This is a genomic window from Hymenobacter sp. (assembly GCF_031398885.1).
Taxonomy (GTDB): Bacteria; Bacteroidota; Bacteroidia; order Cytophagales; family Hymenobacteraceae; genus Hymenobacter.
The window spans coordinates 57,672-115,342 of sequence record NZ_JANNOD010000091.1; the positions used below are offsets into that span (position 1 = coordinate 57,672).

The window sequence follows — 57,671 nt, forward strand, 5'->3', positions numbered from 1 at the left end:
GCCGTGGACGCCTCGTTCTACAGCGGGCACTGGACCTTCCAGGCCGTGCCCGGGGGCCGCAGCACGCTGGCCACCAACGGCGCGGCCACGAAAGCTCCGCTCGTGGTGTACCCCAACCCCATCAGCCGGGGCGAGCTCACGCTGCTGCTGCCCACCGGGGCGCCCACCGCTCGGCTGCGGCTGCTGGATGGGCAGGGCCGCCTGGTGCTCGACCGCGCCGCCCCCGTGGCTGGCGGCCAGGCCCGCCTCGACGTGACCGGCCTGGCCACGGGCCTCTACCTGCTGCAAGCCACGGCCGGCGGCACCACCCACACCGCCAAAGTAGCCATTGAGTAAGCCCGCGGGCCGGGCGGCCTGGTGGTCGCCCGGCCCGCTTTGCTAGTATTTTTTCACCGCCCGCACGGGCATTTTTTCACTCACCCATTCCTCCCTTTTTTATGAAAAAAATTCTTACCCTGGCCGTGGCTACCACGCTAGTCACCGGCCTGAGCGCCCAGGCGCAAATCACCCTGGACGGGACCATCAACGCCAACGAAATCGGCACCGGCGCCGGCAAGTACGTGTCGCTGGGCGCGTTCACCACGCCGCACGTCGGCAACGCGGGATTCGGCTTCTTCGGCCTACTGCGGATGTACGGGGCCAACACGGGCACGAAGCTGTACGTGGGCCTGGCGGGCTCCATCGAGCCCGGCGGCAACAATTTCCAGCTCTACCTGGACCTGCCCGGCCGCACCGGCGTGCCCGTCGGCACTGAGCTGCCCGCCATTCCGACCACCGCCACCGTGTTCGGCACTGACCCGGTCGACCCCAACAAGCGCATTGGCGGCACCAAGATGGAAATGGAAGTGGACGCCGCCATTGCCCTCACGGGCAGCGGCGACGTGCAAGCGGCGGTGTACACCTCGGCCACGGCCGGCGTGGCCAAATCCGTCGGGGGCGGGGCCGCCGTGCCGGCCGACGGCAGCGCCAACCCCATTCCGGCCACCGAAACCACCGGCGCCTACGCCCCGTTTGCGGGCACCCGGGTGGCCTACCTCGGGCCGACCGGCAACATCACCACCAACCCGGGCAACGCCAATGCCGGCGGAGCCGGCTCACTGGCCGTGGAATTCGAATTTGACCGGGCGGCGCTGGGCCTGCCCACGGGCGCGTCCATCGTGCGCCTGCTGGCGGCTTACGTCAGCGGCGACTACTTCTGGTCGTCGGACGTGATTCCCGAGGTGCCCGGCAACGGCAACACCAACCTGGGTTTTAAGCCCGACTTCACGGCCCTGGCTGGCACGCAGGCGGCTTCCTTCAGCGTGGTGCTGGCTACCCGGGCGGCCGACGAGGCCGTGGTGGCCATGAGCGTGTTTCCGAACCCAACGCAGGGACAATCCACCGTTTCCTACCGCGTGCTCGGCCCCAATCAGCCCGTGGCCGTGACGGTGACGGATTTGGTGGGCCGCAACGCGCGCACGCTGCTCAACCAGCCCCAGGCCGCGGGCATTCACGAGCTGACCGTGAACACCGGCGACCTGGCCGCTGGCACGTATCTGGTGAAGGTGCGGGTGGGCGACCGGGTTGCCATCCGCAAGCTGGTACTCAACTAATCTTTTTTGCATCGAACGGCCCCTGGGTGCTCCTCGCGGAGACGGCCCGGGGGCCATTCTTTTTCGGCCCCCGGGCCAGAATTTATCCCCCCTTGCTGCTATGAATAAATTGGTAGTTGCGCTGCTGCTGGCGGCGCTCTTCGCCGGCCCGGCCCGCGGGCAGGCGGCCCGTCCGGCGCTGGCCCCGGTGAAAGTAACCCACCCGGCCTGGGTGCTGCGCGGCAACGTGTACGAGGTGAACGTGCGCCAGTACACGCCCGAGGGCACGCTCAACGCCTTCGCCCGGCACCTCGACCGGCTCAAGGCCATGGGCGTTGAAACGCTGTGGTTCATGCCCCTGAGCCCCATCAGCCAGGTGGGGCGCAAGGGCAGCCTGGGCAGCTACTACGCCGTGGCGGACTACGCGAAAATCAACCCGGAATTTGGCACCCTGGCCGATTGGAACCGGCTGGTAGCGGCCATTCACGCCCGCGGCATGCGCGTGCTCATCGACTGGGTGCCCAACCACACCGGGGCCGACCACCCCTGGCTGGCCCGGCACCCCGACTTTTTCGTCAAGGACCCGGCCGGCCAACCCGCCGTGGCTTTCGACTGGGCCGACGTGCGCCAGCTCGACTACCGCAACCCGGTGATGCAGGACAGCATGATTGCCGCCATGCGCTACTGGGTGACGCAAACGAACATCGACGGCTTCCGTGTCGACGTGGCCTGGAACGTGCCCGAGACGTTCTGGCGCAAGTGCATTCCGCAGCTCAGGCAGGGCAAAGACCTATTTATGCTGGCCGAGGGCGACAGCGCCTACCTGCCCCGCAGCGGCTTCGACGCGGTGTACCCTTGGCACATGTTTCATGAAATGGAGAAAGTGGCCCGCGGCCAGCGCCCGGCCACGGTGCTCGACAGCATTTACCAGGAGCAGCGCCGCCGCTACCTGCCCGCCACGCTGCAACTTTATTTCACCAGCAACCACGACGAAAACAGCTGGAACAAAGCCGACTTTGGCACCTTTCCGGGCGCGGTGCACGCCCCGTTCGCCGTGTTCAGCCAGACCATGGCCGGCAGCTTGCCCCTCATCTACAGCGGGCAAGAGGAGCCGACGCTGCGGGCGCTGCAGTTTTTCGACAAGGACCCCATCGGCTTCGGCCAGTACCAGCGGGCAGCCTTTTACCAAACCCTGCTGGACTTGCGCCAGCGCAGCCCGGCCCTGGCGGCCGACGCCGGCTTTCGCAAAGTGCGCGTGGGCGACGAGCGCGCCGTGTACGCCTACGTGCGCGAGAAAGCCGGCCACAAAGTGCTGGTATTATTGAACTTGTCGGCCCAGGCGCAAACGGTGGCCGTGCCGGACAAAACGCTGCTGGGTAGCCCGCGCAACGTATTCACCGGCCAGGCCGAAAAAATAACGAGCCAGCCCCGGCTGCTGGCGCCCTGGGCCTACGCGGTGTACGAGTACGCCAAGTAGCGCGTGACACCCTCGCGCCTTGTTTTAAATAGGCCTGCCGGGCCGCCGACCCTGGCCATCCGGCTATTCACCAGCTATTCAGTAAGTGCGCCCAGCGCGCCGCCCAGCGCGGCCGTATCAGTATCAGCGGCGCTGAAAGCGGCGGGCACGGGTGGTTTGGGCAGAGACGTAGGTGGGCGAGGGGCGGCTATCCGCCCCACTGCGCCGGAAGGACGTGCGTAACGGCAGGCCCGCCGGGGGCGCGGGGTGCCATAGTCTCCCACTAAGCTTTTTGCGCTGTTTGTGGATAGATTGCGGCTTGCAGCTGCGCTGCAAAGCTCAGCGCTTCAGGAAGCACCGGCGCTGCCTGGCGCCTTTGTGGGATTAGCAGCCACCGGCGCCAATACCGCCCAATGGTACGTACTTGCGCGGTAGTACTCTTCTCACCTTCCCACTCATGCGGAAACTTCTTTTCACGGCGCTACTGGCCTTGTTGGCCAAGAGCGCTACCGGGCAGGCGCTGCCGCCCTCGCCCCGGCAACTGTACCCCGGCCTGTTCGAAGCCGTGCAGCTGGGCCGGGTGTACCCCGACGGCAAGACCTTCGTGGACGCCTTGCCCAAGGCCCCGGCGGGCACCATCCGGGCGGCCTATCAGGCGCAGCACACCCAGGCTGATTTCGACCTGCAGACGTTTGCGCGCACTTACTTCGACGCGCCCGTGGCGGGCACCGACACCTACCGCAGCAACGTGGCCGCCGGCCTGCGCGCCCACCTCGACACGCTGTGGACGGTGCTGCAGCGCCGGCCCGACGCCGAGGCCGCGCCCGAAACCTCGCTGCTGCCGCTGCCCCGCCCGTACCTGGTGCCGGGCGGTCGCTTCCGCGAGGTGTACTACTGGGACTCGTACTTCACCATGCTGGGCCTGGTGGAAGCGCGCCGCGTGGGCCTGGTGCGCGACATGGTCGACAACTTCGCCTACCTCGTCAACCGCTACGGCTTCATCCCGAACGGCAACCGCACCTACTACCTCACCCGCTCGCAGCCGCCCTTCTTCGCCCGCATGGTGGAGCTGCTGGCCAAGGCCCAAGGCGACAGCGTGCGCGCCCGCTACCAGGCCCCGCTACTGCGCGAATACCGCTACTGGATGGCCGGCGCCGACGCCCTAAAGCCCGGCACGGCCGCCGGCCCGGTGGTGCGCCTGCCCGCCGGCGAGGTCCTGAACCGCTACTGGGACGCCAGCGACCAGCCCCGCGAAGAATCCTACGCCGAAGACGTGGCCGCCGCCAAGCTCAGCAAGCAGCCACCCGCGCAATTCTACCGCCACGTGCGTGCCGCCGCCGCCTCGGGCTGGGACTTCAGCAGCCGCTGGTTTGGGCCGGCCGGCACGCTGGGCACCATCCACACCACCGACCTCGTGGCCGTGGACCTCAATTGTTTGCTCTACGGTCTGGAGCAAACCCTGGCCCGCGGCTACGAGCGCCAGGGCAAAGCCGAACTGGCCAAGGCGTTTTGGCAAAAAGCGGCCAGCCGCCGCCAGGCCATCCTGCGCTACTGCTGGGACGCCCCCACCGGCTGGTTCGCGGACTATAACTGGCGGCAGCAGCGCCGCTCCGCACAGCGCACCCTGGCGGCGGTGTACCCGCTGACCACGGGCGTGGCCACGGCCGCCCAGGCCCGGCAGGTGGCCGCCGGCCTGCGGCGCGACTTCCTGCGCCCCGGCGGGCTGGTCACCGCCCTGCCCCGCAGCGGCCAGCAGTGGGACGCCCCCAACGCCTGGGCCCCGCTGCAGTGGATGGCCATCGCGGGCCTTACGCGCTACAACCAGCTTACCCTGGCCGACACCGTGGCCCGGCGCTGGACGGCGCTGAACGGCCGCGTGTTCACCCAAACCGGCAAGCTGCTGGAGAAATACGACGTGGTGAACCCCAACGCTGCGGCCGGCGGCGGCGAGTACCCGCTGCAGGACGGCTTCGGCTGGACCAACGGCGTGCTGCTCTGGCTGCTGAACCGCTACCCGGAAGCGAAGCAGTAGCTCCGGCCGGTCAATTGGTTGAAGCGGTTGCCGAGTCCGTGCACCCGTCGTAGAGAAGCATATTTTCGTCTAGTCGTTGAACGTCACCAGTGAATTGTGCAAGCGCGAGTTGTTCAACGACGAGACGCAAATATGCGTCTCTACCCCGCCCTCCCACGGTTTCACCGCGCCGTGGAATACGTTTTCTGCTGGGTGCCCACGCCGGTAATTTTCACCGACTTCCAGCCGGTGGGCAGGGTGCTTTTGGTTTGCGTGATGCCGGTGGGCGTGATGTTGAGCCCGCCGAAGCCCATGAGCACGGCTTGCAGCACGCCGCCCGCGCCGGTGGCGAAGTAGGGGTTGGTGCCGCCCTTGGTTTCGGCGATGACGCGGAAGGGCGGGAGCAGGTTGGGCTCGTAGGCATCCTTGAACCAGAGCTTGGCCTTGTCGGCGTCGCCGAGGCGGGCGTAGAGCAGCGCGAAAATGGCCTGGGTCATGGCCGGCGTGCCTTCGGTGGGCACCCGGGTTTCGTAGTAGGCCAGGTCCTTCTTGATTTGGGCGGGCGCCGTGATGACGTTCAGTGGGTAGGCCAGCAGGTTCACGTCGCCCTGCTTGATGCCCTCGCCCTTGTAGGTGGCGTGCTCCCGGGTCACGCCGTCGGCCATTTTCAGGATGGGAATGTTCTGGGCCACGTGCAGCCAGTCGGGGTTGGCGCGCAGGCCGAGGAGCTTGGCGGCGGCCGTGGCGTTCTGCAGGTTCACCTGGGCGGCGGCGTTGGTGAAGGCGTCGTTGTCGATGTTCTCGGCCCACTCGTCGGCGGCCACCACGTTCCTGATGTCGTAGCGGCCGGGGCCGTTGCGCTCCACCCGGCTGGCCCAGAAGTCGGCGGTGGCGGCCAGCATGGGGTAGCCTTTCTCGCGCAGCCAGGTCCGGTCCTGGCTCACGCAGTAGTACTGCCAGGCGGCCAGCGCCACGCAGGCCGAAATGTGATGCTCAAACGGGCCGCTCAGCGCCCAGACGGGGGTTTCCTCCACGCCGGTGTCGGCGCTTTCCCAGGGGTACATGGCGCCCTGGTAGCCGTGGGCGAAGGCGTTGCGCCGGGCCGGCTCCAGGCGCTGATAGCGGTACTCCACCAGCGACTTGGCAATGTCCGGGTGCAGCACCAGCAGGGCCGGGAACATCCACACGTCGGTGTCCCAGAACACGTGGCCGTTGTAGCCCAGGCCCGACAAGCCCATGGGCGAAGGCGAGAAGTCGGTGCCCGCCCGCGAGAAGCTGTAGAGGTGGTACAACATGCTGTGCACGTCCTGCTGGGCCTGCTGAGCCGAGGCGTCGCCCGCAATCTGGATGTCGCTTTTCCACAAATCAGCCCAGGCCTTGTGGTGAAACGCCAGCAGCCGCTCCTTGCCTTCGAGCCGGGCGAAGATGGTCATGCGCTCGGCTTCGTTCAGCGGGTCGGCGTGGTGGGCCGAGGTGATGGACGAGCCCGCCACCGCGTAGCTGTAGGTCTGCCCGGCCTTGAGGGCCTTGCTGAATTTCATCAGGTGCATGTTGTTGTCCCACATCTCGTGGATGACCTTGGGCTCCTGCCCGTGCCCTTCGCCAAACAAAAACGTAGTGGACGCGCACAGCTGCATCTTGCCTGTGGGGCTCCGGGCCGACGACGTGAGCAGACTCAGCGTGACGTGCGGCCGGTCGATTTCGTTGTAGTAGTTCTGCGCGTCGCGCAGCGCATCGGGGGCTTCCATCACGCTGGCGGCGCCCAGGGCCACGTCCTTCTTGGCGGTGATGGCCACGTCGAGCAGCACCGTGAAGGGCAGGTGGCGCAGGGCGTAGTACGTGTAGCTAATGGTGGCCTTGTCGGCGTAGTCAAACGTGGTGGTGAGGGCGGCCCGCTGCATGTCTAGCTCCTGGCGGAAGTTGGTGGCGTCCCGGGCCGAGAGGCGGCGGCCGTCCACTTCCAGGTACATATTCAGCAGGTTGAAGCTGTTCAAGAAATTGCTCACCCGGCCCCGGCCGTACTGGTCGTAGGCCCCGGCCAGCACCACGCTCTTCACCTTGAACGGCTCGGGCGACGACACAATGCCCAGCATCCCGTTGGCCACCGTCACGCCGTAGTAGTTGTTGGGGTCAATCCGGTCGGCGCTGATGCGCCAGGGGTCGGGCGCCTGGGCGGCGGCGGGGCATGAGGAGGCCAAGAGGAATAAGGCGCCAAGGAAGGGAAGAAGCGAGGATTTCAAGGAAGGCATTGTGGGAAGGGAATAGGTCGTTCGGCCGGGTGGCCTCACCCCCCGGCCCCCTCTCCGCTGGAGAGGGGGAGCCACGGAGGCGCGGGTGCAATCAGGTGTTTGAGTCTGCCATGTGGCAAAAGAAAGTCGTTCGGCTCCCCCTCTCCGCTCGGAGAGGGAGCCGGGGGGTGAGGCCACTCGGCTGAACATTGCTCAGCGCAGCGGCAGCACCAGCGCCTGCCAGGGCCGCAGGGCCAGCGTCGCGGCCGGGCTGAAGGTCGGATAGTTGTTGAGCCAGGGCGCGCCGCCCAGCGCCAGGCCGGCGGGCAGCGCCCAGGCGTGCTTTTCAGAAGTAAAGTTGAGCACGACCAGCGCCTTCTCCGCGCCCAGCGTGCGGGTGTAGGCGTAGATGTGCGGATTGGCCGCGTCGAGCAGTTGGTACTGGCCGTGCACCAGCACCGGGCGCTGGCGGCGCAGGGCCGTGGCCCGGCGGAAGTGGTTCAGCACCGAAGCGGAGTCCCAGTCCTGGGCGGCCGCGTTGATGACGGGATAGTTCGGGTTCAGCTTGAGCCAGGGCGTGCCGGTGGTGAAGCCGGCCTGGGCCGCGGCCGTCCACGGGAAGGGCGTGCGGCCGTTGTCGCGGGCCGTGCGCTTGGCCTGGGCCAGAAAGGCGGTGAGGTCGCCGCCCCGGTTCTTCACCCGCTGGTAGCCGTTGCGGGTTTCCACGTCGCGGTAGTCCGTGATGTGGTCGAAGCGGATGTTGCTCATGCCCAGCTCGTCGCCGTAGTAGCAGTAGGGCGTGCCGCGCATGGTCAGCACGAAGGTGTTGAGCAGCTTGGCCGCGGGCGCCCGAAACGCCGGCCGGTCGTCGCCAAACTTGCTCAGCATCCGGGGCTGGTCGTGGTTGGCCAGGTAAATCGACAGCCAGCCCTTCCGGGCAAAGGCGCTGTCCCAGCGGGTGTAGATGCGCTTAAAATCGGTGAGCCGGTAGCCGTCCGGGCCCCGGCCGATGGCCATGCCCTCGAAGTGGTAGGCCATGTTCAGCTCCCGGCGGGCGGGGTCCACGAACAGCATGGCGTCGGCGGGGCCGGTGCCGGCGCCCTCGGCCACGGTCATCACGTTGTAGTGGCGCAGCACCTCGCGGTTCATCTCCTGGAGGTAGTCGTGCAGGTGCGGGCCGTTGCCGTAGTATTTGATGATGTTCTTCTCGTAGCCGGCGGGCAGCGGCGGAAACGTGCGGTCCTTGGAGGCAAACTGAAACGCATCCAGCCGAAAGCCGTCGATGCCTTTGTCGAGCCAGAAGCGCATCATGGCGTAAATCTCCTGGCGCAGCTTGGGGTTCTCCCAGTTCAGGTCGGGCTGCTTGCGCGAGAAGTAGTGCAGGTAGTAGCTGTTGGTAGCGGCGTCGTAGCGCCAGGCGTCGCTGTTCACGTCGAAGAAGCTCCAGCGGGGCGGGGGCTTGCCTTTTTCGGCGGGCCACCAGTGGTAGTAGTCGCGGTAGGGGCTGGTGCGCGAGCTGCGCGCCGACTTAAACCAGGCGTGCTCGTCGCTGCTGTGGTTCACCACCAGGTCCATCACCAGCTTGATGCCGCGCTGGTGCAGCCCTTTCAGCAGCGCATCGAAGTCGGCCATGGTGCCGAAAGCGGGCTGAATGCGGCGGTAGTCGGAAATGTCGTAGCCGCTGTCGTCGTTGGGCGAGGCGTAGATGGGGTTGAGCCACACCGTGCCCACGCCCAAACTTTTGAGGTAGTCGAGCCGGGCGATGATGCCGCGCAGGTCGCCCTCGCCGTCCCCGTCGCTGTCCTGGAAGCTGCGCGGGTAGAGCTGGTACACCACGGTTTCCTTCCACCAGCCCGGCTGCTTGGCCAGGGCGGCGGTGTCGGGGGCGGCCACCGCGCTGGCAGTCGTCGCCGTTTCGGTGGTGGCGGTCTGGTTACACGCCGCGGCCAGGCCGGCCAGCAGCAGCAGGGCAAGTCGAAAAGTATTCGCCGTTCTCATCAGTGTCTGGGGAACCGGGCCGCACGCAAACAGGCCGCTGGCCGCTGCCGACGGGCAGCAACCAACGGCCTGCTCATGCGCTACCGGGGGTTCGGTCAAGCCTAGTATCCGGGGTTCTGGGTGATGTTGGAATTTATGGCCACCTGCTGCTGCGGAACCGGGTACACGAGATACTTCGGGTCGCTCTGGGGCTTGTCTTTGCGGGCCGCCAGGAACTTGCCGAACCGTATCAAATCATTTCGCCGCCATGACTCGCTGTATAGCTCCCGGCCCCGTTCGTCAATTAGAATGTCAAGCGTGAGGGCGGGCAGTGCGCTGGCCCCCCGCGAGGGGTGGGTGCGCAGCGCGTTCACGATGGCCAGCGGCGTAGCCCCATATGTGCCGGCGCTGGTGGCCGTGCCACCCCGCAGGATGGCTTCGGCCTTCATCAGCAGCACGTCGGCCAGTCGGAAAGTCACGTGGTCGTTTTCGCTGCTGTTGCCGCCTTTGGCTTCGCTCGCGTAGTCTACGGGGTACTTGATGGGACGGATTCCTTTGGCTTCAAGGTCGGCACCGGTTTCAATGAGATTCACGTCTTTGGTGAACACCAGCGGAGCCCCGCTTCGTGTGGTGAGCGGAGCGTCGGTGACCAAGTTGTATTGCTGGCCGATGAGGAAGCCCACGTTGATGCGCCGGCCGGGGTTAGCAGGGCCGCCAGCAACGTCGTAGGCCACGCCCCGGCGCTTGTCGGTGGGCTCAAACAGGTCGTAGAAAGTGCCGGGCACGGCCGGTCCGTTGTAGCCGTCCACGGGCCGCATGTTGTAGTGCGACACAAATTTCCACAAATCGCGCAGGGGACCGCCGTTGCCGAAGGCATTTTCCTGGGTGAAGATGTTCTCCCGGCCAATGGCGCCGTTGTCGGGCGCGAAGTTGTCGAAGTAATTGGGCGTGAGCGAGTACTTGCCGCTGTTGATTATCTCGTCGGCCAGCGTGATTACCTGGTTCATGTCGGCTGCGGCGAAGGTAGGGGCCGCGCGGTTGGCGTACACGCCCTTATTTAGGTAGCACTTCATGAGCAGCACCCGGGCGGCGTCCTTGGTGGCCTTGCTGACGGAGGCATCGGACAAGTCCTTCTGGATGGCGTTGAGCTCGCTAACAATGAAAGTCAGCGCCTCGGTGCCTTTGCGAACCCTGGCCAGGTTGTTCAGCCGCTCACCCGGTTCTCGGTAGAGCACCTGGTCGTACAGGTCGAGCAGCAAGAACTCAGCCCAAGCCCGTAGGAACCGGGATTCAGCCGCCTGTTGCACCGTGGGGTCGAAGCGTAGTAAGTCGGTGGCAGCATATTCGATGCCTTCGAGTTGGTTGAAGGTATCGCGCACCCGCTCGTTGTTGCCATCCCAGGTGTGGTTAAACAGCTGCCGCCACTTGCCGTTGTCGTCCCAGTCCGGCCCGCGGGTGGGCATGATGCGGGCATCGGTGGATACTTCCTGGAGCGCAAACACGCTAACGTGGCCCTGGATGGGTTCGCGCTGGGCATTGTAAACACCCTGGAGCAGGGCCGCCGGGTCGCCTTTCGGAATTTGGTCGGCCGTCAGCTCACCTTGCAGTTTTTCGGTTAGCTCGCAACTCGTAGTCCCTTGGAGGAGGCTCAATACGGCGACCGCACATGCAATCTTAGTGTATTTCATGGTGGGGATGAGTTAGAAGTTACAGATTGAAGTTGACGCCGAACGTGAAGGTGCGGGCGCTGGGGTAGGGCAAATAGTCAATACCAACGGAGGGCACTTTGTTATCCCCGGTTTTAACGGTGTTGACTTCCGGGTCAAACCCGTCATAGTCGGTGATAACGAATAAGTTCTGGCCCGTGGCGTACACGCGGGCCCCCTTCATGAAGCCGGCCACGTCGCCCAAGGCGTAGGAAAGCGTGAGGTTGGACATCTTCAGGAAGTCGCCTTTTTCCAGGTAGCGCGTCGAGGCTGCCCCCGCGTTGCCGGGCGCTTCTTTGACGGGGTTTTCAAACGTGGATACCGCAATATTTTTGCCTGCTCCAATCCCGCCCACCGCACCCACGGCGTTCAGCGTGTTGTTGTAGATGTACTGGCCAAACACCCCGGTCATGTTTGCCACCAGAGAAAGCTTGCTGTATCGGGCGTTGAGGCCAAAGCCCAGCAGCGTGCGGGGGTTGGGGCTGCTGGCATAGGCGGCAGGCCCAAAGGGGTTGGAAATCCCCCGGTCGTCAAGGCCGTTGTATTGGGGCAGGAAAAAGGCGTTGATGGGATAGCCGTTGGTGATGAGCTGAGCGGTAGCGCCCGACAGTCCTTGCCCGTTGATGGCGCCGGTAATAATTTCGGGGCCCACCAAATCTTTTACCTCGTTGCGAATGAACGTGGCGTTGGCATTGAAACTCACTTCGGCTTTCTCGTTGCTCAGCAGCGTCGTGTTCACCGCCATTTCAACACCTTTGTTCACAATCTTGCCGTCAAGGTTGTCCCAGAAAATGGCCTGGAACTGCGGAGAAGGCCGGCCAGGGATGGTGGGAAATAAGATGTCGGTGGTGGTTTTATTGAAATAATCGGCCGAGAAGGTGAGACGGTTGTTGAACGCCCCGATGTCGATGCCGACGTTGAACTGGCGGTCCGACTGCCACTTCAGGTCCTCGTTGCGGCTGTTGAGGGGCCGCTGTTCTCCGTTGTCGCGCACTTCGAAACGGTCCACGGCCGCTCCGGCCGGGAATTCCTGATTGCCGGTCAGGCCGTAGCCGGCCCGTAGCTTGAGCTGGGTGAGCTGCTCGGTCGGGAAGAAGGATTCCCGGCTTAAGTCCCACGCCGCGGCGAAAGAGGGGAAATAACCCACCCGGTTGTTGGCGCCAAACTTGCTGCTCTCGTCGCGGCGCAGCGTGCCGGTCAGCACGTAGCGGTCCTTATAGTTGAAAATAGCCCGACCGAAAAAGGATTGCAGCTCATAGGTGGGGTCGTTGAACGAACGAATGCTGCGGTTACCAACCGCCGTCGTCTGAATGTAGTCGGTGTAGTCGAGGCCCAAGCTGCCAAAGCCGCCCGCCGCCGCATTGCCAAACCCGCTCAGGCTGGAGCCCTTATTGATAAAGTTCGTGTACTCGTAACCCAGCACCGCATTCAGGTTCAGGTCGGCAACAACGGCCTTGTTGAAGTTGAGCGTGTGAACGATTTGCTGCGTGGACAGCTCGCTGTTGCTGATGTTGGCAAAGCCCTGGTCCCGGATGCCCGGAAGGTTAATCAGGCGCTGGTCGATGGCCGTACGCCGCTCGCCGCTGTTGTAGTTCACGCTCAGCAGCAGGCGGTAGTTGAGCCAGTCGGTAAACTTATACGAGGGCGCGATGCTGGCTAGCACCGTGTTAACCCGCGAGTTGTCGTCGTACAGCTCCTGGGCCGCGAGAGGGTTGACCACGTCGCCGGGCTGAATGAAGAGCGAGCCATCGGGGTTGCGCAGGGATTGCGTGGGGTTCCACTGCAAGGCCTGCCCGATGAGGCTGCCCCGGAAGCCCGCATCGGTGGTGATGTTGGCCAGTTCTTCCCGAAACTGACTGGTGGCGATGTTCACGTCCACGCCCAGCTTCTTGCTCTCCAGAAACTGGAGGTTGGTCGAGAGGTTGGCGCTATATTTCTTGAAGCCGGTTTTGCGCACGATGCCGTCCTGGTCGAGGTAGCCCAGCGAGAGGCGGTAGCGGCCGGTTTCGCCGCCTCCGCTCATGGACACGTTGTAGTTCTGGAGGGAGCCAGTGCGCAGAATCTCATCCAGGGCATCCACGTCGCCACCTTTGTCAGGATTGCCGGAGCTGCCGACTGGGCCGCTGCTAGGCACATTGTAGTACGTGATGGCCTGCCGGTACTGGCCGGCGTCGAGGAATTCGGGCCGGCGCAGCAGCGTCGAGAAGCCGGTCGAGGCGCCAACACTGAGCACTGGGGCGCCCGTCTTGCCTTTTTTCGTGGTGATGAGCACCACACCATACGCCGCTCGCGAGCCATAGATGGCCGTGGCCGAGGCGTCTTTGAGCACAGTGAAGGTTTCGATGTCGTCGGGGTTGAGGAAGTTAAGCGGGTTGCTGTCGGCCCCAGCACCGATGTCGGTGCTAGCCGCTTGGGTGCCAGCAGCGCCTATGCCGGGCCGGGCCGTGCGGCCGTCGAGCGGCACGCCATCCACCACGTATAGCGGCTGACCCGTGCCCGTCACGGCCGAGTTGCCCCGGATGCGGATAGTGGCTGGCCCGCCGGGCTGGCCGCTGTTGTTGCTCACCTGCACGCCCGATACGCGGCCCTGCAGCAATTGGTCGGGGGAAGTGAAGGTGCCCCGGTTGAAGTCCTTCTCGCCAAGGACCGCGACGGCCCCGGTCACGTCCTGCTTACGGGCCGTGCCGTAGCCGACCACCACCACCTCGCCCAACCCCTGGGCGTCTTCCTTCATCGCCACCTGCACGGTGGTTTTGCCAGTGATGTCAACCTGTTGCGTGGCGTAGCCCACGAATGATAAGGTCAGCGTCGTCGCGGCCTCGGGCACCTGCAGTTGGAACGAGCCATCGGCCCCGGTGCTGGTGCCGACCGTGGAGCCGGGCACGAGGACCGTGACCCCGGGCAGCCCCGCAGACTGCGCGTCCGTCACCTTGCCGGAAACGGCGCGATTGGCTTGCGCCTGGCTCAGCAGGGGCAAGAGTATGGACAGAATGCCGAGCGCCAGCACCCTGAGCAGCGCGGGCCGGCTTCTGCCCACCGGGGCAGCTGCTGCCGGCTCTGCTGATTTGTACCGTGTGTACCAGTTGTTTGTCATGAGTGAAAAAATGAAATGGTGGGAAACTTGAGCACACTCGGCATTGAGCGAAACTGCCGCAATCGTTTTCGGAACAAACGCGGCGGCCGGTGCTATTGGGCCGAGTGGAAATCAGTAAAAAACGCAGTTTGCCAAGCACGCGAAACCTGCTTCGCGGCCTGCCCCGCCGGATTTGGCGAGGTTGCGTGGTCGGGGAAAATCCGCCTGGGTCGGTGGAGCAGTGGCCTCCGTCAAGGCCCTGCCCCGGGTGGGAATTGGGAAAAGATTAGCATGGGAAAGGGGATTAGGGGAGAGAAAAAGTGAAAGCGGGCCGTGCTCCGCGACTAAGGCGCGAGCGGTTGGCTGAGGTTGGTGAGGCGCAGGGCGGTGATTTGGGCGGCCCCGCCGTCGGCGGTCAGGCTGATGCGGCCGGCGTGCTGCCGCGGAAAAACCAGGTCGGTCAGGGTGGTTTCGCCGCCTTGCGCAAACACTTCCACCACCGACTTGTCCACCAGCAGCCGCAGTTGCAGCAGCCCGTTTTGCAGGGGCACCCGGGCCGTTTCGAGCGTGCTGGCAAATAGCGGGTGGAAGCCCACGTTGCCCGACTGGGTGCGGTCCAGCGTCAGCTCCTCCCGGGCCACGTCGTAGCGCAGCGTCGTGCGCTCCGCGTCGCTCTGCAGCACGTTCAGGGTGAGCAGCTTGGCCGGGCCGGGCTTCAGGGTCAGCTCCAGGTCGTACGACTCGCCCCGGAAGGGCACCTCGTAGCCCGCCGGGCCGGGCTTGAGCGCCCGGGCCTTCAGGGCGAGGGTTTCCTTGCCGAGGGTGCGCAGCTCGGGCACGGGCACCTGCACCAGCGCCAGGCCCTGGGCCGTGCGGCGCAGGCTCAGCTCGCGGGGCACGGCGAAGTTGCCGCGCCAGCCGTCGCCGGTGGGCACGTCGCGGGCGTAGGCCCAGTCGTTGGTCCAGCCCACCAGGATGCGGCGGTTGCCCGGCGCGTCGTTGAAGGTGACGCCGGCGAAAAAGTCCTTGCCAAAGTCCAGGTAGGCGGGCTCGTCGTAGGCCTGGTCGGGCACAAAGGCCGTGCCGTCGAAGCTGCCCAGGAAATACTGCTGGCCCCGGAACTGCTCGGTGGGGTTGCCGGCCGAAATCAGCAGCACCCACTTGGTGCCGCCGCCCGGCGCGGGCAGCTCAAACAGGTCGGGGCATTCCCACTCCCGCACCGTGTTGCCGGCGCGGCCCCAGCGGCTCAGGAAGGTCCACTGCTTCAGATTCTTCGACTCGTAGAAGTACACCTGCTGGCGGTCGGCCTTCACGGTGGCCATCACCCACTTCTGCTGGGGCGCGTGCCAGAACACCTTGGGGTCGCGGAATTCCTTGCTGTTGATGTCGAGCACCGGGTTCTGGGCGTAGCGCTGCCAGGTCAGGCCGTGGTCGAGGCTGAAGGCCAGGTTCTGGTGCTGGGCGAGCACCACGCCCGGCCGCTCCACGTGGCCGGTGTAAAAGGCCACCAACCCGTCGGTCTGGCCCTTCGGGAACAGGCCCGAGGTGTTGTCCTTGTCGGCCACGGCGCTGCCCGAGAATATCATCGTGTTGCTGCCGTCCGGGTTCGCGTACTCGGTGAGGGCCACGGGCTGCGGCGTCCAGCGCAGCAGGTCGGGGCTGGTGGCGTGGCCCCAGCTCAGATGGCCGGGGTTGGCGCTGAGGGGGTTGTACTGGTAAAAAAGCTGGTACTGCCCGTTGCTGTAAATCAGTCCGTTCGCATCGTTAATCCAGTTTTTGGGCGCCGTGAAGTGGTACACCGGCCGGTAGGGGTCGGGCGCGGGCACCTGCGCCGGGCTGCCGGGGCCGCCAAGCAGGATTAAAGCGAAGAGAAAAGCGGTTTTCATGCGGGCGGTAAGCGGGGGGCAGATGTGCTGATGTGCTATTGTCTTAATGGGCTGATACCGAGTAAAAGGCGTGCAAGTGCCGTGTAATTGTTTATTTACACTCAGCGCTTCAGCGCTTCAGCACATCAGCACATCAAAAAATGACTAAGCGGCGGCCAGGGCTTGCACCTGTGCTTCGGAAATAACTGGTGTCGCGCCCTGGCAGCTCGCCACCAGCGAGCCGGCCGCGCAGGCAAAGGCCAGGTAGTCGGCCGGGGGTTGGCCGGCCAGCCAGCCCCGGAGCAGCGCCGCTAGAAAAGCGTCGCCGCTGCCGATGGTGTCCTGCACCCGCACCGCGATGCCGGGGCTGCTGTGCAGCTGCTGCTCCACCCACAGCACCGCCCCGTCGGCCCCTTTCGTGACGCACACGGCTTGCAAATGAAACCGCTCGGCCAGCCAGCGCAAAGCGGTTTCTTCGTCCGGGCTCACCCCGAACCAGCCCATGATTTCGGCCAGCTCGTGGTGGTTGAGCTTCACGATGTCGGCCTGCCGCAGCAAGTAGGTCACCACGTCGCGCGAGTAGTGCGGGGGCCGCAAGTTCACGTCGAACACCTTGAGCGGGGCCCGCTGCAGCAGGCGGTACAGCGTCTCGCGCGAGGGCGAGTGCCGGGCGGCCAGGCTGCCAAACACGAAGGCTTCGGAAGCTTCCACCAGCTGGCGCAGCGCGTCGTTGTACTGAATGTAGTCCCAGGCCACGGGCTTCACAATCTGGTAAGTCACTTCCATGCTGTCGCGCACGTTGGCCTTCACTACTCCGGTCAGGTGGGTTTCGCCGCGCTGCACGTAGCGGGTGCTCACGCCCTGGGCTTCGACGAAGGCCAGCAGCTCGGTGCCCAAATCGTCGCGGCCCACCCGGCTGATGAGCTGCGCGTCCAGGCCAAAGTTGTGCAGGTGCACGGCCACGTTGAGGGGCGCGCCCCCGGGCTGCTTGCCCGTCGGCAGCACGTCCCACAGCATTTCTCCGAAGCAGGCAATGGGCATCTGAGTAGTGGTTAACGGTCAGTGGTTAATGGTTTATAGCAGCACGGGCTGCCGTAAAATATTGCCAATCAGTGCATGACCAGGGTTTTATCAACTTGCTCCAGGCTCATGCCCTTGGTTTCGGGCATGAAGCGCAGCACAAACAGGAACTGCAGCACCATCATGGCGCAGAAAAAGGCGAAGGTGTGCCCGCCGCCCAGGTGCTCGGCGAAGTAGGGGAAGGTGAAGGCGATGACCGTGGCCATCACCCAGTGCGTACTCGAACCCAGCGCCTGCCCCTTGGCCCGCACGGCGTTGGGGAAAATCTCGGAGATGAACACCCAGATGACGGCCCCCTGCGAGAAGGCAAAAAAGGCGATGTACACGAACAGCAGCACCGGCACGAGCACGCCCCCGAACTGCGCCGCGTAGAAGGCCCGCGCCACCAGCGCCAGCGTGGCGATGAGCCCCACCGAGCCGACGAGCATGAGCGTGCGCCGCCCAAACCGGTCGATGACGTTGACGCCCAGCAGCGTGAAAGCGAAGTTGACCAGCCCGATGCCCGCCGACGAGAGCAGCGCCGCGCCCTGCCCCAGCCCGGTCATCTCGAAGATGCGCGGGGCGTAGTAAATGATGGCGTTGATGCCCGACACCTGGTTGAAGAAGGCGAAGGCCACGGCCAGCAGCACCGGCGTGCGGTACTGCGCGGCCCAGAGCGACTCGCTCTGCCGGCTGGCCAGCGACTGCGCGGTGAGGATGGCGGCCACGTCGGCCTCCACCGTGGCGGGGCTGATGATGCGCAGCACCTCCCGGCCTTCGGCCAGGCGGCCGTGCAGCAGCAGCCAGCGCGGGCTTTCGGGCACCCGAAACAGGAACAGCAGGAAGGCGACCGAGGGAACGGCCTGCACGCCCAGCATGAATCGCCAGGAGTGGTCGCCCACGTTGGCCAACAGGTAGTTGGAGAGGTAGGCGATGAGGATGCCGAAGACGATGTTGAACTGAAACAAGCCCACGAGCTTGCCCCGCGACTCGGCCGGCGAAATCTCGGAGATGTAGAGCGGGGCCGTGACCGACGAAGCGCCCACCCCCAGCCCACCCAGGAAGCGGAACACCATGAACGGCACCCAGCTCGGGGCCAGCGCCGCCCCCACCGCCGACACCAGGTAGAGCACCGCAATCCACCGCAGGGTTTGCCGCCGCCCCAGCTTATCCGACGGGATGCCGCCGAACACGGCGCCCAGCACCGTGCCGAACAGCGCGATGGAAATGGTGAACCCGTGCTCCACCGCGTTGAGCCGCCACAGCTGCTGAATGGCTTTTTCAGCGCCCGAAATCACGGCCGTGTCGAACCCAAACAGGAACCCTCCCAGGGCCGTGACGATGGACCAGAAGAGAACTTTGCGCTGAACCATGGGAAATGTTGCGAGAACGTTTCCCAAATGTGACCTTGTTTCGCGGTAATGACCTGCTCCTTTTCTTCAAATCCTTGCAGGATTCCTGCAAAGGCGTTATTAAATCATAACCCGCTTTAATAATGCATGTTAACACATTACGCCTCTTTGATTACTGTTAATGATTTATCAGTAATCCGACACAGCTTGCAAAATTCCATCAGTGGTGGGTTGGCGTGTGCAGGGCTTTGTACTCGGAAGGCGACACCTGGTACTTGCCCTTGAAGAGGGTGGCGAAGTAGGAGGGCGAGGAAAAGCCGGTTTGGTAGGCCACCTGGGCAATGGCGCTGCCCTCGTGCAGCAGCAGCTGCCGGGCTTTGGTCAGGCGCAGGCTCTGGATGTAGTCCGTGACGCCCGTGCCCAGCAGGGCTTTCACCTTCCGGTAGAGCTGCATCTGCGACACGCCCAGGCTGCGGGCAATGTCGTCGACGCTCAGGGCGGGCCGGTCCAGGTTGGCTTCGATGATGGCGGTGAGGTCGGCCAGGAATTTCTGGTCCACGCGCTGCGGGGCCACGGTGGCAGTGTCCACGCTCAGCTCCCGCCGGAAGTGCTCGCGCTGCTGGTCGCGGTTGCGCAGCAGGGTGCGCAGGCTTTCGAGCAAAAAGGTGGGGTTGAAGGGCTTGGTGAGGTAGAGGTCGGCGCCGGCTTGCACGCCCTCAATCTGCTGCTCGGGCGCGTCGCGGGCCGTGAGCAGCACCAGCGGAATGTGCGAGGTGCGCCAGTCGCCCTTCAGGGCCACGGCCACCTCCAGGCCCGTGAGCTCGGGCAGGCTCACGTCGCACACTATCACGTCGGGGATGGTTTCGCCGGCCAGGCGCAGGCCCGCGGCCCCGTCCGCGGCCGTGCTCACCTGGAAGTGGGGCTGGAGCTTCTGCACCAGGAAGTTGCGTACCTCCTCGTGGTCTTCAATCACCAGCACCGTGGCGTCGGTGCGGGCCGGGGCAACTTCGGCGGGCAGCTCCAGGGGCTCGTCGTCCAGGGCGTGGGCCGTGGAGGGCGTGTAGAGCGGCGCCGGCGCCGCGTCGAGGAACGTGGCCGGCTTGGCCAGGGGCAGGGTCACTTCGAAGGTGCTGCCGTGGCCGGGCTGGCTGCGAAACGACAGCGTGCCCTCGTGCAGCCGGGTGAGGCCGTCGGCCAGCGCCAGCCCCAGGCCCGAGCCGTTGGCCGACGGCTGGCTGCCCTGAAAAAACCAGCCCAGGATGTGCGGCTGGTCGGCCTCGGCAATGCCCCGCCCGTTGTCTTCCACGCTCACCCGCACGGTGTTGGCGGCCGGCCCGCGCTGCAGGCTCACCGTCACCTGCCCGCCGTCGGCGGTGTACTTGAAGGCGTTGGACAGCAGGTTGGAAAACACCTTGTCCAAGATGTCCCCGTCGAACCACAGGTTAATCACCGGCTCGGCGGGCAAAAACCGAAAGGTGATGTTTCGTCGGCGGGCGGTTTTTTCAAACACGTCCATGAGCTCGCGCACAAACGCCACCAGGTTGCTCTTGGTGGCGCGCACGGCCATCTTGCCCACGTCAATTTTGCGGAAATCCAGGAGCTGGTTCACCAGTTGGAGCAGGCGCTGGGTGTTGCGGCGCACCAGCTTCAGGTCGTGGCGCTGCGCCGGCGCCAGCTCGGCCGGGCTGGTGAGCAGGTCCTCCACCGGGCCCAGGATGAGGGTGAGCGGGGTGCGCAGCTCGTGCGAGAAATTGGTGAAAAAGCGCAGCTTGGCCTCTGACGAGCGGCGGGCGTCTTCGGCCAGCTGCTCGATTTGGTTGCGCTGCAGGCGGATTTCGGCGTTCTGCTCCTCCACCATGCGCCGGATGCGGCGGTTGTTGCGCGACGAGCGCCACGCCAGCGCCCCCAGCAGCACGGCCACCAACAGGCTGGCCAGCAGCAGGTACACGGTGGTTTTCTGGCTGGCGTACCGGCGCATCTGCTCCCGCAGCCGCTGCTGCTGGTAGCGGATGTCCTGCCGCTGCGTGGCCAGCTGCTCGGTCTGGGTGCGCATGGTGCCCACATTGGTCGAGTCAATCACCATGGTGCTCAAAATGTTGTCCTTCTCAAAAGGCTCGTCCTGCAGGATGCGCAGCGCCGTGCGAATGGCTTCTTCGCCGCCGGTGGGGTAGAGCAGCGTGGCTTTCAGGGCCCCGTCCTCCACCAGTTGCAAGCCGTTGCCGGGCCCCGGGAGGCCGTCCACGCCAATGATGCGGATGTGCTGGTCCCGGCCCAGCTGCCGCGCCACTTGGTAGGCGGCCTGCGCCATGGGGTCGTTGTGGGCGAAAATCAGGTCCGTCTCGGGGTGGGCGCGCAGCACGGCCGGCAGGCGCTGCAGCACCGAGGCCGGCTGCCAATTGGCCTGGAGCTTGGCCACGAGCTGCAGCTCGGGGTGCTCGGCCAGGGCCTGCTGAAAGCCCAGGTCGCGGTCGGCGGCCGGCGACGAACCGGGCATGCCCAGAATTTCCAGCACCTGGCCGCGCTGGCGCAGCAGCTGCGCGGCGTAGTGGCCGGCCCGGCGGCCCACTTCCTGGTTGTTGCCGCCCACGTAGGCCGTGTACAGGCGCGACGTGGTGCGCCGGTCGAGGACGACCACCGGAATGCCCTGGTTGTAGGCGGCCTCGGCCAGGGCGGTGAGCGGGCCCGACTGGTTGGGCGAAATAATCAGCAAGTCCACACGCTGCCGGATTAATTCCCGCACCTGCCGCCGCTGCAAGTCGCTGTTGTTGCGAGCGTCCAGCATCTGGAAATGCACGTTCGGGTGGATGCTCAGCTCCTTTTCCATCCCAGCCAGCATGGCCTGGCGCCAGGCATCGTCGGTGTTGCACTGCGAAAACCCAATCCGGTACGCCGGCTCGTGCGCGGCGGGGGCGCAGCCGGCCACGCCGGCCAGTAGGAGGAAGGCCAGCAGCCGGCGCCACGAAAAAGGCAGGTTGGAAAGGAGGTTCAACGGGTGAGAATTGGTTGGAGGAAGCGGCCCGGCCAACGGCCTGGTTCGGCAGCGGATGAATAAGATACTAACTATCGGCTTAAGAATAAGCGGTTGTTTTTACCGGAGCCTTGAAGCCTTGGCGATGGGGAATTGGGGTTTCTGGAATTCGCTTTTTAACAGATTATTGGGAGCATTAAGGGTTTGGTTTGATGGGCGCGCCGGGTTTGCGATAAGCGCCGCGGGGCGTCGCTAAAAAGCCCAGCCCAACGGAATTGCCCCCGTCGCCCGGGCAGAAAAGGGCCGCTTGCCGCTCCTAGTGCGCGTCCCCGGATGCCGCACGCCAACGCAATAAAGGATAAAACCAGCCGACGCACTGAATTTCTGGCGCGAATTTGAATGATGGAGGGCCGGGGTGACGTTAGGATTCAGCAATTAAGCGCGGCCGCCGGGTCGCTTGCCCGTGCCACGGAAAACGGCCGGCTCTTTTTACTCGTACCTCCTGCCATTCCCAGTTGCTTGCCGTTCTACCGCGTTGTTTTTCCCACGCATGACTCCTGCCGCCTCCGCGCCCGAATTTTCTTCCGCCGACGGCTTGCTCGGCGCCTTGCTGGACGTTTCGCTCTCGGCGGTAGCCTTGCTGCGGCCACGCTACGGGCCGGCCGGCGAGCTGATGGATTTCGCCCTGCACCACCTCAATCCCACCGCGCAGCGCCTGACGGGGCTACCCGAACGGCCGGCCGCAACCGTGCGCACGCACTTTCTCGACGCGCCCGCCAGCGGGCTGCTGGCCTGCTGCCAGCGCGCATGGGAGACGGGCGCGGCCGGGCCCCACGCGTTTAGCGACCAAACCGGTGGCCGCCTTCTGCTGGCCGGCCGGCGCAGCGGCGAGCACCTGGTGCTGAGCTTCGCCGAGGCCGGCGCCCCGCCGCGGGCGGCCGGAGACCAGGACCGGGCCCCGGGCGCGGGCCCGCCCCGCGAAGCCAGCGCCCACCAGCTGCGGCTCGTGACCGACGCGTTGCCCGTGCTTATCGGCTACCTGGACCATGAGCGCCGCTACCAGTTTATAAATCACGCCTACGAGGTTTGGTTTGGGCAGCCCATGGAGCAGCTGCTCGGCCGGCCGGTTTGGGAGGTAGTGGGGCAAACCGCCTATGCGAAAGTGAGCGGCTACCTGGACCGCGCCTTGGCCGGCGAGCGCGTTGAATTTGAAGCACAGCTGCCTTACCGCGAGGACTTGGTGCGGCACATGCACGTCAACTACGTTCCCGATGTGCGGGCCGGCGCCGTGGTGGGGGTCTGCACGCTGGTCACCGACGTGACCGAGCAGACGGACGCCCGCCGGCAAGTGGAAGACTTGAACCAGGCCCTGGCGTTTACCAATGCCGAGCTGCGGGCCGCCAACGCCGAGCTGAGCAGCAGCAACGTCGAGCTGGCGCGCTCCAAGCAGGCCGTGTTTGAAGCGGCCCGGCGCCATGTGCGGGAGCGCGAAACCCGCTTTCAAGTGTTCGAACACACCCCGGCGGCCGTGTGCATTCAGCGCGGGCCCGACCACCGCTACGAATACGTCAACGCGGCCTACCAGGCGTTCTTCTCCGACCGCCAGCTCCTGGGCCGCCCGGTGGCCGAGGCCCTGCCCGAGGCGGTGGACGAAGGCCTCGTGGCCCGGCTCGACCACGTGTACCGCACGGGCGAAACGTATTTCGGCTACGAGCAGCCGCTGACCTTGCAGCAGCCCGACGGCCGGCCCGCCACGCCGATGTATTTCACCTTCACGTACCAAGCCTATCGGGAAAACGGGGCCATTGTGGGCATTTCCACCTTGGCCTACGACGTGGGCGAGCAAGTGCGGGGGCGGGAGCAGCGCGCCGCCCAGCAGCAGGCCCAGCAGCGGCAGCTGCGCGAAGTTTTTGAGCAAGCCCCGGTGGCCATTTGCGTGTTCCGGGGCGCGGAGTACGCGCTCGACGTCGTGAACCCCTCTATGGTCGACATGCTGGGCCGCCCCCTGAACGAGCTGCTGGGCCGGCCATTTTTTGCGGCCATGCCCGAGCTGGTGGGCCAGGGCCTGCGGGAGTTGCTCGACGGCGTGCGGCGGTCCGGCGTGCCGTTCGTGGCGCAGGAGCAGGAAATCCGCCTCGCGCGCCACGGACCCGGCGAAACGGGCTTCTACAACTTTGTGTACCAGCCCCTGCGCGACGAGCGCGGCCAGGTGACGGCTATTACCTGCGTGGCCACGGAGGTCACCGCGCAGGTGATAGCCCGGCGCGTGGTGGAACGGCGCGAGGAGTCGTTCCGCCTGATGGCCGACAACGCGCCGGCCATGCTCTGGGTGACCGACCCGACCGGGTACTGCACCTACCTGAACCAGCCCTGGTACGACTACACCGGGCAGACCGAGGCCGAAGCCCTGGGCTTGGGCTGGACCGGGGTGGTGCACCCCGAGGACGCCGAAGCCGCCGGCACCGCGTTTTTGGCCGCCAACGCCCGGCGCGCGCCCTTTCAGGGCCTCTACCGCCTGCGCCGCCGCGACGGCGCCTACCGGTGGGCCATCGACTCGGGGTTGCCCCGCTTCACCGAGACCGGCGAGTACGCGGGCATCGTGGGCACGGTCATCGACGTGCACGAGCAGAAGCTGGCCGAAATGGCCCTGCAGCGCCTCACCAAAAAGCTGCGCAAGTCCCGCGACGAAGCCCAGGCGCTCAACGCCGAGCTGCGCGCCACCAACGAGCAGCTCACGCGCACCAACGTGGACCTGGACAACTTCATCTACACCGCTTCGCACGACCTGAAGGCCCCCATCTCCAACATTGAAGGCCTGCTGCACACGCTGCGGGACGAGCTGCCGGCGCAGAGCGAAGCCGGCGAAGTGACCTACATTCTGGGGTTGATGCAGGATTCGGTGAACCGGTTCACGCGCACCATTGAGCACCTGACCGACCTTTCAAAGCTGCAAAAGGAGCACGACCAGCCCGCCGCGCGCGTGCCCCTGGCCGCCGTCATCGAAGACGTGCGCCTCGACCTGGCCCCGCTGCTGCAGCAGGTGGGCGCGCGGCTTGACGTGGACGTGCGGAAGTTTTCCACCGTCACCTTCTCGGAAAAAAACCTGCGCTCGGTGGTTTACAACCTGCTCAGCAACGCCCTCAAGTACCACCACCCCGACCGCCCGCCCGAAGTCCGCGTCCGCACCCGCGCCGAGGACGGCTACTACATTCTCGAAGTGCACGACAATGGCCTCGGCCTGGACCTCGCGCGCGAGCGGCAGCTGTTCACCATGTTCCAGCGCTACCACACCCACGTCGAGGGCTCGGGCGTGGGCCTGTACATGGTCAAGCGCATGGTGGAGAATGCCGGCGGCAAGGTGGAAGTCCACAGCCAACTGGGGCGCGGGTCCGTTTTCTCCGTCTATTTCAAACGCTAACCCCCGGCCCGTTTCTCTGGCATTCTACTTTCCGCCCTTTATGTCCAAGCTTTCTTGTACCCTGCTGGTCGACGACGACCCCACCACCAACTACCTGAACCGCAGGCTGCTTGAGAAGATGGGCGTGACCAACCAAGTCCTGGTGGCCCTCAACGGCCAGGAGGCCCTGCAGATGCTGACCACCGAATGCCACGAAGCCAGCACGCCGTCCTGCCCCGCCCTGATTTTTCTGGACGTGAACATGCCCCTCATGGACGGCTTCGAGTTCCTGACCGCCTACCAGCAACTGCCCCTGGACCGGCAGCGGGCCATTGTGATTGTGATGCTCACCACCTCTGTGCACCCGCGCGACCTGCAGCGCCTCGAAGCCTTGCCCGTGGCCGGCTTCCTCCGCAAGCCCCTCACGGCCGAGAAGGTGACCCAAATCCTTCAGGCCAACTTTGGCCCGCCGCCGCCGGTGGGGTAGCCGCCGCGCCCCCCCCTGAACCGGGTCAAAGCGCCAGGGCCTCGGGCCTGTCGGGCAGCCACTAGTAAATCTTTCCGCGGCGGCGGGCGTACAGGTGGGTGATGCCCCACCCCGCTCCCGACACCGAAGTTCAGCGCCGCCGCGCCGTGGCCTGGGCCGTGGCCCTCACGGCCGACACGCCCCTGGCGCCCCAACGCTACGAGCGCGCCCTGCTGGCCCGCTACCAGGAGGGCACGCTCACCCTCGACCAGGTTATCGACCTGCTCGACGCCTGCGTATATCAGGTGCTGTACCGCAGCCGGGCCACGCGTCCTTTCAACGAGAACCAGCTTCAGCAGCTCATCGAAAAGTCGCGCCGTCACAATGCCGAACACGGCATCACGGGCCTGTTGCTCTACAGCGAGAGCCGCTTCGTGCAGGTGCTGGAAGGACCCCAAGACGCGGTGCGGGCGGTGTACGCCAGGGTGCAGCAGGACAGCCGCCACACCCAGGTAGTGACGGTGAGCGAAGGCCCGACCCCCGTCCGGCGCTTTGCCGAGTGGAGCATGGGCCTGGGGCACGCGGCGGGCCCAGCCGTGGTGCGGGCCCTGGAAACGGTGGTGACGCAGGAAATCGAGCCCGGCACCCTCCCCGACGACTCGCTTTTGCAGGCGCTGCTACAGGCCTTCGGCGTGGAGAGGGCAAAAAACACGCACGATCCTTTCGGGGGAGGGGTAGGGAAAGCCGGCAAAAGTCAGTAAAAAGCTGATTGACCGTCGGGCTCATCTGGCGTTCGCTGGCGCAGCAGCCTCCCATTTCCACGTTATTAGGATTCGTTCAGCGGGGAGAAGATGCCGCCTGCCTCGGCGTGACGAGCGGCGCGCGCGCTGCATGACCGGTTTGGTGGGGGCAAGCCAAGCGGATGGCGCTGGGTGGTTATTTCACCTGCATGGCTTGCTCAAGGTCCGCGAACGGAATCACCGTTTTCACGCCGTAGTCGGCCACGGGCCAGGACTGCACCACGGTTTTCACGTCCAGCTTGCGGTCGCGCACGGCCTGGTAGAGGCCCGCTTGCCGGGCGCGGGCTTTGGGCACGGCCCCCGTGCACGGCACCCAGGCCAGGTCGTCTTCAAAGAGCAGCTTTTCGCTCGGGAAGTAGTAGATGAGGTAGTCGTTGGTGTGCTCCGACTGCTTGCCGATGAAATGAATCTGCATCTCAAACTGCCCGTCGGTAATGGTTTTGGTGCCCGCTATTTCCTCGACGGTGGCCGGGCGCGGGGCCAGGTGCAGGCTGTCGGGGCGCAGGGTGCGCGGGGCCTCGGCCAGGTAGCGCACGTAGGGCGCGTCGCCGGGACCGCAGAGCACCGTGGCGCCCCGCCGCACAAACGGGCGCAGGCCGCCCAGGTAGTGCGGGTGGTAGTGCCCGAACACGAAATACCGGATGGGCTTGCCGGGGGCCAGGCGGCGGGCTTCGGCCACGATGCGCTCCCCGTTGGCGCTGTTGAGCGGAGCCTCGGCCACCACCAGGAAATCCCTGAACTCCACCACCAGCACCCGGTCGTCGGTGTGCTTGAGCTCGATGAAATGGAGGTTGGGGCTGAATCGCTGAACCACCACTTCCGCTTTGGTTTCGCCGGCCGGCTTCATGTGGTAGTCCGCCGGCCGTTGCAGCAGCGGCGCGGCTTGGTCCGCAATGCTCAGGGTCGTAACCGCCACCTCGTCGCGCACCTTGCCGCCGAGCTTGTCGATACTTACCGTTTTGGGGTAGGCGAATTTTCCGGCCGCCGCGTAGTCGCGGTAAGTGAAGGTGGTCCGCACGTCGCCGAACAGCTCGTCGTCGCTCAGCACCTCAACCCGGTCCACCAAACCGTCTGATTTTCGGATAACCAGGCTGACGACAGCCCGGGGCAGCCGGGTGGTGTACACGGCGAAGCCAGGCCTCGACCGCTCGTCGGCCTCCGTCGGGTGCCGCACAAAATAGCTCAGCAGCGGCAGGGGCGAGTAGCGGGCGGTCTGGAACAATTGCTCGGCAAACTGCTCCGGCGTCACCGGCGCTAATTTCTGGTCGCCGTAATCCAGCCGCAGCAAGACGTCGCCGCTCAACTGCGTTTTTGAAACCAGCGTTTTTTGCTGCTGAACCAAGGTGTCCTGCTTGAGGAAATTCTCCGCATTCACCCAGGCCGTGCCCCGTTTGGCATAAGCCGTTTGCTGCCAGGGCGAGAAGCTGTGCTCCAGCTCGTTGGCTTGCTCCCGAAAGGAAAACACCGCGTACCGGCCGGCTAGTTGCTGCCCCTGCTGGCGCCAACACTGCGCCAGGTAATTGCCGGGCTTGTCCGCGGCCCAGGCCGGCGGGCGCAGGAAAAGGCTCAACAGACCGATTGTTAGGAGAACTCGCATGGGTGCAGAAGCTGAAGCTAAAGGGTGCCAACGCTGCTGGAGAGGCCCGGGCCCGTCGGGGCTTCGAGCAGCCCCGGGCTAAGGTAACGGGAGCGGCCAGTGACCGCGGCCAGCGGGCGAGGGTTGCTTCAGGGCGCGCCAAACCGCCGGCGCGGGCAGCAGGGCCGTAATCCAATTAAGATGAGAGGCCGCCGAAACGCCGTAGAGACGCATCCTTGCGCCTCGTGGTCGAACGATATTGGCGCAGACGACGAGATGCAAGGATGTGTCTCTACAACGGACCAGCTAACTCAAGCCGCTCCTAAAACTCCACGATGAACCCCACCGTGGGCACCACCAGGGCGTCCCCGTCGGGCAGCAGCACCGGAATGGCGTTGCCGCCGTCGGGGCGCAGGGGCTGGCCGTCGGTGGTGCGGTAGCCGGAGTTGTCGGCCAGGCGCTCGAAGGTGTAGGTGGGCGGCGCCACGGGCTTGGTCAGCAGCGCGTTCTGCACGTCGATGTAGAAGTCGAAGCTCAGGCGGCGCAGGCTGATTTTCTTGTCCAGGCGCAGGTCGAGCTGCTGGAAGCTGCGGAGGCGCTGGGTGTTGAGGAAGCCAAAGTCGAGCACGCCCTGGCCCACGGCCTGGTAGCTGGCGCGGCTGGCGGGCTCGTCGTAGGGCGTGTAGGGCGAGCCGCCACCCACCCGGTACTTGGCGCCCAACTCCCAGCCGCGGCCCAGCTGGTAGCCCAGCAGCGCCGAGCCCAGAAACTGCGAGTCCCAGGCCGAGGGCACGTACCGGTTGTCGCGCCCGCTGAATTCCGACCGAAACCCGGTGAGCGAGACGATGGCAAACAGCTTGCCGCTGAGCTTCTGCTGGAAAAAAGCTTCGGCCCCGTAGGTCCGCCCGTCGCCGGTGCTGGTCACGGCCTCGTTGCCAATGGCGTTGAAGTCGCCGCCCAGGTTGGCCAGGCTGATGCCGTCGCGCACGCTCACCGGGTAGTTGGCGTAGCGCTTATAAAAGCCTTCCAGCGTGAAGCGGGTGGCCTTACCGGGCAGCCACTCCAGCCCGCCCACGTAATGGTCGGCCCGGATGTAGCGGCCGCCGGCGTTCACGCGGTTACCGGCCTCGTCCCGAAAGCCCAGGATGGTGCTGGGCGGAATCTTGTAGTAGCGGCCCAGCGAGGCGTTCAGGTTCAGCGTGGGCCGCAGGGCGTAGCTCAGGCTCGCCCGCGGCGAGAGCGTCCGGTCGAGCCGGTAGCCTTCCGTCAGGGCCGTGGTGCCGTCGGCCCGGATGCCGGCCGAGAGCGTGAGGCGGCTGTCGGCGCCGTAGGTGCGGGTGGCCTGCGCGAAGGCGCCGTAGCGGGCAAAGTCGAGTTCCGACTCAAACCGGACCGTGACGGCGGGGCTCACGAGGTTGCCGCCGTCGTCGCGCACTTCCGAGCGCAGGCGGTTAATTACGTTGTTGTCGTAGCGCACCAGCTGGCCCACCGCGCCGTAGCTGTACTGCCAGCGGCCCACGCGCTTGTTCACGTCGGCGCGCAGCTTGTTTTCGGTTTCGTAGGCCCGGGCGCCCAGCTTGCGGCGGCTCTCGTCGCCCTCGAAGCCGTACTCGAACTGGTCGGCGCCGTTGAACTGCTGGGTGCGGCTCAGCGCCACGTTCAGGTAGCCGTTGGCCACCAGGTGGCGCAGGTTCACGCCCCCGGTGTAGTTCCACTGGTCGCTGGTGGGGTTGTTGCGCAGGGTGAATTCCTTCTCCGGGGTGCTGTTCTTGGGGGCCGCCACCTCGAAGTGGTCGATGGCGCCCAGCCCCAGGGTAGTCAGCGTGGTTTTGGCCGAAAGCTTGGTCGTAGTCTTGAACTGGAAGTCGTAGAAATCGGGCCGGATGGGCAGGTCAATCAGCTTGAACAGCACCTGCAAGTAGCTGCGCCGGGCCGAGGCCAGGAACGTGGTGTTCTGGGTCAACGGCCCCTCCAGCGTGGCCGCCACCTCGGTACCCGAGGTCCGTAGGTTGCCCTGAATCCGCTCCGCGTTGCCGTCGCGCTGCCGGAACTGCAGCACCGCGCTCAGGGCATTGTCATACCGCGCCTGAAACGCCGAGCTGCTCAGCGTCACGTCCTCGATGAAGCTCACGTTGAGGATGCCGGCCGGGCCGCCCGCGCTGCCCAGGGTGGGGAAGTGGTTGATGACCGGTACCTCGATGCCGTCGAGGTAGTAAACGTTCTCGTTCGGCGCCCCGCCCCGGATGATGATGTCGTTGCGGAAGCCGGCCGTGCCACCGCTGCCCCCGCCGCCCACGCCGGGCAGGCTCTGCACCACCCGGGAAATGTCGAAGTTGCCGCCCGGGTTGCTCTTGATTTCCTCGGTGGTGAGGCGCTGCACGCTCAGCGGCGTTTCGGCCGTGGCCACCCGAATGGCGCGGCTGGCCGTCACGGTCACCTCGCCCAGGGCCTGGGGGGCGGTGTTCAGCTCTAGGTTCAGGGTGTTCACGTTGCCGCTGCTCAGGGCAATGTTGGACCGCACCAGCGGGTCGTAGCCCACGAAGGTGGCGCGCAGGTTGTAGGCGCCGGCCGGCACGCCGGTGAGGCGGTAGCGGCCCTCGGCGTCGGTGGCGGTGCCAAATTCCGTGCCTTCCAGCGTGATGCTCACGCCGGGCAGCACCTCCTGGGTGGCGCGGTCGCGCACGGTGCCGGCCACCGTGCCGGGGTTCTGGGCCAGCAGGTTGCCCACGCTAAGCAGCGCAATGATTAGGAGGAGGAATGGTCTCATGACTCGTTAGCGAAACTTGGTAAGAAATGGCAGTGGTATGTTTTTATTTATTATTTGTTCACAAACATACTATATTCTGGCGTGTTCCTCAATACCTACCCCGCACAAAGTGTGTTATCATATCTTTAGCCGCTGAAATGCCGAACGAAAAACCCTTGCTTCGCTACGCGCTGCTCCAGGAGTTGCTGCCGCTGCTAGCCGAATTTGAAGCTGCGCGCCCGGACGCCCCGGGTCCCGATGCCCTGCGCGCGTTCCTGGATTGGCTGCCCACCCAAGCGCAGGCGGCGCCGGGGGCCCCCACCTACGCCAGCGCCCGCATGGCTCCCAACCCGTACGAAACCCCGGAGTCGCTGCTCGGCAAGCTCGTCACCTTCATGTATCGTTACGTGCGGGGCTACATCCGGCTGGCGCTGGCCGACACGCCGCTGGTAACGTTCGACGACTTCACCTACCTGATTACGCTGTTCACGGAGGGCTCGTTCAGTAAGTCGGAGCTGATTGCCCGCAACATCCAAGAAAAGGCCACCGGCACCGAGGTCATCCGGCGGCTGCTGAAGCAGCAGCTGGTGAGCGAGGGGCCCCACGCCTCCGACCGGCGCCGCAAAGTATTGCAAATCAGTCCCGCCGGGCAGGCGCTGCTGCTGCGGGTGTTGCCTCGCATGGGCCAGGTTGCGCAGCTGAGCGCCGGCAACCTCAGCCCGGCCGAGCTTACGCAACTGGTGCAGCTGCTGCACAAGCTCGACGCCTTTCACCACCCCATTTTCGCCGGCTCCAAGGCCGATAGTTTCGACGGATTCATGGCGAAGCACCTGGCTGAACGCTCTCAGCTCTGGGAGCCCGGGCAAGCCTAGAGCGTTTTCCCGGTTTATGTAGGGAGTTAAAAGTTGAGAGTTAAAAGTTAAAATATTGATTGTTTAGAGATTTTAACTTTTAACTCTCAACTTTTAACTCCCTTCAAACATGCACACTGACCCAGAAACCGCCGCAAGGCCAAATGCGCCCCTCCACTCAGGTGCTTGGCGTTGGCAGCGGCGGTGAGAACACGGGGTTTCTATTCGCCTTATTCTGTTGGTTTTCAGTGTTGTGTCACTATTGCAACGGCGGTTTTCTGAGCCTGCTGTCGCGGCAGGGTTGCCCATGCTGCTCGTCGAACCCGCTCAACTTTTTGTACGGCTTTTGCGCGGCCATTCGATGCCAGTTTGAGTGGCACTGGGCGAAATACTGAATCAGGCTTTCTCGACAAAAATATAGTCCGGGCAATCCAACGGCGGAACCGGCCGCGTAGGTGGGGCACAATTCACAATAACCAATCATTTCTTTTTTCCGATGAAAAAGACCCTGTCTTCCCTCGCCATTGCGGCGCTCTTTAGCGCAGCCGCTACCACCACGGTTTCGGCCCAGGCCGCGATGACCCCCGGCACCGTCATGGTGGGCGGCATGGCGATGTACCCCAACAAGGACATCGTGGCCAACGCCGTGAACTCGAAAGACCACACCACCCTGGTGGCCGCCGTGAAAGCCGCCGGCCTGGTGGAAACGCTGCAAGGCAAAGGCCCCTTCACCGTGTTCGCCCCGGTCAACGACGCCTTCGAAAACCTGCCCGCTGGTACCGTCGAAACCCTGCTGAAGCCCGAGAACAAGGCCACCCTGACCAAGGTGCTGACCTACCACGTGGTAGCCGGCAACATGAACGCCAAGGCCATCATGGCCGCCATCAAGGCCGGCAAGGGCAAGGCCACGCTGAAAACCGTGAGCGGCGGCACCCTGACCGCCACGATGAACGGCGCCAACAACGTGGTGCTGACCGATGAGTCGGGCAACACCGCCAGCATCTCGACCTACGACGTGACCCAGAGCAACGGCGTGATTCACGTCATCGACAAAGTGATGCTGCCCAAGTAGTTTCTTTAGGTCAACCAGCACATCTACAGCAGCTTCCCGGTTGGCGCGCTGCTCGTCAGGCGCCCCTCTTTTGCGGACTTCGCGCTTTAAGTGAGCCGGGGCCCGCCCCGAAGGGGGCTCGTCAGATTCCCCGGCCGCGCCGCGGACACGAACCGGAAAACTGCTCTAACAACCGCCGTCGGCCTCGCGCCAGCGGCGGTTGTTTGCGTTTGGGGCCCGGGCCGTGCCCAAGCCGCCGCCCGGGCCCTCCCCAATAAACAGCCCCGGCGCGCTTCTGAACTACAAATCCGAAGCCATCTGTCCGGCGCGCGGCCATTTCTGAACCACAAATCCGAAGCCACCTGTCCGGTGCGCGGCCATTACGATATCATTAAATCGCGGCCGCCCGGCCACAGACCTTGGTGGGGCTTGCTAACCCCAACGGTAGCGCCTGGCCCGACCGGGCGCAAAGGCGTTAGAGCGGTTTCGGGGTTGGGGTACCGGTCGTCTGGCTCCCCTCTCCGCGGGAGTGGGGTCGGGGGTGAGGTGAGCCCGGCCGGAGCAGGTACCCCAATTCCGAGGCCACTCTGGGGCTCCACAACTGCGGAAGGCAATTTGCCCGGGCACCGGGTAACCCCATGCCGAAATCGTAACGTTTGGTTTACAGCCGGATGGCCGCCGAAAGGTCTTCTTGGGCAGCTGCCTCGATTGGTAAAAAGTGCGGCAGCCGCGGCCGATACGGCGCCGCCGCGCCGCGCCGTTGTTTTTCCCGAAAGCCCTTGGCTGCTGAAGCCATTCGCGTGCGCCTGCCCAGGTTAAATGCTCCCTTTATGCGGCTGATTTAAGCGGCCCAACCACCCAAGAGCACCAGCTTATAAAAAAACCGCGTAACTTCGTTTGAGGTAGAAGTCCAAAGCGAAGACCCTTTTTTCTGCTTAAAGGATGTTCTATATTAGAAAAACAACAAAATTTTCCATTCTTGTTTGAGCCGCTTTCGGCCGACTGGCAGGGGGCGGCCGGGGCATTCGCGCGGACGCGCGGCCTCGTGAGCCGCCGGTCCTGACCTGAAGCCCGATGGTCCGACGAGTTGCCCCCGGGGGCATCCTGATGGCCCGCGTTTGTTCTAACCCATCTCTGCGAAAACTGCATCATATGATGTTTAAACCGTTACTCTGGCTGGTCCTGTTTTTTTCGCTCATCGGAAAGTGCTTCGGGCAGTGCACGTTTTCTCCTAACCAGGCCAACAACTGGTACTTCGGCGACCGTGCGGGCACTTCGTTTGCCAGCGGCAGCCCGGTGGCGGTGACCAACGGCGTACTCAACACCACCGAAGGCTCGTCCGCCATCTCGGACGCCAGCGGGGGGCTGCTCTGCTACACCAACAGCGTGACGGTGTGGAACCGCAACCACGCCGTGATGGCCAACGGCGCGGGCCTGCTGGGCAACATCTCCACCACCCAGACCATTATCGTGCCCGGCCCGGGCTCGAGCACCCTGTTATACATTTTCACGATGGCCGCGCAGGGTGGGGCCGACGGGCTGCGCTACTCGGTGGTGGATATGACCCTGGACGGGGGGCTGGGTGCGGTGACGGTCAAGAACGTGCCGCTGTTCGGGCCCGTGACGGAGAAGATAACGGCCGTGCTGGCCAGCGACGGCTGCGACATCTGGGTGGTGGCCCACGGCTACGGCCCGGCCAGCGGCGGCTCGTTTCTGGCCTACCGCGTCAGCAGCAGCGGGGTGAACCCGGTGCCCGTGGTGTCAACCGTGGGTTCCGTCCACCAAAGCAACGGCAACGACCTGAATTTCGTCAATAAAAGCACCCAGGGGCAGATGAAGATTTCGCCCGACGGGCGGCGGCTGGCCCTGGCGCAAACGCTGGACGGGGGAGTTGAACTGTTCGATTTCAACGACGCCACCGGCGTGGTTAGTAACGGGCAGGTCCTGCTGACCCGGGAGGAACAGTACGGCATCGAGTTCTCCCCTAATGGCACCCGGCTCTACACGTCGAATTGGAGCAATGCGCCCGTTGTTGAGCAATTCGACTTGCTGGCCGGCAACATCCCGGCATCCCGTACCGTGGTGTTTACTCCCACCACCCACGTGGTGGCTCCCATGCAGCTCGGGCCCGACGGCAAGATTTACACGTGTCAGGGGGTGCTCCTTGCGGCCAGTACTTTTCAGGGCGTCATCAACAACCCCAACGCGTTGGGCACGGCCTGCGGCTACGTCCAAAGCGCCGTTCCGCTGGCGGGCCGCAGCAACCTGGGGGGCATCTCCAACTTCGTCGCGAGTGCGTTCGTGCCGGCCAGCTTCGCGACCGCCGCCACGACCAACTGCCTGACTGCCAGCTTCACGGCATCCACCTCCCTGACGTCCGCGACCTACGCCTGGAACTTCGGCGAGCCCGCCTCGGGGGCGGCCAACACGTCGACGGTGGCCAACCCGACCCACGACTACGCGGCTGCCGGCACCTATACTGTGACGCTGACCATCACGAAGGGCTGTTTTTGCAAAACCGTGACCCAGACCGTTACCGTCACGGGCGCGGCGGCCACCGGCGGCGGCAGCATCGGGGCCAGTCAGAACTTGTGCGCGGGCAGCCCGGCCCCGACCGCGGCCCCGCTCACGAGCGGGAGCGGGGCGAGTGGGGGCAACGGGCCGGGCAGCTATAGCTACCAGTGGGAGTCCTCACCCGACAACACAAACTGGACGCCCATTGCCGGGGCCACCGCCCTGGACTACGCCCCGGGGGCAGTGGCGGCCACGACCTACTACCGCCGGCAGGTGACATCCGGCACGGGCCCGTGCGCGCAGGCCAGCTCGAACGTGGTTGTGGTAACGGTGGCCCCGCCCACTGCGCCGGGCAGCATCGGGGCCGACCAGACCGTGTGCCCCGCTGTTGCGCCCGCTCCGCTTACGAGCGGGAGCGGAGCGGGCGGGGGCACGGGCAGCTACGCTTACCAGTGGGAGTCCTCGCCCGACAACACCAACTGGACGTCCATCGCCGGAGCTACCGGAACCAGCTACGCGCCGGGGGCGGTGGCCGCCACGACCTATTACCGGCGGCAGGTGACGTCGGGTACGGGCCCATGCGCCACGGCGGCGACGAACGTGGTCACCATTACCGTGACCCCCGGTACCACGCCCGGCAGCATCGGGGCCAGCCAGGGCCTGTGCGCGGGCAGCCCAGCCCCAACTGCGGCTCCGCTTACGAGCGTGAGCGGGGCGGGCGGGGGCACGGGCAGCTACGCTTACCAGTGGGAGTCTTCGCCCGACGGCAACACCTGGACATCCATCGCCGGGGCTACCAGCCCCGGCTACGCCCCGGGGGTGGTGGCCGCCACGACCTATTACCGCCGGCAGGTCAGCTCGGGCTTGGGCTCGTGCGCGCAAGCCACCTCGAATGTGGTTGTGGTAACGGTGGCCCCATCCACCACGCCGGGCAGCGTCGGGGCCGACCAGACCGTGTGCCCCTACGCAACGCCGGCTCCGCTTACGAGCGTGAGCGGGGCGGGCGGAGGCACGGGCAGCTACGCCTACCAGTGGGAATCCTCGCCCGACAACGTGAGCTGGACGCCCATCGCCGGGGCCACCAGCCCCGACTACGCCCCGAGCGGGGGAGCAGGGCTCATTTACTACCGGCGGTGGGTCAGCTCGGGCACGAGCAGTTGCGCCGTGGCTTATTCCAACACCGTAACCATTACCCCGGCCGTGCCCACCACGCCGGGTAGCATCGGGTCCAACCAAATAAACGTGTGCGGGGGCACGGTGCCCGCCCCGCTCACGAGCGTGAGTGGGGCGGGTGGGGGCACGGGCAGCTACGCTTACCAGTGGGAATCCTCGCCCGACAATACCAACTGGACACCCATCGCCGGAGCTACCGGAACCAGTTACGCGCCGGTGCTGCTGACGGCCCCGTCAACCTACTACCGGCGGCGGGTTAGCTCGGGGACGGGCGCGTGCGCCGTGTCGTATTCTAACTTCGTACTTATCAGCGTAACGACCGTTACGCCGGGCAGCGTTGGAGCGGACCAAACCCTGTGCGCCGCCAGCACGGCGCCGGCTGCGCTCACGAGCGTGAGCGCGGCCGGCGGGGGCAACGGGGTATTTTATGCGTACCAATGGCAATCCTCCCCGGACGGGGTGAGCTGGACGGATATTGCCGGGGCCACGGCCACGGGCTACGCGCCGGGGGTGCTGGCGGCCACGACCTACTACCGCCGGCAGGTGATTTCGAACAATTGCCCGGCGTACTCGAACGTGGTGACCATCACGGTGGGGCCGGGCGCGGCGCCGGGCAGCATCGGGGCCGACCAGAGCCTGTGCGTGGGCGCGACGCCGGCCCCGCTCGCGGGCGCGGGCGGGGCCGGCCCCTACCAGTGGCAGGTTTCGCCCGACGGCAGCACCTGGGCGGCCATCGCGGGCGCGACCAGCGCCGACTACGCGCCGGGGGCGCTGACGGCCACGACCTACTACCGGCGCCAGGCCGCGGCGGGGGCCTGCGGCGGGGCGGCGGCCTATTCTAACGTGGTGACGATTACCGTGGCGCCGGCCCCCGCGCCGGGTACTATTGCCGCCGACCAGACGCTGTGCGTGGGCACGACGCCTGCCCCGCTCACGGGCGCGGGCGCGGCGGGCATCAGCTACGCGTGGGAGTCCTCGCCCGACGGCACGAGTTGGACGCCCATCGCCGGGGCCACCGGGGCTGACTACGCGCCCGGCCCGCTCACGGCCACCACCTCCTACCGGCGAAAGGCTACGGCCGGCACCTGCGCGGCTGCCTACTCAAACGAGGTGACGGTAACGGTGACGTCCGCCGTCGCTGGGGGCAGCATCGCGGGCCCGCCGCCGGTGTGCGCCGGCACGCCCCCGGGCACCCTCACGAGCACGAGCGGAACCGGCCCCTACCAGTGGGAGACCTCGCCCGATAACCTCGTCTGGACGGCTGTTCCGGGCGCTACCAGCGCCACGTACACGCCCGGCCCACTCACGGCCATCACCTACTACCGGCGCCTGACCACCGCGGGCGCGGGCAACTGCGCGGCGGCGTATTCCAACGTGGTAACCATTACGGTGACGCCGGGCACCGCGCCGGGCAGCATCGCGGGCGACCAGCCAATATGCGCCGGCACGGTACCGGCCCCGCTCACGGGCACCGGTGGGACGGCGCCCTACCAGTGGGAGCTCTCGCCCGACGGCAACACCTGGGCAGTTATCCCAGGCGCTACGGCGGCCGACTACGCGCCCGGCCCGCTCACGGCCACGACGTATTACCGCCGGCAGGTGAACTCGGGCACGGGTCCGTGCGCGGCGGCCTACTCGAACGTGGTGACCATTACCGTGACGCCGGCCCCCGTGGCGGGCAGTATCGCGGGCGACCAGTCGGTGTGCGCCGGCACGGCCCCGGCCCCGCTCACGAGCGTGAGCGGAGCCGGCCCGTACCAGTGGGAGTCCTCGCCCGACGGCAGCAGCAGCACCTGGGCGCCCATTGCCGGGGCCACGGCGGCCGGTTACGCGCCCGGGCCGCTCACGGCCACTACTCATTTCCGGCGCCAGACCACGGCCGGCGCGGGCGGCTGCGCAGTGGCCTATTCCAACCCCGTCGTAGTTACGGTGGGCGCTGCGCCCGCGCCCGTCATTCGGGTGACGGGGCCGGTGCCGTTCTGCGCGGGGGGGCAGGTGAAGCTCGGCGCGGGCGGCCCGCCCGGCGCCCTGTTCACCTGGCTCAGCGGCGGCACCGTGCTCAACGGGGCCGGGGCGGTGCTGAACGACAGCGTGTACTACGCCACGGCGGCCGGCAGCTACTCGGTGCGCGTGGAGCTGGCCGGGTGCACCGCCACGTCCGCGCCGGTGGCCATCACGACTACGCCAGTCATCATTGGAGGTACCATTCGCGCCGACACCACGGTGTGCGCTGGCACGGCCCCGAACCGGCTCACGAGCGTAAGCGCCCCGGGCAGTTATAGTTATCAGTGGGAGTCCTCGCTCGACGGCAGTGCCTGGGCGCCCATCGCCGGGGCCACCGGGGCTGACTACGCGCCCGGCCCACTCACGGCCACCACCTACTACCGGCGCCAGGCCACGTCTGGCACCAGTACCTGCGCGGCCTATTCCAACCCCATCACGATTACCGTGACGCCGGCCCTCACCCCGGGCAGCATCGCGGGGCCTCCGACGGTGTGCCCCGGCTCGGTGCCGGACGAGCTGACGAGCGTGAGCGGGCCCGGCGGCGGCACGGGCAGCTACGATTACCAGTGGGAATCCTCGCCCGACGGCAGTGCCTGGGCGCTCATTGCCGGGGCCACGAGCGCCACCTACGTGCCCGGTCCGCTCACGGCCACCACCTACTACCGGCGCCGGGCCACCCCGAGAACGGGCGGCTGCGCGGCGGTGTACTCCAACGTCGTCGTGATTAGGGTCGCGGCGCCGTCCGTGCCCATCATCCGGGTCGCGGGACCGGTGGCCTTCTGCGTGGGCGAGCGGGTCAAGCTCAGCGCGGGCGCGTACCCGGGGTATTTGTTCACTTGGTCGAGCGGCGGCACCGTGGTCAATGGCACGGGAGCGGTGCTGAACGACAGCGTGTACTACGCCACGGCGGCCGGCAGCTACACGGTCCAGATTCAACTTGGCCAGTGCGCATCGTCTTCCCCGCCCGTGGCCCTGACGGTGGTGGCCGGCACCGTTGCGGGCACCATTGGCGCGGCCCAGACGGTGTGCGCCGGGGCTCCGGTCGCCCCGCTCACGAGCGCAATCAGCCCCAGCGGCGGCACGGGCAGCTACCTGTACCAGTGGGAGTCCTCGTCTGATGACCGCGCCTGGGCACTCGTCACCGGAGCTACGCTTAATACTTACACGCCCGGTCCGCTTACGGCCACCACCTACTACCGCCTGCGCGTCACATCCGGCACCGGCAGCTGCGCGGTGGCCACCACCGGGAGCGTGGCCGTGACGGTGACCGCGCCGCTCGTGGCGGGCGTGAGCCTGGCCGCGCCGCCCCCGGCCTGCGCGGGCACCCCGCTCACGTTCACGCCCGTGCCGACGAACGGCGGGGCCGCCCCCACTTACCAGTGGTCCGTCAACGGGGCGCCGGTGGCCGGGGGCTCAACCTACAGCAGCGCCGCCCTGGCCAACGGCGACCGGGTGCAGGTGCGGCTGACTCCGTCGGCCGATGCCTGCGTGACCGGCACGCCGACGGCCACCGTGGTGGTGCAGCTCTCCCCGGCTGAGACGCCGGCCGTCACTATTCAGGCCCAGGCGGCCGGCCCGTCGTGCGCGGGCCGCCCGGTGGCTTTTGCCGTGGCCACGGCCACCGGCACGGGTCCGGCCCCGCAGTACCAGTGGCAGCTGAACGGGGCGGACGTGCCGGGCGCCACGGCCGCCACGCTCTCGCTGCCGACGGCCCGCAGCGGCGACCGGGTGCGGGTGCGGCTCACGTCGAGCCTGGCCTGCGCCACGGCCGCTTCGGTGCTCTCGAACGAGCTGACTGTTGACCTGCGGCCCGACCCGGCCCCGGCCGTGGTCGTGGCCCCCCCGGCGCCGGCCTGCCAGGGCGACGCCGTGCGCCTACGCCGGCAGTCCCAGGCCAACGCGGGCGCCAACCCGACCTATCAGTGGCTGGTGAACGGCACGGCCCTGGCCGGCGCCGTCGATTCGGTCCTGACCCTGACCGCGCCCCAGGACGGGCAGCTGGTGACGCTGGAGCTGCGCACCACCACAGCCTGCGGCCAGGCGGTGACGGTGCGCTCCGCCGCCGTGCGCGTGAGCGTGGTGGCCCGGGTGGACGTGGATGCGGGCCCGAACAAGGAAATCGTGGCCGGCGAGTCGGTGCGGCTGGACGGCCGCGCCAACGGCCCCTACGCCGTGACCTGGACGCCGGCCGCGGGCCTCGACTTCAGCGGCGGCAACCCCTTGCAGCCCCGGGTTTCGCCCACGCAAACCACCACCTACACGCTGCGGGGGCAGGTGTCGGCGGGCTGCTCGGACGAAAGCCAGGTGACCGTGGTGGTGCGCCCCGCCCTGCGCATTCCCAACGCCATCAGCCCGAACGGCGACGGCCGCAACGACACCTGGGAAATCGACGGCATCGGGGAATACCCCGGCAACACGGTCACCGTGTTCAACCGCTGGGGCGGGCAGGTCTTCCGGGCCACCGGCTACAACCGCGGCAAGGAGTGGAACGGGAAAGTCAGCGGGCAGGACGCCGGCGTGGGCACCTACTACTACGTCATCACGCTGGGCAACGGCAAGTCCTACTCGGGCCCGCTCACGGTGGTGTACTAACTCAGAATCATTGCTTCATTCCGCTTCGCCATGTCGTTGTTTCGCTCTTTCTTTCCGGCCGCCGCCCTGCTGTTCCTGCTGGGGCGCGCCGCGCCGCTGGCCGCCCAGCAGCAGGCCCAGTACAGCCAGTACATGAACAACAATTACATCCTCAACCCCGGGGTGGCGGGCACCGAGGACTACATCGACCTCAAGTTCAGCCACCGCCGCCAGTGGGTGGGGCTGGAGGGCGCCCCCCAGACGTATTACGTCAGCGCGCATTCGACCGTGGGCAAGGTGATGAGCCAAAAGGCCAAAACCCTGCGCGACCGCCACCGGAGCTTTCACGCGGTGGGCGGCCTGGTGTACCGGGACGTGACCGGCCCCACCAGCCGCACCGGGGTCTACGGCTCGTACGCGTACAACATGGCCTTCACGCCCAAGCTGCGGGGGGCGCTGGGGGTGTCGCTCGGGGGCCAGCAGTTTGCCGTCGACGGCGCCCAGCTCCGCTTCCGCGACCCCGGCGAGCCGCTCGGCTCGGTGAGCGTGTGGGTGCCCGACGCCATGCTGGGCGCGTGGGTCTACAGTTCGACGTTCTACGCCGGGCTGTCGGCCGGGCAGCTGTTCGGTAATTTGCTCGACTTCAACTACTCGCGCCTCGGCCCCGCCTCGGCCAACAACCGGCTGCTGCGGCACTACTTCTTCACGGCCGGCGTGCGCCTGCCGCTGACCCCGGACTGGGCCCTGGTGCCCTCAGTGCTGATTAAGTCAGTGCGGCCCGCCCCGCTCTCGGCGGATTTCAATGCCAAGCTCAAGTACCAGGAATTATTCTGGGTAGGAGCTTCCTACCGCTCGTTCGACTCGTTTGCCGGCCTGGTAGGCGTGGCGGTGAACGACCTGGTCACCATCGGGTACTCCTACGATTCGGGGGTTTCGGCGCTGCGCGACTACAACGTGGGCAGCCACGAGGTGCTGGTGGGCCTGCGGGTGCCCAAAAAGAAGAAAGTGGTGTGCGTGAGCCGGTTCTGGTAACCTGGGGTAGCTCACTACCGGCCCGCACTTGGCTTGCTGCGGTGCGCCAGCTACAGCGGTGTTTAAATCCTCAGAAGGTCTGGGAAATTGCCCTAAGAACCTGTTCGCGTTAATTTTTAGAAGCTGTTCATCGTTAGCTCTCAGCCGCTGGAACGGGGGTAGAGAAGCAACATTTTGCGTCTCGTCGTTGCCCGATAACAGACGAATGCAAGCGGCTGGTGCGGACGACGAGACGCAAAATGGTGCGTCTCTACCAGGCAGCTTCCCAAGGTCCTGAAACGCCGCAGAGATGCGTACTCGCGTCTGGCCGTTGAACGAAAACCCGGGCTCCGGCTTCAACGACGAGACGCGAGTACGCGTCTCTACGGGGCGCTGACCGATTCGAGAACCAACGCGGCCCGCCGCCGGGTCCTCATCTGCACGCTGCGGTGCGCGCGTACTCGTAGCCCAGGCCCAGTGCGCGCCGGTAGAACTCGCAGGCTGAAGTGGAATCGCCGGTGCGCGCCGCCAGCTTGCCGAGCAGAAAATGGGTGCGGCCGTCGCGCGGGCGGGCCCGCAGCACCTGGAAGTAGTCGGCGCGGGCGTCGTCGTAGCGGCCCAGGGCGGTGAGGGCCAGGCCGCGCACCTGCACGTAGTGCCAGGGCACGGCCGCGGCGGCGCGCCGCCGCTGGCCCAGGCCGACGCTGAGGTCGGCCAGCGCCGGGGCGGGCTGGTGCAGGTCGAGCAGGCGGGCTTGGCCCCGCGCGAGGTAGGCGGCGCTGAGGGTGCTGTCGAGGGCCAGCGCGCGGGAGTAGCTGAGCTCCGCCGCGGCTGGGTTGCCCAGGTCCGTTTCGCAGCGGCCGAGCCTGCCGAGTATGTCGGCGGCGGCGCGGCGGGGCTGGGGCTGGAGCAGGGCCGCCTGAAAATCGGCGCGCGCGGCCCGGGGGTCGTGGTTGAGCAGCAGCTCCAGCTCGCCGTGCCGACGCAGGGCCGGCGCGTAGTCGGGCCGGAAGTGCAGGGCTTCGTCCAGGAAGCTGTAGGCGGCCGTGAGCTGTCCGCGGGCGTAGGCCCGCAGGCCGTCCTCGTAGTTACTGGTGGCCGTGACGCGGTCCATGGTCGCCTTCACGGCCATCGTGAACAGCAGAATGCCCGCGAGCAGCAGCAGCGTCAGCGTCCAGTCGCGCCGGGTGAAGCGGGCGGGCCGGCGCGGAATGCGCTGGTAGTGGCGCTCGCGGCTGCCGGCGGGCGGGCGGGTGCGCAGGGGCGCGGGCGGCGGCATGGGCACCCCGTACACGTGCTGGGTGGCCGGGCGGTGCTGCGGCGGGCGGGCGGCTTCGGCGGCCCGGCGGGCGGCCTGGGCCAGGTGGAAGTCGTAGGTGGCGCGGCGGCCGGGGTCGCCGAGGACGCGGTAGGCCAGGGCCACGGCTTTGAACTGCTCTTCGTAGCGCACGTCGCCGCCGTGCTTGTCGGGGTGGTAGCGCACTACCAGCTGCCGATAGGCGCGCTTGATGTCGGCGGCCAGGGCGGTGGGGGCGATACCCAGGATTTGGTAATGATTCGGACTCACGCTGGCAGCAAACACGAAGGAGAGCACAAAAGTCAGCCGCGCGCCGGAATTTTCCGTAGAAACGGCGCGGTCTGCTGCTTTCCCGGCGAAAGGAACGGCCCCGCCCCGCTTTCTTTTTTCCCCGCCACTTCTTTCTTGCGCCGTATGGTCATCGACGACGACACCTCCAAATCCCCTCGCAACGACAGCCTGATTGGCAACCTGACCGGCTACCTCGACACCCGCATCGACCTCGTGCGGCTGGAGATTCAGCAGAAAGTGTCCGCGATTCTGGTCGGCACCATCCACGGCGCTACCCTGGCCCTGCTGGGGCTGCTGTTTGTCATCTTCATCAGTATTTTCGCCGGCCTGGCCCTCAACTCGGCTCTGGACAGCACGTTTTGGGGCTTCGGCATCGTGGCCGGCTTCTATCTGCTGCTGCTGGTGCTGGTGCTGGTGGGCGTCGATAAATCCGCCTTTCAGGGCCTCGCCAACAAGCTGCTCAAGGACACCATTTATAAATCCGATAAACGCCAAGCCTAGCCTGCCATGAGTGAGTTGCACAACCCCTTGTTCGACGAAGAAAGAGAGTTTCTCGAACGTAAAAAGCTGGAGTACGAGCGGGCCCTGCGCGGCGACGTGGACCACATCAAGGACCAGTCGGTGATGGTGGGCAAGGTGGCCCTGGTGAGCGCGGGCCTGGCGGGCGGCATCTGGCTCATCACCAAGGCCTTCACCAGCAAAAAGCGTCCGCGCCACCCGGGCCGCAAAACCAAAGCTCCTGATACCGATTACGAAACCGACCACGCTGCCGCCGACCACGACGACGAGTTCGGGGCCACTTATTTCACGGCGGGCAACGGCAAGCGCTACAAAAGCACCGGCACGTACAAGTCGGCCGCTGACTCGGCCAGCGTGTTTGCCGAGCAGCACGAGCTGAGCCACGAAGCCGACGACCTTGGTTTCGGAGCCACCGCGGCCCCCGCGCCGGCCCCGAAACCAAACCCCAACGCCGCGCCCGAAGCCTCCCCCCGGGAGCCTTTGCCCTTCGACACGGAGGACTTCGAGGACGACCCGTTCCGGGACATGCCTTACGACGACAGCCGGCGCTTGTCCGCTTCGCACGCTTTTGACGACGACAACGCGCGAGTGACCAGTGCCGCGGCCACGCGCTCGCGTATGCTCGGGTCGGTGTTGCAGGCCTTTTTGCAGTCGGACACGGGCAAGGTGCTGGTGGCCCAGGTGGCCGCCGTGGCGCTGGCCATGGTGACAAAAAAAATAAGTGAGTTTTTCCCGGCCGCCAAAAATTCCGACCTTGCGACCTCCCCCGGCTACGCGCCCGCCGAAACCGGGTTTTCTCCCGTTGCTTCGTCTGCTTCTCCCGATTTTTTGGATGCGTCAACCCACCCCCACTCTAACGCTATATGACGCGTTGCGCATTCGCCGGCAGCGCGGCCGTAAGGCGCTGGCCGTCCTGCTCGACCCCGATAACCTGAACGAAACCAGCCTGCTGCACCTGCTCCGGTTGAGCGCGGTGCATCCGGTCGACTACTTTTTCGTGGGGGGCAGCTTGGTGCTGAGTTCGCACCAGGCTGCCCTCATTGCGTTGATAAAAGCGCACTCCCGCGTGCCGGTGCTGCTCTTTCCCAGCCACAGCCTGCACCTCGACGGCCCCGCCGACGGGGTGCTGCTGCTCGCGCTCATTTCCGGCCGCAACCCCGACTTTCTCATTGGCCAGCACGTGGTGGCGGCCCCGCGGCTGCGCGCCAGCGGCCTGGAGCTGCTGTCCACCGGCTACATGCTCGTTGATTCGGGCCGGCCCACCACCGCTTCTTACATGAGCGGCACGCCACCGCTGCCGCACAACAAGCCCAGCATTGCCGCCTGCACGGCCCTGGCCGGCGAGCAGCTGGGCCTCAAGCTCATGTACCTCGACGGCGGCAGCGGGGCCGAAAACCCCGTTTCCAGCGCCATGATTGCCGCCGTGCGCGCGGCCGTGGTCGCCCCCCTCATTGTGGGCGGCGGGCTGAACACCGGCGAAAAAGTCTACGCCGCGCTGGCCGCCGGCGCCGACGTGGTGGTGGTGGGCAACCACATCGAAGCCGAGCCCGAGTTTTTGGGCGAGGCGGCGGGCGTCGTAGCGTCCTTCAACCACGCCGCCGTGTCTCAGCCCAGCCTGCGCTAGCCACTAACTGCCCGGTATAGAATTAAGGGACAGGCCCAGTTAGCCGGAATTCGCCCCCGCAGGCTTCCACTGACTGACTGCGTAACATCGGTTATTAACTCCGTACGCGAAAGGCGCAACCACCGTAGCTCCGCCTCTGTGGGCTGACTACGCCGCCCACCACCGCCTTGTGAGGAGGCGGAGGAGTTTAAACCCGCGTGGTCACAAGGGGATTACCCCTCCGTCCGCGCCCCAACAACGCCGCGGGGCTTGGCCGCTAAGCCAGAACGCCAGGCCCTTCCCGCGTGGGAAAAGCCTGGCGTTTGAGCCGCGTGGAGCGAAGCTATTCTTTCACCAGTCGCTTGGTGAACTGCTGTCCGTCGGTGCCGCGCACCAGCACAATGTAGGTGCCATTGGCCATGGTCCGCAAATCGAGCGGAACCGGAACCGCGGTGCCACCGTCGCCGGTGGTCGTCAGCACCTGGCGGCCCACGTTATCCAGCACCCGCACCTGGTAGGTGCCGGTGGGCAACTGGCCCAAGTCGAGCTGCGTGAGGGCGGTGGCGGGGTTGGGGAACAGGACAATGGCCGGAGCCGCCGCCTTGCCAAACTGCACCGTTTGCACCGACGAGAAGCTGCTGGTGCCGTCGCGGTCCACCTGCCGCAAGCGGTAGTACACCAGCCCGGTGGCTTTGGTACCAATCCCGGCGTCGACGTGGGAGTAGGCCGTGGCGTTGGTACTGGTGCCTTGGCCCTCCACGCGGGCGAAGGTGGCGAAGGTGCGGCCGTCAGCGCTGCGCTGTACTTCGAAGTGGTCGTTGTTCAACTCGCTGGCGGTGCGCCAGGTCAGCTGCGCATCCACGGCGCGCACCACCTTCACCCCGAAGCTGACCAGCTCCACGGGCAGGGGGCGGTTGTCAATCGGAATTACGAAGTTGGCGATGTTGTCGCTACCGGCGCCGCTGTCGTCGGTGGCCGTGTAGGTGAACGAGACTTCGGTCTGGCGGCCGGCAACGGGGTCGAAGAACAACTGGCCGGCCTGCGCCAACGGAATCACCTGCCCCGGGATGACGGGGATGCTGTTCAGGTACAGAATGCCGTCGGCGGAGATGGGCAGGGTCTGAATGGTAAAGGATTCCAGGGGCGGGCCGGCCGTCACGGTGCCGCTCAGCGGCGCGATGCTGGTGAGGGCCGCAGAATTACTCAGCGTTCGGTTTCTTACGTTGTTGGCCAGCAAACCCTTGGCGCAGGTGCCGAAGTACAGGTCGTCAAGGCCGAAGTCGTTGCCGCCGGGAGCCTTGTTCACGTCGCGGATTTCGATAACGGCCGTGGTGTTGGGTCCCGAAAACCACAAGTCCGAGAACTGGACATAGCTGGGGGTTGTGCCAAGGGTGGTCACGCTTGAGGTCGACTTGCCGTTGATGACGAAGCCGAGCTGGGCCGGGCTGCCGGGGTTGATGCTGTTGGCGTAAGCCGAGAAGCTGTAGTACGTGTTGGGCCGCACCGTGATGGTCTGCTGGTACACGACCGACAAGTCCTGGTCGCCGTTCACCATCATGAACCGGTCGCCGGCCCCGGTGCGGCCGGTGCCTTGGAAGTCGCCGTGGTAGTAGCTGGCGTCAGTGTCCACCGCGTACAAGCCTTCGGGATACAGCCCTCCCCCCCCGACGCCCGGGCCCGTTACCTGGACGGCCGGGCGCGGCACAAAGCCGTAGGTGGAAGTGAAGCCCGTGTTGCCGCTGGTGAAGCTGGGGTTGGTCAGTTGGTTGTTGCCGGTGCCGCTGGTGCACACCAGTCTGGAGTCATACACATTTAACGCCACCCGCGATACGTTGGAGCAGGGCGGGTTGGCCGTGGACACGCACACCTGATAGGTGAAGCTGTCGGCGCCCAGGTAGCCGAAGTTGGGGGTATAGGTGTAGCTGCCATTGCGGTTGAACACCAGCGTGCCGTTGGTCGGCCCGGTCACCAGCGTGGCGACGAAGTCGTTGTCGGCCAGGTTGGCGGGGTTGGCATCGTTAAGGATGATGTTGCCCGACTTGGAGGAATTGCCCGGTACTTCGTTGCTGTCGTCGTTGGTCACGAAGAAGTTGCCCGGCGTGACGTTCACGTTGAGCGTGAACTGGTCCGGGGCCGTGTTGGCGCCCTGGCTGGTAGTCGTGCCCACGGTGCTCAGCAGGGAGTTGGCGCCCTGGGTGGTCGGCGAAGTGAACGTGAACGTAAACGTGTTGCCGGTGCCGCTGTTCAGCACCGGCACCGTGCCGAAGTTGATGGTGTTGGTACCGCTGTTATAGGAAGCCGTGGAGGGCAGCGCCGCTTGCTGGGCGGCCGTCATGCTGGCGCCCGTGGGCAGGCGCACCGTTTGGGTCACCTGGGTGGCCGCCTGCGGGCCGTTGTTGGTGAAGGTCGCCGTAAACGTGCCCGACGACACGCCCGCGCCCAGCGTGGTGGGTCCGCTCAGGCTCGTGGTCACGTCGGCCACCGGGCCCACCACCGGAATGGTGTAGGTGGCCGGCAGGTTGGAGGCGATGCCCGCGTTGTTGATGGCGAAGAATGTGAAAGTGGCATTACCGACAAAGCCCGGCTCGGGGTCGAAGCTGAGGGCGGCGGCCTGGGCCGCCGTCAGCACCTGGCCCACCGTCACGACGGTGCCGCCCAGGTCGAGATAGAGGATGCCGCTGGCGGCCGTGGGCAAGCTGGCGATGCGGTAGTTCGTCACCGAGCCGCCGGGGTTGGGGTCGGAGCCGGCCAACGATTGGATGACCGTAGGGCCGTTGGTGTTGGGCATGGCCGGCGAGTTGGTAACCGCGATGGCCGTGGGCGGCAGGGCAGTGGGCCCGGCGCACAGCGCGCTGCTGGGAATAATCTGGCGGCTGATGCCCGCGCCCGCGGTGCTGCTGTACTCCAGCGTGAGGGTGTTGCCGCCCCCGGCTTCGCCGTAGTACACGAGGATGTTGTGCAGGCCCATCGAGAGCGTGACGGTGGCTTGCACCAGGCGTGGCGCGTGGGCCGTCCCGTTGTTGATGGTGGCGTTGGCCAGGGTGGGAGCCAGGGCGGCGCCGTCGAGCCACAGGTAGGAGGCGTCGTCGGAAGTCAGGTAAAACGTGTAGGCGCCGGCCGTTGGAATATACACGCCGCCGCGGTGGCGGGCCGAGAAACCGCTGGGGTTGGTGGGGTCGCCGCCTTCTGCGGTGGCCGGCGGAATGATGTTGCCCCAGCCGTTGGGGGCCGTGGTGCTGGTGCTCGCAAAGTTCAGCTGCGGGTCGATGCGCGTCAGGCCCGGCGTGGTGCTGCCGAAGAAGGCGAGGTCGTCGTTAAAATAGCCGGGGTAGTAGTCCGCCGACAAGCCGCTCGACGATGCCCCGCCGCCGTAGGCCGGCCCGCAACCCACGGGCGAGGCCGGGGCCACCAGCGGAATGGTGTACGTGGCCGAATTGGTGCTGAAGCTGCCGTTGCTGTCGGTGGCTCCGTAGGTGAACGTCACGTTCTGGGTGGTGGTGCCGGCCGGTGTGTAGTACAGCTGGCTGGCCTGCGCCGGGGTCAGCACCTGGCCGGCGGCGGCCAGGGGACCGGAGGCGCTGCCCACCCGCAGCGTGCCCACGGTGGGCACGCTGCCAAGGGTAAACGACGCCACCGTGGCACCGGCTGGCCCGTCAATGGTGGCGCTGAGGGGACTAATGAGCGTGGCGTTGATGGTGGCCACCGTGCTGACGCTGGCCGTCGTCACGTTGTTGGCAATTAGCTGGGGGTTGGGTGCCTGGGCCACCAGCGACATATCGTCGAGGCCAAAGTCGTTGCCGTTGGTGTCCAGGTTCAGGTCGCGCAGCCGCAGTATCAAGCTCGTGCCGGCCCCGGGGTTCACGGTCACCGTGTTCAGCTGCCAGTTGCCGCCGTCGTTGGGGTTCGTAAAGACGGGGCCCACGTCCACGCCGTTGGCCGACACCTGGATGCGGGCCTTGCTGGCCGGAAACGCGTTGAGCAGCCAAAACGAAAACTGATAGGGTTGGTTGGTCGTCAGGCCCGTTACGTTTCGCTCCCACACGGTGATGGCCGTAGTGGCCGCGTCCACTATCATGTAGCGGCCGGTGCCGGTGGTATGGTCGCCGTAGCTGTTGGGAAAATTGGGGTTGTAGGCCTTGTTGTCGAAGCCGACGGTGTAGGTGCCCGCGCCCGGATTGGGGCTGGGACCGGGCGGCGGCACGAAGGTGTAAAGCGAGCTGAAGCCAGTATTACCCGCTTCAAAATCTGGATTTGGAAGCAGGTTTTGGGCCGTTACGGGGGCTGCGGCGAGCAGCGCGCCCAGCAGTAGTGTCCAGAAGGAATAGAATAGGTGTCGTTTCATAGATTCTATGATTTAAAAACGTGGGGGAGAGTGGAAAATCAGAAGTAATGCGGGGGTTAAACAAAAACGAGCTTTTGCATTATTTACTGGGCAGCACGAAAACACCTTTAACTGCACCCTTCCGCACAAAGCTGTGAAAAGATGCGCTGAACTTTAAAGTCGGCGGTTTAAACCACTGCAAATGAAGCAAAAAATGCTGATGATGTTGACATAGTTGCCATTAAGTTTATAATTTAAGGGGGGTTTTGAGACCTATAAGTGGTGATTTATTCTCAATTTTTTGAATTATATATGGATAATTTCATCAGGGCCATAATAGCTAATAGTCGGCAATCTTAGGGACACTTGGGGTGGGAGGCGGGAGCTTATTTGGCATAAGCCACTGGTTAGCAACGGCAGCCTCTGGGCGTGACTGCCAGCCGAGAGCCGGGGCAAGCAACTTCATGGTCACTTCGCACCCGTTTCGCTGAACAAGCAAGTCATATAAACGCGGAAACCCCGAAAAATCCCTACCTGATGCGTGTGAAGGGGCTTTTCGGGGTTTCCATCATCTAAAAGTCTGAGCCGCTTATTGGACTCGAACCAACGACCTGCTCATTACGAATGAGCTGCTCTACCAACTGAGCTAAAGCGGCTTGTTTACCAACCAACGGTTTTGGAGGGGCAGCAAAGATAAGCACCGCGCCGGAAGCCGCGCAACCCGCCCCCGCAGAAACTTCAGCCGCTCAACGGTAAAATCCGGGGCGGTCAGGCCCCTGTTTTCTCGCCCGCGCCGCAGCGGCCAGCCCGACCAGGAGCCACTGGCCGGGGTCGTGGCCGTAACAGCGCCAGCCAGGCACCAAATGCCTGCCAAAACATGTTGCCCCGCCAACCGTCAACCAGCGCGGGTTGTACCTTGCGGCGGCATTTACGTTAGTGACTGTATGCGTTTCTGGCTTATCTTAATTCTGGTGTTTTTTGCGGTGCGCTACGTGCTGCCCATCGTGTTGCGGCTGGTGCTGGCGGGTTTCGTGCGCAAGCAGATGCGCAACGGCGGCTTCGTGGTGCCGCAGGCGCGGCCGGGTGCCGCGCCCGCCCCCGGCGAGGTGCGCGTGGAATACGTGCCGCCCACCGCGCCCAAAAACGAAAAGCCCCGGGAGACCAAGGGCGGCGAGTACGTTGATTTTGAGGAGGTGAAGTAGGCGCGAAGCAAAGGATGAGGACGGGGTGGTGAGGCCGCCGAGCGGTTGCCATGGTGCAGCAGCGAACCCGCCGGGGCGCCAACGCGCGCACGATGCGGCGGCAAACGGAGGGCGCCGGACTGGCGCCTTCGCGTGGTTCTACTGTACCTTCGGGCACGTTTTTGTGTCTCCCTCAATTTGCCCGGATGGCTGCTGTTGCTTTAGGTTCTTCTGTTTCGTCCGCGCCGGGGTGGCAGCGGGCCGCGCCGCACGCGCTGGCAGTGCTGTTCTTCGTGGTGCTGGCCTGCGTGTACTTCGCGCCCATCGTGTTCGACGGCAAAACCCTGGCCCAGCACGACATCACGCAGTTCCAGGGCGGGGCGCACGAGGCCCAAGAGTACGCCAAAGTCATGGGCAAGGAGGCGCTGTGGACCAACTCCATGTTTTCGGGCATGCCCACCTACCTCATCAGCCTGCATTTCCCGGGCGACTGGTCGGGGTACTTGCAGCGCGTGATGACGCTGGGCCTGCCCGCCGTGGTGGCCAACCTGTTTCTGGCGCTGCTCTGCGGCTACATTCTGCTGGTGGCGCTGGGCCTGCGGCCGCTGGTGGCCGTGGCGGGCGCCGTGGCACTGGGCTTCTCGAGCTACAACCTCGCCATCCTGGCCGCGGGCCACAACACCAAGAGCATTGCCCTGGCCTACGCGCCCCTGGTGCTGGGCGGCGTGCTGGTGGCCTACCGCCGCGACAAGTGGCTGGGCGCGGCCCTGTTTGCCGTGGGCCTCACGCTGAACGTGCGCGCCAACCACCTCCAGATTACCTACTACCTGCTGCTGCTGGTGGCCATCCTCGGCGTGGTGGAGCTGGTGGCCGCGGCCCGCGCCGGCCGCCTGCCGGAGTTCCTCAAGCGCACGGCGCTGCTGGGGCTGGGCGCGGCCCTGGCGGTGGGCGTGAGTTTCGGCCGCCTCTACACCACGCTCGAATACAGCAAGTACAGCAATCGCGGCCGCACCGAGCTGAAGAGCCCGGCCCCCGCCGCGCCCGGCCAGGCTCCGGCCGCCGCCAACCCCAACGACGAAAGCACGGGCGTCGACCGCGACTACGCCTTTCAGTACAGCTACGGCGTGGGCGAAACCATCACGCTGCTGGTTCCCAACTTCTACGGCGGGGCCAGCCAGATGCCGCTCGGCGCCGGCTCCCACCTCGCCAAGGCTGGCCTGCCCGCCGAGTACCTGGCCGCCATGCCCACCTACTGGGGCCAGCAGAGCTACACGGCCGGCCCAGTGTACATGGGCGCGGTGGTGGTGTTCTTGTTCATCCTGGGGCTGTTCGTGGTGGACCGGCGCACGCGCTACTGGCTGCTGGCCGGCACCGTCCTCTCCATTTTGCTGGCCTGGGGCAAAAACTTCGAGACCTTCAACTACCTGATTTTCGACCTACTGCCGGGCTACAACAAGTTCCGGGCCGTGAGCATGGCCCTGGTCATCGCACAGTTGGCCATTCCTATTTTGGGCGCGCTGGCCTTGAGCCGGGTGCTGGGTGGGGGAATTAAAAATGAAGAATTAAAAATTAAAAATGCTGCGGTAGGAGGAAAAGGAGGCCCAGCGGAAGACGACAGCCGACTTTTAATTTTTAATTCTTCATTTTTAATTCAAAAGCTGCTTTACGCCGGCGCCATTGCGGCGGGCCTGTGCGTGCTGGCTTACCTGGCCAGCTTCGGCTTCGACTTCGCGGCGCCCATCGACGGGGAGCTGACCAAGCAGGGCTTCACGCCCGAGCTGCTGGGCGCCTTGCGCGCCGACCGCGCCGACCTGCTGCGCAACGACGTGTGGCGCGGGCTGCTGCTCATTGGGGCGGCGCTGGGGGTGCTGTACTTCCACCTCCGGGGCCGGCTGGCGGTGGTGCCGGCCGCGGCCCTCATGGTGGGGCTGGTGCTAGTTGACCTCTGGGGCGTGGACAAGCGCTACCTGGGTGAGAATAAATTCCAGCGCGAAACCATTGCCCAGGAATTTCAGCCCACCCCGGCCGACCAACTGATTTTGCAGGACCACGACCTGAGCTACCGCGTGCTCAACCTGCAAAACCCCTTCAACGAAGCCCAGACCTCTTACTTCCACAAGAGCATCGGCGGCTACCACGGCGCCAAGCTGCGCCGCTACCAGGACCTGATTGAGGGCCAGATTTCGACCAATAACCAGCAGGTGCTCAACATGCTGAATACCCGCTACCTCATCACCGGCGACGCCAAGCAGCCCGTGCAGCGCAACCCCGGCGCGCTGGGCAACGCCTGGTTCGTGAGCGAGGTGAAAACCGTGCGGAGCCCCGACGAGGAAATGGCGGCCCTCGGCACCCTGAGCCCCGCCACCGTGGCCGTGGTGGACGCCAGCAAGTTTCCGCAGCAGCAAGCAGCCACTTATAACATCACCGGCTCCACCATCGCCCTGACCGCCTACAGCCCCGACGAGCTCAAGTACCGCTCCAACGCGCCCCGGGCCGGGCTGGTGGTCTTCTCCGAAATTTATTACGCCGACGGCTGGCAGGCCTTCATCGACGGCAAGCCGGTGCCGCACCTGCGGGCCGACTACGTGCTGCGCGCCCTGCCCGTGCCCGCCGGCGCCCACACCATCGACTTCCGGTTCGAGCCCAAGTCGTACGCCCTGGGCAACGGCGTTTCGCTGGCGGCCAGCGTTGTCTTGCTGCTGGTGCTGCTGGGGGCCGGCGTGTACGCGGTTCGGCGCAGGCCCGCGCCGGCGGGCGTGGGGGAGCCGGCGCTGGCGTAAACCCCACCACCGGACGCCGAGTTAGTTAAGAGTTAAAAGTTGCGAGTTGAAAGTTTAGGTCTTGCGCACTTCCAGCCCCAGCGGGGCGGCATGTCGGTAGCAAACCCTAGCATTACGGCGCAAAGCCCCGGCGGGGCGGCACTCAGGGGGCCGCCTGCCGAGTGTCGCCCCACTGGGGCTTTGTTCTCACCAAGCACTACTTACTACCGACATGCCGCCCCGCTGGGGCTGGAAGTGCGCAAGCCCTGAAGTTGAGAGTTGAAAAGTATACGGCCAACTTTAACTTTTAACTCTCAACTTTTAACTGACTATTCATGTCCTTGCCTGCCTCGCTGCTTCAGGAGCTGCCGGAGCCCGTAGCGACGGCCCGGGGCGTGCGCCTGCTGCTGTGGCGCGACGACCTGGTGAACCCTGACTTACCCGGCAACAAGGCCCGCAAGCTCAAGTATAACCTGGCCGCCGCCCGACAGCAGGGCCACCACACGCTGCTGACTTTTGGCGGGGCCTACTCCAACCACATTGCCGCGGTGGCCACGGCTGGCCGGCTATTTGGCTTCCGCACCATTGGCCTGATTCGGGGAGACGAGCCGGCCGCAGACGGCGGCCCGGCTCAGCTCAACCCCACCCTGGCCCAGGCGGCGGCCGACGGCATGGCCCTGCACTACCTCGACCGCGGCGCGTACCGGCGCCGCGCGGCGCCGGAGTTTGTGGCGGAGCAGTCGGCGCGCTTCGGGCCGGCCTACCTGCTGCCCGAAGGCGGCACCAACGCCCTGGCTTTGGAGGGCTGCGCCGAGCTGGTGGCCGAAATCCGGCAGCACAGCGAATTCGACGCGCTGGCCGTGGCGGTGGGCACGGGCGGCACGTTGGCCGGGCTGCTCACGGGCCTGGCCGGCCAGCACCGGGCCCTGGGCGTGGCCGCGCTGAAAAACGGCGGCTTCCTGCGCGCCGAAAGTGACGCGCTGACCCAGCAGGCCACCGGCCGCACATTCGCCAACTACGCCTTGCACACGGACTACCATTTCGGCGGCTACGCCAAATACTCGGCGGATTTGCTGGCCTTCATTCAGCAGTTTCAGGTGCGGCACGGGGTGCAGCTCGACCCCATTTACACGGGTAAGCTGCTGTTCGGCGTGTTGGATTTAATTGGGCAAGGCCGTTTCTCGCGCGGCAGCACCGTGGTTGCCATCCACACCGGCGGCCTCCAGGCCTGGGCCGGCTGGGAGAGACGCTTTGCTTAATGAGGAATGAAGAATGAGGAATGAAGAATTGGAAACTGGTAAACGAGGCATAAATTCCTCATTCCTCATTCCTCATTAAGCGCAGCGTCCACGTTACCTCCAGCGCGGCCAGCACGAATACTGCGGGCAACACCGGTGCCAGAAACCGCACGTCCCAGTCGTCGACCGTGAGCATGATGATAGCCGTCTGGAGCAGGAAAATGGCGGCCAGGAAGACCCGCGCCGGGCGCCAGATAACGGCCCGCCGGGCGCCTTGGGCCGCCAGCCAGTAGGCTGGCCACAGCACCAGTACGCCGGCCGCGCGGTGCGCCAGCGAGTAGTGCGGCTTGAGGTAACTCACGAATACGAAGAGCTTGCCCAGCATCAGGCGGCCGAGGTAGGCGGGGTTGTGGGCGGCGAAGTACAGCACCCGCGCCACCGGGCCAGTGCCGTTGGGCGGCATGTCCAGCGGCTGGGCCTGATGCACGGCCCAGAGCGGGTAGCGGAAAATGAGCTCGCCCCGCTGGTAGGTGTCCATGAGGTAGTAGGTGGCGAGCTGGTGGTTGAGCGCGGCCCAGAGCAGCGGCGCCAGCAGCACCAACAACAGCAGGGCGGCGCGCCAGGGCCGGCGGTTGGGCGCGCGGCGCAGGGCGTCCAGGCCCGCCAGCCCGGCGGCCAGGCCCACCATGAAGCCATTGGGCCGGGCCAGCGCCGTGAGAGTCAGGGCCACGAGCAGCCAGGCCCAGGCTTGGGGCCGCCCGCTTCGCACCCGCGTGAAGGCGCCGAACGACAAAGCCACCAAGCTGATAAACAAGGACTCGGTCAGCAGAAAAACGTTGAATTGCTGAATGTCGGGCCAGGCGACGAAGAGTAGCGTGGCCAACGCCGCCGCGCCGCGCCGGCCGCCCGCCAGGCGGCGCGTGCCCTGGTAAATAGCCCGCGTGGCCAGCGCCGCTACCGCCATCTGGCCCGCCACTATGCCCCACCAGCCCAGGCCCAGCGCCAGCCAGAAGCTTTGAAACAGCGGATACAGCACGTAGCGCAGGTTGTGGCCGGGCTCGAAATAGCCGCACTCGGCAATGTTGGCGGCGTAGGCCAGGTAGCGGCCGCTGTCGTTGGCCGCGTGCGGGCCGTGGAAGCGGGCCAGAAACGCCAGCTGCGCCAGCCCCCAGAGCCCCGCCAGCAGCGCCGGGTGGTGCGGCCACAGGCGCCGGCCGAGCCCACGAAAAAGGTGCAACACGCGCATACCTCGCAAAGCTAGCCCGCCGCCCGGCCGAACGCCGCCGCCCGGCCCCCGTACTTTACCGCCTATGAACCTCGTCCGCCTCGTCCGCCGCCTGTTGCCGCTGTTGTTTCTTGTGGGCCTGGGCTGGTTCCTGTGGCGTAAAGTCGGCCCCACGCTCGCCGGACTGGACCCGCTGGGCACCGCCGCCGGCCCCCAGGTCACCGTCACCCACAACACGGTGCTGACGCAGGTGGAAGCCCTGGGCCGGCTGGAGCTGGTGCGCTACCGCTTCCGGGACGTGGTGGAGTACAAGCGCCGCCAGTACCGCTTCCTGCCCGAATCCAAAGTGGCCCTCATCGTGGGCGGCGAGGCGGTGGGCTGCATCGACTTGCGCAAGCTCCGGCCGCAGGACGTGGTGCTGGAGGGCGACTCCGTGGTGCGCGTGGCCCTGCCGCCGCCGGAGCTCTGCACTTTCCAGATTAAGCACGACCAAAGCCGCGTCTTCAACACCGAAAACGGCTTCTTTCAGGATGCGGAGCTGGTGGACGAGGGCTACAAGTACGCCGAAGCCCAGGTGCGCAACGCAGCCCTGCAGTCCGGCATCCTGGCCGAGACCCAGCGCAACGCCGAGCAGCTACTCGTGCCCCTGCTGCGCACCCTCACCGGCCGGCGCGTGGTGCTGGGGGAGCAGCTGCGCCTGCCTGCGCCGGGACTCAAGCAGTAGCGCGCAGTGTGGGGTTTTTGAGGCCCATGCAAGATTGAGAACAACCAGAACGGTCATGTTGAGCGCAGTCGAAGCATCTCTCCCAGTTAAGTAAAATTGTCGTAGGGCATCGATAGGGTCTGGTCACGAAATGGGGAGCGCCTCGATTGTCTGCTTAGATAAGCGCCGTGAGGCTTGGGCAAGTCGTTATGAGGTTCCTCTCTGCCGTTGTCTCGCTGCTCGTTTACCCCACCGCATCCCGGCCCCCGAGAGGCAGAGCAACCCAATATTAATCAGTATGGCCGCTGCAAGGGTGCGGTCTGTTTTGACGGGAATGTTGTGTCCGCTCCCGTGGATAAGGAGCCATAGGAAGCCCAAACCCAACAGGGACAGAGACAGCAACACCAGTAGAATATACCAAGCCGTTCTCATTCCGTCTCTTGCGTTCGCGTTTTAGGCAAAGTAACCCTCGTTTGGCTTCGGACCGTTTTGCTGAATCAACTTGATTACCCCTGCGGGAGAGATGCTTCGGCAAGCCTAGCATTACCGTCCTTTTAACCAAATTGTCGTTTTAGGCGCTACTCATCGTCTTCCGGCGCTTGGCCCAGGTCATCGAGCGCCATTTTTATCAGGTCCTGCTCGTAGCCCTTGCCGGTGAGGTACTGCGAAATTTTTATGCGGCGCACGCGCGGGTTCTGCTCCTTTTCCTGGCGGTCCTTCTTTTCCATCACCTCCACCAGGTTCTGGTAGTATTCCTCGCCGTCAATCTCCTTCAGGCCAGCCTTGATGCAGTACTCACTGATGCCTTTCTGCTTGAGCTCCTGCACGATGCGGCGGCGGCCCCATTTCTTCTGGCGATAGTGCCCGCGCACGAACGCCTGGGCAAACCGCTCCTCGTCCAGCAGCTTTTCGCGGCTGAGGCGGATGATGATTTCGCCGGCCTCGTCCTGGTCCAGGCCGTACGTGCGCAGCTTTTGCTCCACTTCTTTCTGGGTGCGCTCCTGGTAGGCGCAGAAGGCGGCAATCTTTTGCAGGGCCTCGCCCGGCGTGTACTGCTTGGGCGTTTTGTCGGGGCTTTTGAACATGGTAAAATCAATGAGCAGTGAGC

General features: G+C 65.7%; 32 protein-coding genes and 1 tRNA gene (1 of these 33 only partly in view). 18 read left to right on the plus strand and 15 right to left on the minus strand.

Going from position 1 to position 57,671, the window contains the following annotated elements:
• The 4 genes from RMO51_RS17300 to treF all read left to right on the plus strand — a co-directional run.
• Positions 1-336, plus strand: partial view of an alpha-amylase family glycosyl hydrolase gene (locus RMO51_RS17300; RefSeq protein ID WP_310396723.1) — the 3' end only. 4,197 nt of this gene lie to the left of the window's left edge; 336 of the gene's 4,533 nt are visible here — the last part of the coding sequence; its start codon lies beyond the left edge, outside the window; it ends in the stop codon at positions 334-336.
• 101 nt (positions 337-437) lie between these two features.
• Entirely contained in the window at positions 438-1,592 is a 1,155-nt protein-coding gene (locus tag RMO51_RS17305; RefSeq protein WP_310396724.1) for a T9SS type A sorting domain-containing protein, read from the plus strand.
• A gap of 100 nt (positions 1,593-1,692) precedes the next feature.
• Complete coding sequence (locus RMO51_RS17310) at positions 1,693-3,048, plus strand: alpha-amylase family glycosyl hydrolase (RefSeq protein WP_310396726.1); 1,356 nt, start codon at positions 1,693-1,695, stop codon at positions 3,046-3,048.
• Positions 3,049-3,484: 436 nt separating this feature from the next.
• A complete protein-coding gene (gene treF / locus RMO51_RS17315; RefSeq protein WP_310396727.1) occupies positions 3,485-5,059 on the plus strand; it encodes an alpha,alpha-trehalase TreF in 1,575 nt (524 codons plus the stop codon).
• Positions 5,060-5,220: 161 nt separating this feature from the next.
• Here the strand turns inward: treF and RMO51_RS17320 are convergent, their stop codons facing one another.
• From RMO51_RS17320 to RMO51_RS17355, 8 genes are all read right to left on the minus strand, one after another.
• Positions 5,221-7,287, minus strand: a complete 2,067-nt coding sequence (locus RMO51_RS17320; RefSeq protein ID WP_310396729.1) for a glycoside hydrolase family 65 protein — start codon at positions 7,285-7,287, stop codon at positions 5,221-5,223.
• A gap of 192 nt (positions 7,288-7,479) precedes the next feature.
• A complete protein-coding gene (locus RMO51_RS17325) occupies positions 7,480-9,264 on the minus strand; it encodes an alpha-glucosidase (protein ID WP_310396731.1) in 1,785 nt (594 codons plus the stop codon).
• 101 nt (positions 9,265-9,365) lie between these two features.
• Positions 9,366-10,895: a RagB/SusD family nutrient uptake outer membrane protein gene (locus tag RMO51_RS17330; protein ID WP_310396733.1), complete on the minus strand. Its 1,530-nt coding sequence runs from the start codon at positions 10,893-10,895 to the stop codon at positions 9,366-9,368.
• 55 nt (positions 10,896-10,950) lie between these two features.
• Positions 10,951-14,043, minus strand: a complete 3,093-nt coding sequence (locus RMO51_RS17335) for a SusC/RagA family TonB-linked outer membrane protein (RefSeq protein WP_310396735.1) — start codon at positions 14,041-14,043, stop codon at positions 10,951-10,953.
• Positions 14,044-14,366: 323 nt separating this feature from the next.
• A complete protein-coding gene (locus RMO51_RS17340; protein WP_310396736.1) occupies positions 14,367-15,908 on the minus strand; it encodes a glycoside hydrolase family 32 protein in 1,542 nt (513 codons plus the stop codon).
• Positions 15,909-16,052: 144 nt separating this feature from the next.
• Positions 16,053-16,928, minus strand: a complete 876-nt coding sequence (locus RMO51_RS17345; protein WP_310396739.1) for a carbohydrate kinase — start codon at positions 16,926-16,928, stop codon at positions 16,053-16,055.
• Positions 16,929-16,996: 68 nt separating this feature from the next.
• Positions 16,997-18,319: a sugar porter family MFS transporter gene (locus RMO51_RS17350; protein ID WP_310396740.1), complete on the minus strand. Its 1,323-nt coding sequence runs from the start codon at positions 18,317-18,319 to the stop codon at positions 16,997-16,999.
• A gap of 199 nt (positions 18,320-18,518) precedes the next feature.
• The gene (locus RMO51_RS17355; protein WP_310396741.1) at positions 18,519-21,287 is read right to left on the minus strand and encodes a substrate-binding domain-containing protein; all 2,769 of its coding nucleotides are present in this window, start codon (positions 21,285-21,287) and stop codon (positions 18,519-18,521) included.
• A gap of 529 nt (positions 21,288-21,816) precedes the next feature.
• Between RMO51_RS17355 and RMO51_RS17360 the strand changes: the two genes are divergently transcribed.
• The 3 genes from RMO51_RS17360 to RMO51_RS17370 all read left to right on the plus strand — a co-directional run bounded on the left by RMO51_RS17360 (position 21,817) and on the right by RMO51_RS17370 (position 25,890).
• On the plus strand, positions 21,817-24,684 hold the full coding sequence (locus RMO51_RS17360; protein WP_310396743.1) for a PAS domain-containing protein: 2,868 nt from the start codon (positions 21,817-21,819) through the stop codon (positions 24,682-24,684).
• A gap of 40 nt (positions 24,685-24,724) precedes the next feature.
• Positions 24,725-25,150, plus strand: a complete 426-nt coding sequence (locus tag RMO51_RS17365) for a response regulator (RefSeq protein ID WP_310396744.1) — start codon at positions 24,725-24,727, stop codon at positions 25,148-25,150.
• 101 nt (positions 25,151-25,251) lie between these two features.
• The gene (locus RMO51_RS17370) at positions 25,252-25,890 is read left to right on the plus strand and encodes a BLUF domain-containing protein (protein WP_310396746.1); all 639 of its coding nucleotides are present in this window, start codon (positions 25,252-25,254) and stop codon (positions 25,888-25,890) included.
• Between the two features lie 175 nt (positions 25,891-26,065).
• Here the strand turns inward: RMO51_RS17370 and RMO51_RS17375 are convergent, their stop codons facing one another.
• Together RMO51_RS17375 and RMO51_RS17380 are read right to left on the minus strand one after the other, a co-directional pair.
• Complete coding sequence (locus tag RMO51_RS17375) at positions 26,066-27,526, minus strand: hypothetical protein (RefSeq protein ID WP_310396747.1); 1,461 nt, start codon at positions 27,524-27,526, stop codon at positions 26,066-26,068.
• 301 nt (positions 27,527-27,827) lie between these two features.
• Positions 27,828-30,272: a TonB-dependent receptor gene (locus RMO51_RS17380; protein ID WP_310396748.1), complete on the minus strand. Its 2,445-nt coding sequence runs from the start codon at positions 30,270-30,272 to the stop codon at positions 27,828-27,830.
• 137 nt (positions 30,273-30,409) lie between these two features.
• Here RMO51_RS17380 and RMO51_RS17385 point away from each other — a divergent pair, with 137 nt between their 5' ends.
• The 4 genes from RMO51_RS17385 (at position 30,410) to RMO51_RS17400 (ending at position 41,447) form a co-directional block, all read left to right on the plus strand.
• Positions 30,410-31,123: a hypothetical protein gene (locus RMO51_RS17385; protein ID WP_310396750.1), complete on the plus strand. Its 714-nt coding sequence runs from the start codon at positions 30,410-30,412 to the stop codon at positions 31,121-31,123.
• A gap of 475 nt (positions 31,124-31,598) precedes the next feature.
• On the plus strand, positions 31,599-32,174 hold the full coding sequence (locus tag RMO51_RS17390; RefSeq protein WP_310396752.1) for a fasciclin domain-containing protein: 576 nt from the start codon (positions 31,599-31,601) through the stop codon (positions 32,172-32,174).
• Positions 32,175-33,308: 1,134 nt separating this feature from the next.
• Positions 33,309-40,436, plus strand: a complete 7,128-nt coding sequence (locus RMO51_RS17395; protein WP_310396754.1) for a gliding motility-associated C-terminal domain-containing protein — start codon at positions 33,309-33,311, stop codon at positions 40,434-40,436.
• 30 nt (positions 40,437-40,466) lie between these two features.
• The gene (locus RMO51_RS17400; protein WP_310396755.1) at positions 40,467-41,447 is read left to right on the plus strand and encodes a type IX secretion system membrane protein PorP/SprF; all 981 of its coding nucleotides are present in this window, start codon (positions 40,467-40,469) and stop codon (positions 41,445-41,447) included.
• 412 nt (positions 41,448-41,859) lie between these two features.
• Here RMO51_RS17400 and RMO51_RS17405 read toward each other — a convergent pair whose 3' ends face one another.
• Entirely contained in the window at positions 41,860-42,993 is a 1,134-nt protein-coding gene (locus tag RMO51_RS17405) for a DnaJ domain-containing protein (protein ID WP_310396757.1), read from the minus strand.
• Between the two features lie 144 nt (positions 42,994-43,137).
• Here RMO51_RS17405 and RMO51_RS17410 point away from each other — a divergent pair, with 144 nt between their 5' ends.
• Genes RMO51_RS17410 through RMO51_RS17420 form a run of 3 tightly spaced genes read left to right on the plus strand, consistent with a single transcriptional unit; the run spans position 43,138 to position 45,157 of the window.
• Complete coding sequence (locus RMO51_RS17410) at positions 43,138-43,515, plus strand: phage holin family protein (protein WP_310396758.1); 378 nt, start codon at positions 43,138-43,140, stop codon at positions 43,513-43,515.
• 6 nt (positions 43,516-43,521) lie between these two features.
• Positions 43,522-44,400 carry a hypothetical protein gene (locus tag RMO51_RS17415; protein WP_310396759.1) on the plus strand — a complete coding sequence of 293 codons (879 nt, stop codon included), beginning with the start codon at positions 43,522-43,524 and terminating at the stop codon, positions 44,398-44,400.
• On the plus strand, positions 44,366-45,157 hold the full coding sequence (locus RMO51_RS17420; protein WP_310396761.1) for a geranylgeranylglyceryl/heptaprenylglyceryl phosphate synthase: 792 nt from the start codon (positions 44,366-44,368) through the stop codon (positions 45,155-45,157). The genes RMO51_RS17415 and RMO51_RS17420 overlap by 35 nt, the downstream gene beginning before the upstream one ends.
• Positions 45,158-45,479: 322 nt before the next feature.
• Here RMO51_RS17420 and RMO51_RS17425 read toward each other — a convergent pair whose 3' ends face one another.
• Positions 45,480-49,478 (minus strand): cadherin-like domain-containing protein, encoded by a 3,999-nt coding sequence (locus RMO51_RS17425; protein WP_310396763.1) that lies wholly within the window; start codon positions 49,476-49,478, stop codon positions 45,480-45,482.
• Positions 49,479-50,040: 562 nt separating this feature from the next.
• Positions 50,041-50,113 (minus strand) — tRNA-Thr (locus RMO51_RS17430).
• Between the two features lie 288 nt (positions 50,114-50,401).
• Between RMO51_RS17430 and RMO51_RS17435 the strand changes: the two genes are divergently transcribed.
• The 3 genes from RMO51_RS17435 to RMO51_RS17445 all read left to right on the plus strand — a co-directional run bounded on the left by RMO51_RS17435 (position 50,402) and on the right by RMO51_RS17445 (position 54,656).
• The gene (locus RMO51_RS17435; protein ID WP_310396764.1) at positions 50,402-50,659 is read left to right on the plus strand and encodes a DUF4834 family protein; all 258 of its coding nucleotides are present in this window, start codon (positions 50,402-50,404) and stop codon (positions 50,657-50,659) included.
• Between the two features lie 185 nt (positions 50,660-50,844).
• Positions 50,845-53,418 (plus strand): YfhO family protein, encoded by a 2,574-nt coding sequence (locus RMO51_RS17440; RefSeq protein ID WP_310396765.1) that lies wholly within the window; start codon positions 50,845-50,847, stop codon positions 53,416-53,418.
• Positions 53,419-53,732: 314 nt separating this feature from the next.
• A complete protein-coding gene (locus tag RMO51_RS17445; protein ID WP_310396767.1) occupies positions 53,733-54,656 on the plus strand; it encodes a pyridoxal-phosphate dependent enzyme in 924 nt (307 codons plus the stop codon).
• A gap of 58 nt (positions 54,657-54,714) precedes the next feature.
• Here RMO51_RS17445 and RMO51_RS17450 read toward each other — a convergent pair whose 3' ends face one another.
• The gene (locus tag RMO51_RS17450; protein WP_310396769.1) at positions 54,715-55,875 is read right to left on the minus strand and encodes a glycosyltransferase family 39 protein; all 1,161 of its coding nucleotides are present in this window, start codon (positions 55,873-55,875) and stop codon (positions 54,715-54,717) included.
• Between the two features lie 70 nt (positions 55,876-55,945).
• Between RMO51_RS17450 and RMO51_RS17455 the strand changes: the two genes are divergently transcribed.
• Positions 55,946-56,584, plus strand: a complete 639-nt coding sequence (locus tag RMO51_RS17455) for a DUF4230 domain-containing protein (RefSeq protein ID WP_310396770.1) — start codon at positions 55,946-55,948, stop codon at positions 56,582-56,584.
• A 557-nt stretch (positions 56,585-57,141) separates the two neighbouring features.
• Here RMO51_RS17455 and RMO51_RS17460 read toward each other — a convergent pair.
• Complete coding sequence (locus tag RMO51_RS17460; RefSeq protein ID WP_310396774.1) at positions 57,142-57,648, minus strand: regulatory protein RecX; 507 nt, start codon at positions 57,646-57,648, stop codon at positions 57,142-57,144.
• Between the last annotated feature and the right edge of the window lie 23 nt (positions 57,649-57,671).

Excerpts from the sequence above, each read along its gene's own strand:
- RMO51_RS17305 (WP_310396724.1), top strand. The coding sequence starts at position 438 with ATGAAAAAAATTCTTACCCTGGCCGTGGCTACCACGCTAGTCACCGGC.
- RMO51_RS17310 (WP_310396726.1), top strand. The coding sequence starts at position 1,693 with ATGAATAAATTGGTAGTTGCGCTGCTGCTGGCGGCGCTCTTCGCCGGC.
- treF (WP_310396727.1), top strand. The coding sequence starts at position 3,485 with ATGCGGAAACTTCTTTTCACGGCGCTACTGGCCTTGTTGGCCAAGAGC.
- RMO51_RS17320 (WP_310396729.1), bottom strand. The coding sequence starts at position 7,287 with ATGCCTTCCTTGAAATCCTCGCTTCTTCCCTTCCTTGGCGCCTTATTC.
- RMO51_RS17325 (WP_310396731.1), bottom strand. The coding sequence starts at position 9,264 with ATGAGAACGGCGAATACTTTTCGACTTGCCCTGCTGCTGCTGGCCGGC.
- RMO51_RS17335 (WP_310396735.1), bottom strand. The coding sequence starts at position 14,043 with ATGACAAACAACTGGTACACACGGTACAAATCAGCAGAGCCGGCAGCA.
- RMO51_RS17340 (WP_310396736.1), bottom strand. The coding sequence starts at position 15,908 with ATGAAAACCGCTTTTCTCTTCGCTTTAATCCTGCTTGGCGGCCCCGGC.
- RMO51_RS17345 (WP_310396739.1), bottom strand. The coding sequence starts at position 16,928 with ATGCCCATTGCCTGCTTCGGAGAAATGCTGTGGGACGTGCTGCCGACG.
- RMO51_RS17350 (WP_310396740.1), bottom strand. The coding sequence starts at position 18,319 with ATGGTTCAGCGCAAAGTTCTCTTCTGGTCCATCGTCACGGCCCTGGGA.
- RMO51_RS17360 (WP_310396743.1), top strand. The coding sequence starts at position 21,817 with ATGACTCCTGCCGCCTCCGCGCCCGAATTTTCTTCCGCCGACGGCTTG.
- RMO51_RS17365 (WP_310396744.1), top strand. The coding sequence starts at position 24,725 with ATGTCCAAGCTTTCTTGTACCCTGCTGGTCGACGACGACCCCACCACC.
- RMO51_RS17370 (WP_310396746.1), top strand. The coding sequence starts at position 25,252 with ATGCCCCACCCCGCTCCCGACACCGAAGTTCAGCGCCGCCGCGCCGTG.
- RMO51_RS17375 (WP_310396747.1), bottom strand. The coding sequence starts at position 27,526 with ATGCGAGTTCTCCTAACAATCGGTCTGTTGAGCCTTTTCCTGCGCCCG.
- RMO51_RS17380 (WP_310396748.1), bottom strand. The coding sequence starts at position 30,272 with ATGAGACCATTCCTCCTCCTAATCATTGCGCTGCTTAGCGTGGGCAAC.
- RMO51_RS17385 (WP_310396750.1), top strand. The coding sequence starts at position 30,410 with ATGCCGAACGAAAAACCCTTGCTTCGCTACGCGCTGCTCCAGGAGTTG.
- RMO51_RS17390 (WP_310396752.1), top strand. The coding sequence starts at position 31,599 with ATGAAAAAGACCCTGTCTTCCCTCGCCATTGCGGCGCTCTTTAGCGCA.
- RMO51_RS17395 (WP_310396754.1), top strand. The coding sequence starts at position 33,309 with ATGTTTAAACCGTTACTCTGGCTGGTCCTGTTTTTTTCGCTCATCGGA.
- RMO51_RS17400 (WP_310396755.1), top strand. The coding sequence starts at position 40,467 with ATGTCGTTGTTTCGCTCTTTCTTTCCGGCCGCCGCCCTGCTGTTCCTG.
- RMO51_RS17410 (WP_310396758.1), top strand. The coding sequence starts at position 43,138 with ATGGTCATCGACGACGACACCTCCAAATCCCCTCGCAACGACAGCCTG.
- RMO51_RS17415 (WP_310396759.1), top strand. The coding sequence starts at position 43,522 with ATGAGTGAGTTGCACAACCCCTTGTTCGACGAAGAAAGAGAGTTTCTC.
- RMO51_RS17420 (WP_310396761.1), top strand. The coding sequence starts at position 44,366 with ATGCGTCAACCCACCCCCACTCTAACGCTATATGACGCGTTGCGCATT.
- RMO51_RS17425 (WP_310396763.1), bottom strand. The coding sequence starts at position 49,478 with ATGAAACGACACCTATTCTATTCCTTCTGGACACTACTGCTGGGCGCG.
- RMO51_RS17435 (WP_310396764.1), top strand. The coding sequence starts at position 50,402 with ATGCGTTTCTGGCTTATCTTAATTCTGGTGTTTTTTGCGGTGCGCTAC.
- RMO51_RS17440 (WP_310396765.1), top strand. The coding sequence starts at position 50,845 with ATGGCTGCTGTTGCTTTAGGTTCTTCTGTTTCGTCCGCGCCGGGGTGG.
- RMO51_RS17445 (WP_310396767.1), top strand. The coding sequence starts at position 53,733 with ATGTCCTTGCCTGCCTCGCTGCTTCAGGAGCTGCCGGAGCCCGTAGCG.
- RMO51_RS17455 (WP_310396770.1), top strand. The coding sequence starts at position 55,946 with ATGAACCTCGTCCGCCTCGTCCGCCGCCTGTTGCCGCTGTTGTTTCTT.
- RMO51_RS17460 (WP_310396774.1), bottom strand. The coding sequence starts at position 57,648 with ATGTTCAAAAGCCCCGACAAAACGCCCAAGCAGTACACGCCGGGCGAG.